This window comes from Sphingopyxis sp. UBA6723 (genome assembly GCF_002454115.1).
Lineage (GTDB): Bacteria > Pseudomonadota > Alphaproteobacteria > Sphingomonadales > Sphingomonadaceae > Sphingopyxis.
Genome location: NZ_DKIH01000007.1, coordinates 12,227 through 67,064, shown reverse-complemented (window position 1 = coordinate 67,064; position 54,838 = coordinate 12,227). Strand labels below are relative to the sequence as shown.

The window sequence follows — 54,838 nt, the reverse complement described above, 5'->3', positions numbered from 1 at the left end:
GTCGAGCGTCGGATCGTCGAGCCGCACGGCAAGCTGAATAGCAGCGTTGTTGATGACCAGCGCGATGTCGGGATGGTCGGCGGCGATGCGCGCGAAGCACGCCTCGGTCGCCTGCGGATCGGCGAGATCGCAGGCATAAGCGGTGAGGCCGGGTGCGGGCGCACCCTCGGCGGCGCGGCGCGATACCGCGATGATGCGTTGCCCGGCGGCGAGCAGCTGTGCGGCAAGGGCGGCGCCGATGCCCGAGGTGGTGCCGGTGATGAGGACGGTGCCCGGTTGCGACAACAGCTGCGACATTCTAACTCCATGGCATGGGATGGTCGTGGTGCTGTGCCACGTCCAGCGGTACGAGGCATTGACTTGGGTTCATCGACACAGCTTTTCGATCCTGCCGCGCTGGCCGACCGGTTGCGGACGCGCGCTCGCGCCGATGGCGTGTGGCATGGGCGCGACCAGGATGCGGGGACCATGTTGTTTGCAGCCGCGGACCCGTCGACGCAGCTGTGGGTGCTGGAAAGCGGGCTGGTCAAGCTCCATTATCTGACCGCGGCGGGCGAGGATTGGGTGAAAAGCTTCATCGCCGACCGCGGGCTGTTCACGGCCAGCGGCGACCTGGGGGTGGACGGCGTCGCCCGCTTTGGTGCGACCTGTCTGGAACCCTGCCGCGTTGCGGCAATACCACTGACGTGGCTCGATCGCAGCTTGACCACCGACCGCGACCTGCAGGGCGATTTCGCTCGCTTTGCGGCGTGGTTACAAGCGCGGAAACAGCGGCGCGAAGAGGCGCTGCTGTGCCGCAGCGCCGAGCAGCGCTATCGCGATTTCTGCGCCGCCGACGGCGGGTTGGCGGCGCGGCTGCACCAGGCCGACATCGCCCGCTATATCGGAATCACGCCGGTGGCGCTCAGCCGCATCCGGCGGCGGTTGGGACTGACCGGCACGACCGCCTGATCCCTGACCTGCGGCCTCGCTGTGCCGTGCGGGCTGGATCAGGCATGATCCAGCACATCGGCGCCGTTTGCGGCGAGCCGGGTGCGTTTGTCATAATCGCCGAGCACCGCCTTGGTCAGGCCGAAATCGGTGATCGCCAGGATCACCAGCTCTTCGGTTTGCGACAGGTTTTTCGACTGGTGAAACACCCAGCGCGGGACGAAGGCGAGCCCGCCGGCGTTCAGCGTCAGCGTGGCCTCGCCGATACGGACCTCGGCACTGCCGCTGATGATGTAGAACAAGGATTCATGCGCATGTTTGTGGAGCTCGTTGTTGCGGCCCGCGGCAATCCGCACGACGCGCGCGTCGAACGCCTGGGTGCCGGGAAAATCGAAGACATCGACGGCAAAATCGATGCCGAGCTTGTCGTTGCGGTTGCGATAGATTTCGCGGTGGCTGTTGCCCGGGTCGGCACGAAACGCGCTGACCGGCGCGTCGGCGGCGAGCGGGCGGCGCGCTTCGATATTGGTGACGAGGGCGAGCAAGTCGGGGTTCATGCGAGTGTGTTCCAGTTGGCGCGGGGGGCCGCGGGGCGACGCATCGCACCGTGGCCCCGCGCGGTGACCGTCAAAAGGCCATCGCCATGGCGGGACGTTCGGCGCGCGCCAGAGCGCGTTCGTAGAGCCAGTCCCAGAAGGACGAGCGGAGCGACAGCGCCTTGATCATTCCGCGGCGCAGATCGCCCTTGCCGGTCGGGGTGGCGGCAAAGGCCAGCGAGATTTCCTCGAGCGCTTCCTGATGATGGTCGTCGACCGCGGTGTGGAGCGGGAAAAACACCGTGTCGCGCGGGTGCAGGTCGGTGCGGGCGAGAGCCTTGACGAAGGGGACGTAGATCGTGCTGACGATATTTTCGGTGCCAAGACCGAGCGCGCCCAAGGCTTCGGCCGCCGAGCCATGGGTCAGCGTGGTCAGGAAGGATTCGCGCCAGCACACCAGTTCGATCGCGTCATCCTCTGGCACATAGGGGGCGGTGATGCCGGTCGCTTCGCGAAAGCGGCGGAACAGTTGCGGATGCGGAATGCCTTCGATCCATTCGCGCTCGACCCCGACCGCGGCCAGTTCGGCATATTCCTCATCATCGTAAATGCCCGATTCCTCGGTCAGATTCTGGAGCAGGCTGTGACGATGGGCGGGGGTTTCCAGCTTGGAAATCACGGTGGTCAGATAGCGCGGGAAATGCAGCGAATAGCCGTAATAATGTTCGGCAAAGTCACGCAAAGCCCAATCGGGATCGGGCAGGTCATCGGCGGCCAGCGCGGTCAGATATGGATGATTTACAGCCCGATGGCCCAGAGATTCTTCGATTAGATCCTTTATTGAAACAGTCACACGGCCTCCTCGGTAATTTTTTTGGGGGGAATTTTATCTAATTCACGATGTTTTTATTATTTTGATCCGGAGAATGTTTTCTATATGCGCGACTGTCAGCCGATGAAAACCGCTCCAGAGACCCGGGTCATTATATTCGCGTCGGGGTCACCCACGGCCTTTGCACGGGCGGACCCGGGGTGGCCGCCGCTCCGATGGGGGGAGCAGCGCGCTGGACGCAGCGGCAATCGCCTTGGACTCTGCGCCCTGGGCGGGAGTGTCGGCCATGTGCCGCTGCGCTGTGGGTATCCGGAGCGAGAATCGCTTATTCAGGGTGCTGCGCCGACCCTCTCGCCGCTGCAAGAAGAAGGACGGTGCTACGACAGGCCCAGCACGAGCGGGTTTGGCGATGGTGCGGATTCAACGCACGATGCTTTAGCGTTTGCGCTTGCCTTTCGGTTCAGGGACGATGGCGTTCCGATAGATGCCGATGACCTCCACCGCGCAGGGGCGGCCCAGCAGTTCGGTGCGGCCCAGTTCGCGCGCCTGCTGGGCGTAGAAGTTGCATGTCGGGAGGTTCAGCGTTTCCTCCGGCGAATTGCCGTAGCCGATGGTGTAGACATTGTCCGGACTGCGCAGGATCGAGAAATAGGTCGACTGATCGGCGCTCCATCCCATGCACGACCCGATGTTGAACTGCGGCCCGTTCACGCGCAGGCATTCGGTCTGATAGGCCTCGACCGCCGCGGCATAAGTGGGGTGCCCCGCCGTGAGGATGTAGTGCGACTCCTTGGTGCGCCAATTCTTATATTCGCGAAAGGCCAGCCATAAAGGCTGCCAGCCCTTGGGCGGGCGCGTGAGCGGTGCGAGGACGCGGCGCCAGGCCTCGACGGGTTGGCTGGGGGCCGCGGCGTCGTCGCCCCCGCCGTTGCGGCTGCCGGGAACACAGACGGGAATATAGACACCCGAATTCTCAGTGCCCGCCTGCTGCTGGCCCGATGGCATCATGCCCGCGGGACAGCCGCCCTCGGCCGCGGCGGGAGCGGCCCAGGCGGCGGCGAGCACCGCGGCGGCGGCAGTCAGTACGCGACGGAGGGAGCGGGTCATCAGCGGTTCCCGGCAAGAAAATCATGCACGACGAGGCCGGCGGTGCGGCTGTCGTAGGCGGCCTGCAACGCGCAGGGTTGCTTCTGCTGCTTGCACAGCGCCTGCGCCGCCTGCGCCGCGCGCTTGGCGCTGGTTTCGGGCGTCGCGCTGTGGCCCGTGCCGATCGCGTAAGTCTGGATAAACCCATTGCCCGCATAGGCGAGGAGGCCGCACGATACGCCCGTGGCCTTGGTGCACGCGGCCAGCGCCTCGCGCTCGGCATCGGCGAGGTGGTGGTGGCCGCGCGCGATATAGAGGCGGTTGTCATAGCCCTCTGTGCCCTTCACCCACGCGACCGCGGCATAGCGCTTGCGCGCGGCGGCGAGGTTGGGTCGGTGCTCGCGCTTGCCCGACGCAAAGGTGCCGACGACCTCGCACGGCAGCGGTTGCTTCGCGCTGCAGTCGGCTAGTACCTGCTTGCGGGTGCGACCGCCGTCGCCCGCCCAGGCGCTCAAGAGCTCGCCGTAACGGTTGCGGACTATTGCCATCGCCGAATTGTTCCACTCGCCGATGGTGGTGCAGCCGCCGCCCATGTCGCGGCTGCAGGCGGCGAGCGCGGCGCTGGGCGCGGCGTTCGGCCCGTTGTAATTGCCCGACAACCACACGTCGCCAGCGTCGGGGTGCCAGGCGATGGCCGCATAGGTCTGCATGACGGGGCGCGGCGCGGGGGTCGGCGCGCCCGCGCTCGGATTGGGCGCGCAGAGCGGGGTGCCGTCGGGTGCATAGCCGACGATCATGTCGCCGGGGCCGGGACCGCCGGGACAGCGTTGCTGTGCCGCGGCGGTGCCGGGGAGAATAAAGGCTGCCGCAACCAGGGCGGCGGGCAGGCCGAACGCCGCAAGACCGGAAAATGCGTTCATCGGGATTTTGCCGCGGCGTCAAAATCATGGACCGTGACACCCGGGGTGCCGCTGTCATAAGCGGTCTGGATCGCGCACCGCGCCTTGCGATTTTTGCAGTCGGTCTCGGCGGCCTGCTGCGCCCGTTTGACGGTGCGCTCGGCAACCACCGACGTATCGGTTCGCTCGGGGTAACCGAGCTGAAAGGTCAGCAGGGTGCCATTGGCGACGGCTACGGCAATCTCGCAGTTACGGCCGGTGGCATTGGTGCAGGCCGCCGTCGCCGCCGCCTTTGCCTCCGCCATCGTTCGATGCGCGGAGGCGATATAGAGACGGCCGTTATAGCCCTCGCCGCGGACCCAGGCGCCGGCCGCATAACTTTTGCGCGCGGTGGCAAGGTTGGGCGTATGGCGGCGCTTGCTGGAGCTGAAACTGCCCACCACTTCGCACGGCAGCATCTGGATCGCTTTGCAATCGGCGAGCATCTTTTTGCGCATGGTGCCGCCTTGGCCGTTCCATCCGGCATAGCGGTTGCCCTGAGCGTCGCGGATGATCGACATCGACGAATTGTGCCATTCGCCGATCGAGATGCAGCCGCCGCCCATCGCTTGATTGCACGCGGTGAGCGCTTCCTGTTCGGCGGCGTTCGGCCCGGTCCAGTTGCCGAACATCCACACATCATCGACATCGGGATGGAGGGCGATCGCGCCATAGCTGTAGCTCGGCGCCGAAGCTCCGCCGCCGCCGCCGCCCGCCGCCGGGGCGCAGATCGGTACCGCGGCGACGCCGTGGCTGCCCCCCGACACGCCGACCTGGACCTCGCCGGGGCCGGGGCCGCCGGGGCAGGGATAATTTTGCGCCGCCGCCGGACGCGGCATCCATAGCAGGGCGGCGGCCAGCAATAGCGCGGCGCCGAAACCAAAACGCGAAAGCATAAGATCATCCTTTGAGGAAAAATTCCTGCGCATGAGGCATCAGCGTCCGCATCCCCTCGATATGCGAGCGGAGCGAGGCGAGCGAGATGCGGCGGTCGGCGGCGTAGAGCGTCGAATCGATGCACATCAGCCCCGGGGCCTGGCGCGAGGCGCGGCCGTACATATTGGTGCTGTTCCAACGCTCGGCGAGATCGGCAGACCCTTTGGGCGCCGCGATGCACGAGCGGAATTGCAGCAACCGGCAGCCGCTTGTTTCGCACTGCGCCAGAAACAGCGAATAGGTGGTGTCGGCGGCGTCGATCCGGACGGGATCGCCGCCGCCGCCATCGACCAGCCGGACCTGATGGCCGAGTTCGCCAAGCGCACTGACGATGGTGGCCGGTTTCATGGCGAGCAGCGTGCGCGCCTCGACCGCGTCCTGGGCGCGGGCCGGGGGTGTCGCGGCCCCCACCGCGGTCAGCAACAGGGCGAGACCGGCGATCGCGCCGCCTGTGAGCAAGGTCATTTTCATAGCTGATTTTTATCAGGCACATGAATAGCCAACCAATGATGTGATGTACTGGTGCACCATCTTCGCTTTGGGCGAGATGCGGCTGGTATAGGAAAGAAGCGTGGGGCCGGCGCCCCCTGATGAGGAACCGAAGCCGATGACGAGATGGTGCGTGACGCGACATGGCAGGATGGCGGTGGCCGCATTGCTGCTGGCCGGGGTGGCGGCCTGTGGCAGCGAACCCAGCGATGCGGCAGCCAGCGCCGCCGCGGTCGATCCGGCGGCCAAGCCCGCCGCTGCGCGCGCGCCCAACACCGCCGGTACCGACGGCGCCGACGATCGCCCGGTGCGCCAGATGACCGAAAGCGACCGGCTGCGGCTCGAGATGGCGGACGGTGCGTGCCGGAGCAATGATTTCAAAGGCTTTTTCCAGGCGTTCACCGGATCGTGGGCGGTGCGCGAAAAATATACCGCGGCCAAGGTCGGCTTTGGCGAGACCGGCAAGGCGCGCAAGATCGACAAGCGTCGCTATCTCGATCAGAATCATTATCCGCTGGCGACGATCGATTATTTCTTCGTGACCGCCGAAACCGCGATGAAATTCGACATGAACGGCGGCGATGCAAAGGATCTGCGCTACGTCCAGATCGAGTTCAACCAGTCGGGCGACAACCGCGTCCGGATCGACTGGCTGCCGGGAATTTTCGAAATGAACCTGACCCCGCCGCCCGAAGATCTGCAGGAGGGCTTGGGCGATCTGGTGCAGGAAACCGGGTCGGGTGGGTATCTGCTGTTTTTCCCGACCGAAAGCTGTTGGGAACTGGTCGACGACATCGCCAACCCGCCGCTGGAGATATGATGAACTTCGAAACGCTTTTGCGCCGGTTGCTCGCTGTGCGCCCGGCGCTGCTCATCATCACCGCGCTGCTCGCGCTCGCCGGAATCGCCTTGCCCGCCGCGGCACAATATCCCTGTCCGTCCCCCGGCCCGAACGATCAGGTGGTCGGCGAAGTCGACCTTGGGCCGGGGCTCGGCAAGGGGTTGATGTGCGTGCCCCGCAACAATGGTCCGGCGGCGCCGCCCGCGGCGCCGCGCATCGTCAATCAACATGCTGCGATTGCGTGGCACCCCGATGTCGAAGAGGTGTGGATGGAGGGGAATTTCGACGGCCCGCGCGGCGCCCAGGAAAAGGCGCTGGCGGCGTGTCAGCGGGCGATGGGATCGGGGTGCGCGTCGATTGGCGAATGGGCCAATTCCACAACCGCGATCGCGCGCGACTGGAACGGGTTTCTGCACAGCGGTTGGGGTACGAACGGTGCGGCAGCCAAGGCTGCGGCGCTGGCCAATTGCGGCCGCGAGCAGCCGCTGCCGTGCGAAATCGTCGGCACCTATGGCGCCGGCAAACAGCGGGCGACGCCCGATCTGGCGAAGGCGCGCAAATTGTACGGCGCGGCCGCCTGGGTCGAGGACAAGCGCGCGCCCAAGACGGCGTCGGTGCGCGCATGGATCGCGACCGGACACCCGACCCTGGCGGCAGCGACCGGCGCGGCGGTGGCGGCGTGCGAGCGCGCCAACCCCGGCCTGACCTGCGCCTATTGGGGCGTCACCGGCAACGGCGTGATCCAAACCTACACCGACAGGGGCTATCCGAACGGTCTGCCCGAACGCAACGCCAAGCGCGCGGCGGAAGCGGCGCGGAAACTCTGCGCCAAAGGCGGCGGCGCCTGTATCCTGCAAACCGTTTATGACACCCGTCGGCCGGGGCTGGTGGTGCATGATTTCAACGCTGCGAAAGCGCAATAGCCACGACGCGGCCGCAGGCTTGCTGTCACAATCACACGCATAATTGTCATCGCCGTGTCGCCGAGCCGACGCGGTAATGACGCCGACGCGGGGCAGAGAGCGAGCGACGTTCGTCGTTTCGTTTTCCGATAAAACCTAAATCAAAAAGGTCTGTCCCATGGCTCGCTCCGTCCGTGCGTTATCCCTGTTGCTGCTCGCCGCCACCGCCACGCCCGCACTCGCGCAGGCCGATGCCCTACCCGCCGACGATACGGCGGGCGCCCCATCGTCGGGCGGCGACGATATCGTCGTCACCGCGCAGAAGATCGAGCAGCGCGCGATCGACGTGCCGATCACTATTTCGGCGACCAGCGGCGCGCAGCTGCGCAATCTGGGGGTCGGCGACCTCGACGAACTGTCCAACTATATCCCCGGGCTCAACATCCAGGAACAGAGCGCCAATAATCCGGGCATCGTCATCCGCGGCATCACGTCGGACAGCGGGTCGGCGCAGCAGGCGGCGCGGGTGACGCTCTATTATAACGGCACCGACATCTCGCGCTCGCGCGGGTCGTATCAGGCGATTTATGACGTCGATCGGATCGAGGTGATCAAGGGGCCGCAGGCGACGTTGTTCGGCACCGCGTCGGCGGTCGGCGCGATCAGCATCATATCGGCCCGGCCCAAGCCCGGCTTTTCGGGCGAAGTGAACGCCAGCTACGGCAATTATGATGCGACGACGCTGGGCGGTTTCGTCAATCTGGGGTCGGACAAGATTGCCGGGCGCGTGGCATTCGAATGGAAGAAACGCGATGGTTATGTGCGCAATCTGGCCGCTGGGCAGGAGGATCTGTACGCGCAGGACCAGCTGGGGGTCCGCGGCTCGCTGCGTGTGACGCCGACCGAAAATTTCACCGCTGACCTGATCCTGACCTATGACCGCCAGCGGCACAGCGGCACGCCGTTCATTTCGGGCACCTATCCGACCGCGTCCGGACCGGCGAACCCGTTCGGCGATGCGGCGCTCGGCGGCTCGCCGGTATCGCAGGCCGCGTTGGGTGCGGCCAAGCTCGGCCTGACCCGCGACGTTTATGACGCCAATCTGACCATGGCCTGGGAGGTTGCCGACGACTGGACGATCACGATGGTCAACAGCTATCGCGATTTCGACAGCCTGGAGATTTTTGACGCCGATGGCAGCGCCGCCTGGTATCTGGAATTCGCCGAGGACGCGACGGGGTGGCAATATAATCACGAGACCCGTTTTGCGTACAACAGCGACAGGTTTCGCGGGTCGTTCGGGTGGAACGGCTTTATTGAGGACGGGTCGCAGGTCGTTCCCTTTTCGAGCGAAGAGGGCATTTTCCTGCAATGCGCGGCGCGGTTGATCCCGAACCTGCCGTGCATTGCCCCCGACGGCAGCGTCGCGGCAGCAGCAGCGACGGGGATCCTGACCGGCGGCGCCGCCACTGCGATCCCGTACAGCTCGACCTTCGGCAATATCGGCAAGAACCAGAGCTATTCGGTGTTCGCCGACGCGACCTGGATCCCGACCGAGGCGCTGGAAGTGACCGCAGGGGTGCGCGCGCTGATCGAAAAGCGCCGCTCGGGCTTTTTCGCCGTGGTGCCGCGCCCGCGGCTCAACCCCGCCGCCGCCTCGCTGATCCCCGGACAGGTCGATACCGGCGGGCAGACATTCTATAGCGAGGATAGTTTCCAGGCCTTTCTGCCGCGCTTCAACATTCTGTATCGCTTTGCCGACGGGTTCAACGCCTTTGCCACCGTGTCAAAAGGGCGCCGTTCGCCGACCGTCAATCTGGGCGCGCGCAGCACTGCGACGGGACCGGTCGCCAACGTCAGCGCCATCGCCGAAGAGAATGTCTGGAATTACGAGGTCGGACTGAAAGCCGCGCGCGGCGGCTTTTCCGGCTCGCTCGGCGTCTATTACCAGACCTATGACAATTTCCAGGTATCGGTGATCCAGCCGAACGGGACCACGATCACCCAGAGCGCCGGCACCGCGAGCAATCTGGGCGTGGAGGCCGAGGCGAGCTTTGCGGTGACCGACTGGCTGCGGCTGTTCGGCAACGTCGCCTGGATCGACGGCGGCATCGACAACAAGGCGGCGAACGGCGTGTTCGCGGGCGATCGTTTCCGCCTGCAACCCGAATGGCAGGCGGCGGCAGGGTTTACGGTCAATGCCGATCTGGGCGGCGGGATGCGGTTGTTCGCGACCCCGACGGTGACCTATCGCAGCAAGATATTTTTCGAGGTGCCGAACAATCCGCTGATTGCCCAAGATGCGGTAACGTTGGTCAATGCCCGCGCCGGTGTGAGCTTTGCCGATGAGCGATTCGAGATTACTGGTTTCATCCGCAACGCGACCGACGAGGATTATCTGCTCGACGCAGGCAACACCGGCGGCGCCTTCGGCATCCCGACCTTCATCCCCGCCGAACCGCGGATGTACGGCGTGCAGGTGATCGGGCGCTTTTAAGCGCGGCAGCGCTGCGCTATCCTGATCCTGCCATGGCGGGGCGCGCCGTGGCGGGTCAGGGGGCGCGCGATGACATATTGGATGACCGCGGGGCTGAGCATGTTGCTGGCCGCAGCCAGCCCGGCGGCGCCCGTCGATGATCTGGCATGGCTGGCGGGGCAGTGGACGAGCGAGACGGGCGATCGCTGGACCGAGGAAAGCTGGACGCCGCCGCGCGGCGGGGTGATGCTGGGCCATAGCCGCGCCGGGCTCGGCGATGTTATGCGCGAGTTTGAGTTTTTACGGATCGCAGCGGGCGCCGACGGGACGCTCGCCTATATCGCGCAGCCGCATGGGGGGGCGTCCGTGGCGTTCCGGTTGGTGCGCCATGATACGACGAGCGCGACGTTCGAAAATGCTGCGCATGACTATCCGCAGCGTATCCATTATGTCCGCGACGGCGACACGCTGACCGCGACGATTTCGCGGATCGACGGGTCAAAGCCGATGCGCTGGACCTTTCGCAGGCGCTGAGCGTCACGGTCAACGACCGCGACCGGCTCTACTTTCCAAGATGGAAAATCATCACTTGCCGAAACGGAAAGTGTGACCTATGACTTTCCATATTGGAAAGCATGGAGGCAAGTGATGGACCCGATCGAAGCCCAGGCGGCACTTGACAGTATGAACGCGGCGCAGCGCGAGTTCGCGGCGAGCGGCCCGAAATATCCCCTGTGGCGGCATATCGCTTTTGCTTCGGTGATGGGTGCCATCGTGCTCAGCCAAGGGTTTGGACCGCCGCTTCAAATCGTGCTGTTCGTTTTTGCCATGGCGGCGGTGGCATGGCTCGTCGTCGATGACCGGCGACGTTACGGGGTTTTCGTCAGCGGATATCGCAAGGGACGCACGCTGCCGCTGACGTTGCTGATGGTGGCGCTGCTCCTTGGCGCGATGGGGGCTGAAATCCATGCGCGGGTCAACGATCTGTCGCTGGTGGTAAAACTGGCGATTGCGGGCGGCGCTTTCGTTGTTGCGCTGGCCGCCAGTCTCGTTTGGACGCGCATCTATGACCGCGAATTGCAGAACGGGGCGGCGTGAGGATGGATGGCATCGACATGCTGCTCCACGCGCCGGCGCGGCTTCAGATTACCGCGCTGCTCGCCAAGGTGACCGAGATGGAATTCGCGAAGCTGCGCGAGCTGTTGAAGGTCAGTGACTCGGTGCTGTCAAAGCATCTCGCGGCGTTGTCCGACGCCGGCTATGTCGCGCTGCGCAAGGCGGCCGAGGGGGGGCGGCAGCGCACCTGGGCGTCGCTGACGCGGGCCGGGACACGCGCGCTCGATCGCCATGTTGCGGCGCTGCGCGCGATTGTCGCTCATCTGCCCGCTGCGGCCGAATAGGGGAAACCGCGCGTGTCCAAGACGGGACGGTTGTTCGCGATCATCGACGGTCTGCGCCGCCGCCGCCGACCGGTGACGGCCGAGGTGCTGGCTGACGAACAAGGCGTGTCGGTGCGCACGTTGTATCGCGACATTCAGGCGCTGATCGCGCTCGGCGCGCCGATCGAGGGCGAGGCGGGGGTCGGTTATGTGCTGCGCCCGGGATTTTTCCTGCCGCCGCTGATGTTCACCGCCGACGAGCTGGAGGCGCTGGTGCTCGGCGCGCGCTGGGTCGAGGGGCGGCAGGACGGCAGCCTGTCGCGCGCCGCGGGGCTGGCGCTGGCCAAGATTGCCGCGGCGAGCCCTGATGAGCTCAAGCAGCGGATCGACGAGGCGGGGCTATGGCCGGTGAACAGCCAGTGGCGCGAGACCGATGCGCCGCTGCTGGCAACAGTGCGCGCGGCGATGCGCGCGGAAAAGACGCTGCATATCGGCTATGCCGACCAGAGCGGCGCGGTGACCGAGCGCGCGATCTGGCCCGCGGCGCTCGCTTATTATGAGGAGAAGCAGATCATCGCCGCCTGGTGCCTGCTGCGCCGGGATTTCCGCAGTTTCCGCATCGACCGGGTGACGTCGGCGCGGATCGGCGAGGAAGGTTTTGGGCGGCGGCGCGCGGTGCTGATGGCCGACTGGTGGCGGCAAAGCGGCCACGCCGCCCCCTCCTGACAGGATCTGTCAGGGGCGCGGGCTATTCGCTTCGGGGTGAGAGGCGCTGACCGCGGCGCCGCCAAGCGAAGGATAGAACATGCTCAAGACCCATCATGGTTCGTGTCACTGCGGCGCGGTCAAATTTGAAGCCGACATCGACCTGAAAGCCGGGACGGGCAAGTGCAACTGCTCGATCTGTACCAAGAAGCGCGGCTGGAATGCGCAGGTCAAACCCGATGCTTTTCGCCTGCTGACCGACCCCGCGGCGCTGTCCGACTATCAGTTCGGATCGAACAGCGCGCACCATGTCTTTTGCAAGACCTGCGGTGTGGCGCCGTTCGGTCATGGCACTGTCGAGGAGATCGGCGGTGCCTATTATTCGGTCGCGATTGCGTGTCTGGACGATCTGACGCCCGCCGAAAAGGCGGCGTTGCCGGTGCAATATATGGACGGCGCGGGCAACAACTGGTGGAACGCGCCGGAGGTGACGGGGCATATGTGAGCGGGGAATGGGTTTCAGGGTAACTCCTCCCTGTCGCGAAGCGATGGGGAGGGGGACCGCTCGCGAAGCGAGGGGTGGAGGGGCAGCGACGGTAGTGTCATCGCCCCTCCGACAGCGCTTCGCGCTGCCATCTCCCCATGGCTTCGCCACAGGGAGGATCAACGACCACAACTGCCGGAAACCCGCCCTCAACCCGTCCGGCGCGCCAGATACACGCCCGCGACCATCAGCGTGATGCCCGCGAGGCGCTTGGCGTCGACCGGAAAGCGCATCGACCCGAACAGCGCGAAATGGTCGATCACCGCGGCGCTGATCAGCTGGCCGACGAGGACGAAGAAGATCGCGTTGCCGACCCCGAATTTGGGCGCGATGAAGGTCACAGAAATGACGTAGAAAGCGACGAATAGCCCGCCGAAGTAGAAGTGAAACGGGATGTCGGACGAAAAGCGGATCTGGCCGACCGACCCGGTCGCGATCGCGCCGGTGGTGGCGATCAGGAAGGCGAGGCCGAACAGGATCATCGACGCCGCCATCGGGCTGCCGAGACGCCCGCCGAGGCCGCCGTTGAGCGCGGCAAGGATCGGGATGCCGATCCCGGTCAGCAGCATGATGATCGCGAACGTCGGGGCGTTGCTGCTGGTCATTGCGGCGGCGCTTTCGCGGCCTGCGCGGCGCGAAATTCAGTGACGGGCAGGCCGCCGATGCCCCAATTGTCGAGGTCAACCTCGTCGATCGTCACCACCGTGGTCGCGGGGTTTTTGCCGAGGATTCGTTGGAGCAATTCGGTGACGCCGCCGATCAGTTCGGCCTTTTGCGCGGGCGTCGCGCCTTCACGGGTAATCTTGATGTTCACAGTGGGCATCGGTCGGCTCCTCAGCTGGCGATATGCGCGGGCCAGCCCGGCATCGCGGGAAAGCCGGGCAGTGCGGCGATCCGATCGGTCCATTCGCCGATTGCCGGCCAGTCGGCAAGGTCGATGTCGGCCTCGCCCGCGAGCGCCAGATAGGGGCTGGCGGCAAGATCGGCGATGGTCAGCCGGTCACCGACGAGCCAGCGATGGTCGGACAGATGCGATTCGATCACCGGCAGGAAGCGCGCGGTCGCCGCTTGCGCCTGCGCCTCGGCGATGACCGCGCCGAACTGGCGCGCGAGCCGGAGCGCGGCGGGGCCGTTGGCGATTTCGTTGGCGGCGTGCGACAGCCACAGCGCAATCTCGCTGCGTTCCTGGGGCGTGCGGCCGTCCCAGTCGCCGGGGCGGTGGCGCGCCGCGAGATAGGTCAGGATCGCCTGGCTATCGCGCAGCGTGCGGTCGGTTTCGACATAGACGGGGATCTGGCGCATCGGGGTGATCGCGGCAAAGGCGTCGGATTGGCGCGCGGCGGCGTCGGTCAGCCGCTCGTCCCACGGCAGGTCGAGGAAGGCGAGTGCCATGCGGACCTTGTGGGTATTGCCCGACCGCGGGGTCCCATAAAGCTGGATCATCGTCATTCTCCGGAAAGCTGGGCGCGAAGCGCGACGTTTTCGGCGCGCAATTGATTGAGTTCGGCGGCCATCGGCTGGATCGCGGCGGAAATTTCGGCCTCGGTAAAGCGCGGGGTGATGTGCTGCGAACAATTCCATTCCCAGCCGATGACGTCGATCAGGAAGGCGCGTTCGGGGACGGCGCGATAGCCGGTGGGCATCAGCGAGGTGACGAGGGCGGGATCGTCGGCCAACTCGACGCTGTGCGCGTGGCCAACGAGTTTCAGCCGGTCCTTGTTCGGATAATCCATCAGGAACAGCGAGACGCGGTCGTTGCCGGCCAAGTTCGCGGCGCTGATATATTGTTTGTTGCCGCGATAGTCGGCGAAGCCGATGCGGTTGCCGTCGATATGGCGCAGGAAGCCCGCGGGGCCACCGCGGTGCTGCATATAGGGCCAGCCGTCGCCGTTGACGCTGGCCATATAAAAGCTGTCGCGCAGCGCGATGTAATCCAGCTCCTTGGCGGTTAGCGCGTCGGGGGTGCCGTCGGCGCCCGCGTCCATCTTCAGATAGGCGGCGCGCGAGCCGTGGCGTTCCTGCAGGGCTTTGACCGCGTCGTTGAACAGGGTGTGACGGTAGTTGCGCGCCATGATGCCGATCCTTCGCAAAGGGAGCGAACGAAGGCCGAGAGGGGGACATACCTTCGTTCGCGGGACCTCATTTAGATCGTTGCGCTCAATGTGATAACGAGCGAAGATTGAAGTAGTATGTTCCGATAAGTGGAATAATCGATGGACCGGTTGCTGACTCTAGAGATGTTCGTCGCGGTGGCGAGTGAGGGCGGGTTCGCTGCGGCGGCGCGCAAGCTGAACAGCTCGCCGCCCGCGGTGACGCGCGGGATCGCGGCGCTCGAGGGGCGTCTGGGGACGCTGTTGTTCCATCGTTCGACGCGCGCGGTGGCGCTGACCGACGAAGGCGCTGCGTTTCTGGAGCAGGCGCGGCGTATTCTCGATGACCTTGCCGGGGCCGAGCGGGAGCTGCGCGGGGCTGCCGCCGAGCCGCGCGGCCAGCTCTATGTCACCGCGCCGGTGATGTTCGGGCGATTGCATGTGCTGCCCGTCGTCGGCGCGCTGATGGCTGAGCATCGCGAGCTGATGGTGCGGATGATGCTGATCGACCGCAATGTGCGAATTGTCGAGGAGGGCATCGACGTCGCGGTGCGGATCGGGCCGCTTGCCGATTCGGCGCTGAAGGCGGTGCGGATCGGCTGGGTACGTCAGATGCTGGTGGCCAGCCCCGCCTATCTGGCGCGGCGCGGCGCGCCGCAGGTCATGGCCGACCTGGCGCAGCACGACCTGATCGGGATGATGGGGCCGCGCGCGGCGGGGGAATGGCAGCTGGCGAGCGGCAAGTGGCGGCTCGACCCGCGACCGCGGCTGGTGCTCAATACCGTCGACGGCGCATTGGCGGCGGCCGAGGCGGGGTTGGGCATCGCCAATCTGCTGAGTTACCAGCTGGCCGACGCGTTCGCCGCCGGGCGGTTGATCGCGCTATTGACCAACGAACGGCCGCCCGCATTGCCGGTTCATCTGCTGTTCGAACCGGCGCGCGCGCGATTGCCTGCCGTGCGTCTGTTTGTCGAGGCGATGACCGCGCGGGGGCGGGCGGCGGGGCTGGGGTAGGCGCGCTTGGCTACTGGCGGCGAACGACGGTCCAGCCATCGCCGAGCGTTTGGCTTGCCCCCGGAGGGTTTTGGCGGCATCGTGCTGGTCATGCTCCCGCATCGTCCAGCCGCTTTGTTGCCGCGCACGTGAACCGCACGCCGCGCCTGATCGGTTATGCGCTGATGGTGATAGCCGCAGCGCTGGCGCTGGCAGAGCGGCGCGGGGTGATCGACAGCCTTGGGCCGTTTCCGGTTGCCGTGGCCGCGTTGCTGGTCGGGATGATCGGGGTGATGCTGGTATTCACCGATCTGATGGTGCGCGGGCTGTACGCGCAGATCGGCGCGGCGAAACATGATGAGCGAGAGGAGGGCTAGCCCCTTTTCATTCGACAGTATCGGCGGTTACCATTATGACCGTGCGATGACCGATCGTCCGTCAACGCCGCTGCTCGACACGGTGGATGTCCCCGCCGACCTCCGCAAGCTGAAGCCCGAAGACCTCCGCCAGTTCGCCGACGAGCTGCGCGCCGAGATGATTTCCGCCGTCGGGACGACCGGCGGGCATCTGGGATCGGGGTTGGGGGTCGTCGAGCTGACCACCGCGCTCCATTATGTGTTCGACACGCCGCGCGACAAGATCGTGTGGGACGTCGGGCATCAATGCTATCCGCACAAGATCATCACCGGGCGCCGCGATCGCATTCGTACCTTGCGCACCGGCGGCGGCCTGTCGGGGTTCACCAAGCGCAGCGAGAGCGAATATGACCCGTTCGGGGCGGCGCACAGCTCGACCTCGATCAGCGCCGCCTTGGGCTTTGCGATCGCCAACAAGCTGAAGGACCAGCCGGGCCGCGCGATCGCGGTGATCGGCGACGGTTCGATGTCGGCGGGCATGGCCTATGAGGCGATGAACAACGCCCAGCAGGCGGGCAACCGGCTGATCGTCATCCTCAACGACAATGACATGTCGATCGCGCCGCCGGTCGGCGGGCTGTCGGCGTATCTCGCCAAGCTGGTGTCGTCGCGGCCGTTCCTGGAGCTGCGCGAAATCGCCCGGCGCTTTGCGCGCAAATTGCCCGAACCGCTGCACAAGGCGGCGAAAAAGACCGACGAATATGCGCGCGGCATGGCGATGGGCGGGACATTGTTCGAAGAGCTGGGCTTTTATTATGTCGGGCCGATCGACGGGCACAATCTGGACCATCTGATCCCGATCCTGGAAAATGTCCGCGACAGCGATCATGGCCCGGTGCTGATCCATGCCGTCACGGTGAAGGGCAAGGGCTATGGCCCCGCCGAGGCCGCCGCCGACAAATATCATGGCGTCCAGAAATTCGACGTCATCACCGGCGTACAGGCGAAGGCGCCGCCGGGTCCGCCCGCGTACCAGAATGTCTTCGGCGAAACGCTGGCGAAGCTGGCCGACAGCGATCCGCGCATCGTCGCGATCACCGCGGCGATGCCGTCGGGGACCGGGGTGGACAAATTCGCCAATGCGCATCCGACGCGCAGCTTTGACGTCGGCATCGCCGAACAACATGCGGTCACGTTCGCGGCGGGGCTGGCGGCGCAGGGGATGCGGCCGTTCTGCGCGATTTACTCGACCTTCCTCCAGCGCGCTTACGATCAGGTCGTCCATGATGTGGCGATCCAGAACCTGCCGGTGCGTTTCGCGATCGACCGCGCCGGGCTGGTCGGCGCCGACGGATCGACCCATGCTGGCTCGTTCGACGTCACCTATCTGGCGACGCTGCCCAATATGGTGGTGATGGCGGCGGCCGATGAGGCCGAGCTGGTCCATATGACCTACACCGCCGCGGAATATGATGATGGCCCGATCGCCTTCCGTTATCCGCGCGGCAATGGCACCGGCGTCGCGTTGCCCGAGGTTCCGGTGAAGCTGGAGATCGGCAAGGGTCGCGTCGTGCGCAGCGGCAAGACGGTGGCGATCTTCTCGCTCGGCACGCGATTGGCCGAGGCGTTGAAAGCCGCTGACACGCTGGAAGCACGCGGGCTGTCGACGAGCGTCATCGATTTGCGTTTCGCCAAGCCGCTCGACGAAGAACTGATCCGCAAGACGCTGGCGAGCCACGAAGTGTGCGTGACGGTCGAGGAAGGCAGCGTCGGCGGGCTCGGCGCGCATGTGCTGACGCTGGCGAGCGACGAGGGGCTGATCGACGCGGGGCTGAAACTGCGCACGCTGCGCCTGCCCGATGTGTTCCAGGATCAGGACAAGCCCGAACTGCAATATGATGCCGCGGGGCTGAACGCGCCGCAGATCGTCGATTGCGTCCTGAAAGCGCTGCGCCACAACAGCGCGGGGGTCGAGGAAGCGGGCGCGCGGGCTTAGTCTGGATCGCTGGCAGCGGGGGCAGGCGCCAATGGATTTCCTGAAACTCATCCAGTCGCTCGACGAGCTGCTCTATGAGATCATGTCGTGGCTGATCTTTTATCCGGTCACTCTATGGCGCGCGCTGACACAGCCGCTGAAGATGATGGATTATGCCGACACCGAACTCGGCGATCCGGCGGCGCGGCAATATAGCGATACGCTGTCGCCGCCCTTGTTCCTGCTGCTGACCATCGCGCTGACGCATGCCGCCGAACTGTCGCTGGTCGGACAGGATCAGCTGGTCACCAGCAAAACCGGGCTGAGCGCCTTTGTCAGCGACGATAGCAGCCTGATCCTCGTTCGCGTCGCGTTTTTCAGCATCTTTCCGCTGATCATGGCGGCGCGGATGGTACGCGCGCGGCATGTGAAGCTCGACCGCGGACCGCTGAAGCCGCCCTTTTACAGCCAATGTTATGTCACCGCGCCCTTCGCGATGATGGTCAGCGCCGCGTCGATCCTGATGCGGATGGGGCAGATCGAGTGGGAGCTGGCCGGTTTCGCGCTGCTCGTCTTTGCGCTGCTGTGGTTCGGCACGTTGCAGATCTTGTGGTTCGCGCACCATTTGCGCACCGGCTATTGGCGCGCCGCGGGCCATGCGTCGCGCGCGATGGCCGAGGCGCTGGTGTTGTTTACGGTCGTGTCGCAGATTTTTCGTTAGCCGCCATGAAAAAGGCCCGGACATGCCGGGCCTTTCCAGTCGGTGATGTTCGCCGGGTTCAGCCCGTCGGAATCGCCGCCTGCGCGTCGCGGCCGTCGCCTTCGGGGGCGGCCAGGATGTCGCGAACGACCAGGCCCTTGTCGACGACCTGGGTGTCGGGGCTGCCGACCTGGCTGCGGATGCCGGGGTCGGCGCGGGCGCCGTCGGCGCTGCTGATCACCGCGGCTTCATTGGGGCTGCGGGCCGAGGGGCCGCCGAACAGCGCGCGCAGCGTCTGTTCCGCGGTCGATTCGCCGCCAGGGCGCGCAGTGCCGGGGGCCGGCGGGGCGAGCGAGAAATCGGGCGGCACGACGAGCGGTGCCTGACGCGACACCGCAAATTCATCGGGCCGGTCGCGGCTGAACAGATTGTTCGACCCGCAGGCCGACAGGGTTGTGGCCAGAATCGAGGCGGCCAGGATGGCGGTGGTCCGGTTCACTGTAATAACTCCTATGCGCCCCGTTTACGTCGCGGACGACTTGGCGTCCGTGTCGGAGGCCTTTTCGCCGAAGAGCAGCGCGCGCGCAACCAGCAAAAGCACCCCCAGCGTGATGCACGCATCGGCGACGTTAAAGATCATGAAGGGGCGGAAATCGCCGAAATGCAGATCGGCGAAATCGACGACATAGCCGTAGCGCACCCGATCGACGATATTGCCGAGCGCGCCGCCCAGGATCATCGCGAGCGCAATCACGTCGCCCTTTGCCTGTTCGCGCGTCATCCAGATGCCGACCGCGCCCGCGACCAGCGCGGTGACCGCGACCAGCGTCCAGCGCGTCGTGTCGGTGCAATTGGCGAACATCGACAGCGAAATGCCGCAGTTTTCGGCCCAGGTCAGGTTGAAGATATCGACGATCTCGATCACCCGCTTTGCTTCGAGCGACAGCGGGGTGATGATCACCCATTTGGTCACCTGATCGAGCAGGAAGGCGAAAGCGGCGATCAACAGGCCGAAACGCAGGTGCGGCGAACGAGAGCTTGTCATGCGGGGTTCAATACTGTTTCGCAGCGATTGCACAAGTTGCCGTCCTCGGTAACTTCGGGGAGGTGGCGCCAGCAGCGGCCGCATTTGTGGTCGGTGGTGGGGGTTACCGACGACCCGATAGCTGTACCGACCATCGGCTGCACGTTATTCAGAACCTGAACCGACGCTACGATGAACAATTCAGCGAGATCTTCTGGTGAGAATAAGGCCAGCGTTTCAGCGTGTTTCTCGAGCATGGCTTCGATCATCAATTCCGCTTCTAGGCTCGATCTGATCTGCTTCGCCGTCCGTGATTCCTCAAGGCTTGCAAAAGCTAGCCGTCGAATCATTCGAAGTTCAGTCCAGCGTTCAACCAACTCGTCATTCCCGCGCACGCGGGAACCCAGGGTGGGGTCAGCTGACGCAGGCTCTGGGTCCCCGCTTTCGCGGGGATGACGAAGGTTGGGGAGCGTCGGAAGGTTGGGCCATTCGAGGAGGTGGACCGAACCTGCTTCGGGATAGCGCGTCCCCCACACCTCTTCGCTCGTGAACACCAGCACTGGCGCGGCGTAGCGCACCAGCGCGTGGAACAGCGTGTCGAGCACGGTGCGGTACGCGCGGCGTTTGTCGGTGCCGAGCGGGGCGGCGGGGCCGATGTCGCAGTAGAGGCTGTCCTTGCGGATATCGAAATAGAAGGCCGACAGGTCTTCGTTGCAGAAATCGGCGAGCAGGCGCGTGTAGCTGTTGAAGTCGAAATCATCGACCGCGTGCGCCAGCTTGGCGTCGAGGTCGGCGAGCAGCGAGAGCATATAGCGCTCGAGCTCGGGCATCGCCGCGACGTCGTCGATCTTCTCCGCGTCGGTGAAGCCTTCCAGCGCGCCGAGCAGATAGCGGAAGGTGTTGCGCAGCTTGCGATACTGGTCGGCGACGCCGGTGAGAATTTCCTTGCCGATGCGGTGGTCTTCGGTGAAGTCGACCGACAGCGCCCACAGGCGCAGGATGTCGGCGCCATAGTCACGCATCAGGTCGATCGGGCTGATCGTGTTGCCGAGCGACTTCGACATTTTGAAGCCCTTGGAATCCATCGTGAAGCCGTGGGTCAGCACCGCCTTGTACGGCGCCTGTCCGCGCGTGCCGCAGCTTTCGAGCAAGGACGACTGGAACCAGCCGCGATGCTGGTCGCTGCCTTCCAGATAGAGATCGGCGCTGTGGGTGCCGCCGTCGTGGCGGACGAGCGCCGGCCACCTACCGCTCTCGAGCACGAAGGCGTGGGTGCAGCCCGAATCGAACCAGACGTCGAGGATGTCGACGATGCGTTCGTAATCGGCGGCATCATATTGATCGCCCAGATATTCCTGCGCGCGCGCGTCGCTCCATGCGTCGACGCCGCCGGCCTTCACCGCCGCGACGATGCGGTCGTTGACTACGGGATCGTTGAGGTACTGGCCGGTCTTGCGGTCGACGAAGAGCGTGATCGGCACGCCCCAGGCGCGCTGGCGCGACAGCACCCAGTCAGGGCGGTCCTTGACCATCGACCCGATGCGGTTGCGGCCCTTTTCGGGGACGAAGCGGGTGCGGTCGATCGCGTGCATCGCGGCCTGCCGCAGCGTTGGCGCGGCGCAGAGATCCTCCTCGGCGGGGTTGATCGCGCCGCCTTCGGATTCCCAGCGCTGCTCGCGCGGCGCCTTCGGCTCGATATGTGTCATCACCTTGTCCATCGGCACGAACCATTGCGGGGTGCAGCGATAGATGACCTTCGCCTTCGAGCGCCAGCTGTGCGGATAGCTGTGCTTGTAGTCGGCCGAGGCCGCGAGCAGCCCGCCGCTTTCGCGGAGATCGGTGCAGATCGGGCCGTCGGGGGCGTTGAACTTGGGGTTGATCACCGAGCCCTGACCGGCGAGCCAGCCCCAGTCCGCGCGATATTTGCCGTCGCCCTCGACCGCGAACACGGGGTCGAGCCCGTTCGCCTTGCACAGGTCGAAATCGTCCTCGCCATGGTCGGGCGCCATATGGACGAGGCCGGTGCCGCTGTCGGTGGTGACGAAATCGCCCGCGAGGAAGGGGCGCGGGCGCGCGAAGAAGCCGCCGAGCGCGTGCATCGGGTGGCGGGCGATGGTGCCGGCGAGGTCTGAGCCTTTGATTTCCTTGATGCCAAACAAGGCAAGCAAATCTGGCGTGTCGCTGGCGATATCCGACCAATCAGCCTGATCGGCGATCCGTTTAAGGCGGCCCACGAACGATTCAAAAAGCGGAGCGGCAACCAAGAGTTTAGCACCGATGGGGATACCCAGTTCGCCCATCCGTCCGTCAGCGATCGAACTTTCTTCGGCGCCGCCATTGGGTTCCGCGAAAAGCGTGAACAGAATGTAGTCCACGTCTGGACCATAGGCGATCGCCTGATTGACCGGGATCGTCCACGGCGTGGTCGTCCAGATGACAGCGTAAGCGCCCTTCAACTCTTCGATCGGCGAGTCCGTGATCTCGAACGCCACATCGATCTGCGTCGAGACGATATCCTCATATTCGATCTCGGCCTCGGCGAGCGCGGTCTTTTCGACCGGCGACCACATCACCGGCTTGGCGCCGCGATAGAGCATGTCGTTGGCGGCGAATTTGAGCAGTTCGCGGACGATGGTGGCTTCGGCCTCATAATCCATCGTGAGGTACGGATGGTCCCAGTCGCCGCCGATGCCGAGGCGCTTCAGCTGTTCGCGCTGGGTGTCGACCCAATGCTGCGCATAGGCGCGGCATTCGGCGCGGAATTCCTCGACCGGAACCTCGTCCTTGTTGAGCTTCTTCTTGCGATACTGCTCCTCGACCTTCCACTCGATCGGCAGGCCGTGGCAGTCCCAGCCGGGGACGTAAGGCGCATCCTTGCCCTTCAGCGTCTGGGTACGGACGACCATGTCCTTCAGGATATGGTTGAGCGCGTGGCCGATGTGCATGTCGCCATTGGCGTAGGGCGGGCCGTCGTGAAGGATGAACTGGTCGCGGCCGGCGCGCGCGGCGCGGATCTGCCCCTCGAGATTGCCCTCGATCCATTTGGCCAGAATCAGCGGCTCCTTCTGCGGCAGGCCGGCCTTCATCGGAAAGTCGGTCTTGGGCAGGAAGACGGTGTCGCGGTAATCGCGCTGTTCGGCGGGTGCGGGCGTGTCAGTCATGGTGCGCGGCGCTTAGCGCAGTTTCGCGTGGGCGCAAAGCTTATGGGTCCACGCAGTAATGGGTTCACGCGGAGGCGCGGAGACGCGGAGGAAAAGAGAGAGGAGATTCGCGCAGAGATTGCAGCGAGCGCAGAGGAAGGGAGACAAAGACGGCAAAGCCGCCGATCATTCTTCTCCGCGCCTCCGCGTCTCCGCGTGAACCCGTATCCTCTGCGCTGTCCGCGCGAATTATTTTAGATGGCGGCGAGCAGCGCCTTTGCCGCATCGCAATCCCTGGCGATCTGCGCCATCAGCGCGTCCATGCTGTCGTACTTCGCCTCGGGCCGGATGAAGGCGTGGAAGGCGACGTCGATCTCCTGCCCGTACAGATCCTCGGCGAGGTCGAAGAAATGCGGTTCGAGCAATTCCTTTGGGGGCACGAAGCTCGGGCGGATGCCCAGGTTGGCGGCGCCTTTCAGCTCGCGACCGTCGCGCAGCTTTCCGGTGACCGCATAGATGCCGTACCGCGGGCGCAGGTAAGTGCCCATGTCGATATTGGCGGTCGGAAAGCCCAGCAAACGCCCGTTCTTGTCGCCATGCTCGACGCGCCCGCGCACGGTGAAGGGGCGGGTGAGCAGGCGCGCGGCGGTGGCGCAGTCGCCTGCCTGCAACGCCTCGCGGATGCGGCTCGACGAGATCACCGCATCGTCCTCGACCGGGGCGACCATTTCGGTGAAGAAGCCAAGGCGGCGGGCGTGGTCGGCCAGCGTCACGACATCGCCGCCGCGGCCCTTGCCGAACACAAAGTCGCTGCCGGTGACGACCCCGGCGGCGCCGTAGCGATCGAGGAGCATTTCGGTGATGAAATCCTCCGCCGTCGTCCCCGCGAGCGCGGCGTCGAAGGGCAGGACGAGCATTGCGTCGGCACCCGCGGCGGCGAACAGTTCCTGCCGCTGGTCGAGCGTCGTGAGGCGGAAGGCTGGGACGTCGGGCTTGAAAAAGCGCACCGGATGCGGGTCGAAAGTCGCGACGATCGCGGGGCGGCGTTCGTCGCGCGCATGGCGCACCGCGCGACCGACGACTGCCTGATGCCCGGCGTGGAAGCCGTCGAAATTGCCGAGCGCGATGACTCCGCCGCGCAAGGGCGCTTCGATGCGGGCGTGGCCGTCGAGGCGGATCATGGCGCGGGCGGCGTCAGCCGAACCAGTCCCGCCCTGAGCACGCGGACTGCATTGCCGCCCATCGCGGCGCGGATTTCGTCGTCGCTGAAGCCCGCGTCGATCAGCGCCTGCGTCACCTGCGCCAGTTTCGACGTATCGAAGCGCACCGTGGTGGCGCCGTCATAATCGCTGCCAAGCGCGACATGCTGGATGCCGACAAGGTCGCGGACATGCTTCATCGCCTTCGCGATGCTCGCGGGCGAGGTGTCGCAGATCGCGGCGTCCCAATAGCCGATGCCGACAAGGCCGCCGGTCGCCGCGACGCCGCGGATTTGCGCGTCGGACAGGTTGCGGTTGACCTTGCACGTCGCCTGTACGCCGCCATGGCTGGAGACGACAGGGCGGCGCGCCATTTTCAGGATGTCGGCGACGCAGGCGTTCGAGCAATGCGCCATGTCGACGATCATGCCCTTCGCTTCCATCGCGGTGACGACCTGTCGTCCGAACTGCGTTAGCCCGCCCTTTTTCAGGCCGTGCATCGATCCGGCGAGATCATTGTCGAAGAAATGGGTGAGCCCCGCCATGCGGAAGCCCGCGGCGTAGAGTTTGTCGAGGTTCGCGAGTTGGCCTTCGAGCGGATGCAGGCCTTCGATGCTGAGCAGCGCGCCGGTGGTTAGCGGCTTGCCCTTGCGCTCTGTAAGCAGCGCGTCGAGATCGGCGGCAGTCGCGACCGCGCGCAGCTTGCCGTCCGACGCAGCGACGGCGCGGTGCAGCTTTTCGGCGTGCCACAGCGAGCGTTCGAGCAGCGAATTCCACGTCCGCACCGGCTGGAGCTGCGCGATCACCAAACTGGTGATATTGTCGGTGTCGCCGCTGTTGGCGTCGTAATTCTGTCCCTTGGGCGACTTGGTCGTGCTCGCGAGGATTTGCAGCGCGACATTGCCGTCCTCGAGCCGCGGCAGGTCCATATGGCCGCGTGTCGCGCGGTCGAGGATGTCGCGTTTCCAGAGCAAGGTGTCGCTGTGCAGGTCGACGATGGTCAGCGTTTTGTGGAGCGCCTTGGCGCGTTCGCTGACCGCTGGAAGCGGCTTGCCATCGATCTGGTTGGTGCCGCGCTCGATGATGCCGGGAGCCAGCGCGAAGAAGGCGAGCGCGGCGAGGGCGATGACGAGAAGAAGGGCGATCAGCCAGCGGCGCATGGGGCTAAATCCTTGTCAGCGTGACGAAGCTGTAGGCGGGGCGTCCGGCGTCGTCGGCGGGATGATCTTCGCGCGCAACTTCGCGCCACCCCGTGTCGGGATAGGCGATCACTGCGTCGCCTTTCGGCTCAAGGGCGACTTCGGTCAGCTCGATGCGGTCGGCGAGGGGCAGGAACAGCGCGTAGATTTCGGCACCGCCAATCACCATCACATGCGGGGCATTCGCCAGTTTCAGCGCTTCCTCGATGCTTGCGACGGGTTCGGCGCCTTCGTCCTGCCAGACGGGGTCGCGGGTGAGGACGATGTGGCGGCGGCCTTCGAGCACCGCGGGCAGGCTGTCGAAGGTCTTGCGCCCCATGATCATCGGGCGCCCCATCGTCAGCTGTTTGAAACGGCGGAGATCCGCGGGCAGGTGCCAGGGCATCTTGCCATTTGCGCCGATGACGCCATTGGCGGCGCGCGCGAGGATCAGGGTGATTTCGGGATGGTTCATGCGGGGGCGGTTCCGACCCAGGTCGCGTGGCCGAGCTTGCGGCCGGCGCGCACTTCGGTCTTGCCATAATGATGGACGTGGCACGCGCCGTCGGCGAGGAGCGCAGGCACCGTGGCGATATCGGCGCCGATCAGGTTGCGCATCGTGACGGGGAGCGCGGTGGTCGCGGTGCTGCCGAGCGGCAGCCCGGCGACGGCGCGGATGTGGTTTTCGAACTGGCTGGTCACCGCCCCCTCGATCGTCCAGTGGCCGCTGTTGTGGACGCGCGGTGCCATCTCGTTGAAAATCGGGCCATCGTCGGTGGCGAAAAATTCGCCGGTGAGGACGCCGACATAGTCGAGATCGTCGGCGATGCGCGCCATCAGCGCGCGGGCTTCGTCCTGCTGGTCGCGGATGATCGGTGGCGGCGGCAGCGTCGAGGTGGCGAGGATGCCGTCCTTGTGGACATTGACGCTGCTGTCCCAGAAGCGCGTCTCGCCGTCGATGCCGCGCACCAGAATGACCGAAAATTCGTGCGCGAAGGTGACGAAGCCTTCGAGGATCGCCGCATGACGGTCGATCGCGTCCCATGCACTGTCGGCGTCGGCGGCGGCGATGAGTCGCGCCTGCCCCTTTCCATCATAACCCATGCGCAGCGTTTTCAGGATCGCGGGGGCGCCGATTTCGACAAGCGCGGAGTCGAGCGCGGCGCGGTCGGGAACGGCCGCGAAGGGCGCGGGGCGGCCGCCGTGTCCCGCAACAAACCGCTTTTCGACCAGCCGGTCCTGCGCGATCTCCAGCGCCTGTGCACCCGGGCGCACCGCGACATGCCCCGACAGGAAGCGCACCGTGTCGACCGGGACATTTTCGAACTCGATCGTCACCGCGTCGCACGCCGCGGCAAACGCGGCGAGGCGCGGTTCGTCGTCCCACGCCGCCTGGACATGATGCGCCGCGACCTGCGCCGCTACACTCTCCCGCTCGGGGGCGTAGCTGTGGACCTTGAAACCGAGCTGCGCCGCGGCGACGCCAAGCATGCGGCCGAGCTGGCCGCCGCCGAGAATGCCGATCGTCGAACCCGGTGCCAGCAAAGCGATCAGCCCTCGCGTACCGGGTGCGGGGCGACGCTATTGGTCTGTTCGGTGCGCCACGCGTCGAGTTTTTGCGCCAGATCGGTGTCGTGGTTTGCCAGCAGCGCGGCGGCGAACAGGCCCGCGTTGGTCGCGCCCGCTTTGCCGATTGCAAAGGTCGCCACCGGAATGCCGCCGGGCATCTGGACGATCGAATAGAGGCTGTCGACGCCGCTGAGCGCGGCCGACTGCACCGGCACGCCGAGTACCGGCACGCGCGTCATCGATGCGACCATGCCGGGCAGATGCGCGGCGCCGCCCGCCCCGGCGATGATCGCTTGCAGCCCGCGCTCGGCCGCACTTTTGGCATAAGCGACCAAGCGGTCTGGGGTGCGGTGCGCCGACACGATCTGTACTTCGTGGGGAATACTGAATTGTTCGAGGATCTGGACCGCATGGGCCATCGTCGGCCAGTCCGACTGGCTGCCCATGATAACACCGACCTGCGGCGCGCTGTCGCCCATCACCCAACCCTCCACAAAGCGGCCGCGGTTCACCGGGTGAATCGCCGCCGCACCCTCCCCTAGCGACTGCACCGCGCGCGGGCAACGTCGCCCGTGGTCCGATCGGGACGCAACAAGATTTCGTTCGGGGCCGCCGTCCGCGGCAGCGATCGGCACAAAGCTGATCTACCCCGTTTTGGCACTCCCAACGGGTAATTGAGGTTCACTACCTTGGCGTTTACCGATTGGTATCAAGTCGCGGCTAGGGTCGCCCCGCAATATCCGTCGGCACCGGGCCGATGATAAGGGTTCGCTTGCGGGGACGTTGAATGGATAGCGTAGGGGGGGCACGGATCGCAGTCGACCAGTTCGGCTCCGTCGCCGTTGACTCCATCGAAGACCAGCTGCGGGACATCCGCCGGGAACGCGACGCGCTGCGCCGCGAGAACCGCGTCTTGAAGATCGCGGTTGCCGAGCTCGAACGCGTATCCGAACGCGACACGCTGACCCCGCTGTTCAACCGCCGCTATTTCCTGACCGCCATCCACCACCGGATGGCGCGGTTCGAGCGTCATGCCGAACGGGCGGCGGTCGTATTCGTCGACGTCAACCAGCTGAAATTGATCAACGACAGTTTTGGCCATGCCGCGGGCGACTTCGCCTTGATGGAAATCGCCAAGCGGCTTGCCGAATCGATCCGCGCGACTGACGTGGCGGCGCGCATCGGCGGCGACGAGTTCGGGCTGATCCTCGATCAGTCGAGCGAAGAAGGCGCGCGCGCCCAGATCGCGCGGCTCGGCGATGTGCTGACGGCGGCACCAGCGGACTATGACGGACACCAGATCGCGCTGTCGGCCTGTTTCGGGATTGCGATGCTCCAGTCGGGCATGACCGAATCGGACATTTTGGCCGCCGCGGATCGTGATATGTACCGTAACAAACAGGGGCAGGGCTCAGCCCCCGGGCACCGCTGATATCGGCGCTAATCGCCTGTTAACCAAAAGAGCGCATCGTCTCCACAGGACAGGGGGTGAGTGATGCGTACCCAAGCCGACCCATATCATGACATTCAGGACCGGATCACCGGCCAGATCGGCGCGCTGGCCGAAGCGCTGCCGCATTGTGCGCTGACGCAAATCGTCCAGAGCATCGACGACATCCGCTGTCTGGCGCGCGACAATGGTTTTGCCGCGGTCGAGACGCTGGCGAGCCGGCTCGAATCGGCGGTCGCGGGTGGTGGCTATCGCGCTGCGATCCTGACCTATCTCGATGCGATGAGCGACGCTGCGAGCGTACCGCGCGGGCCGCTGCCCGCCGCCACCCACGAAGCGTGGCTGGCATCGGTTGCGATGCGGCTTGGTCATTGACGGGTCTCGGCTGACAATTCAGACGGGTTTCCATGGATGCAATCATGCTTGCACTGGTCGCGGTGCTGCTCGCCAATGCCGACGGGCGCAGCGGGATATTGCTGTCGCGGCTGCTGAGCGCGCGGCCGGATCGGCGGGTCGTCGTCGGCATCGCCTTTGGCGCCTTCCTCCTCAATGCGATCATCGCCGCAACCGCAGGGGCGGTCGCCAACCGGATGATCGGGCAGGGCGTCGCGGCGCTGCTCGTGGCGCTGGCGATGCTGTCGGCGGCCGGGGCATTGTTGTGGCGCGGGCGGCCCTCGCTCTTCGATGACAAGATATTGACCGCGACGCCGACGATGCTCGCGGGACGGATGCTGATCGCGCAGTTCGGCGACCGCAGCCATTTCCTGATCGGCGCGCTCGCCGCGACCAGCGGGGCGGGACAATGGGCCGCCGCGGGCGCGCTAGTCGGCTGGACACTGGCGCTACTGCCGTTTCTGGCATTCGGAGCGGAACTTGCCGAACGGCGCGCGGCGCATGTGCTGCGCTGGGCCAGCGCAGCGATTTTGACGATGTGGGGCATCGTCACCGCCTTGGGGGCGTTCGGATTGATCGCATAGATCTTTCGAATTTGCGCATCATCATCGCTTTTGTCGATGACAGCGACCGACAGCTTTCACGCGCAAAGATTGTCGCGACGCGCTATATGGGGACCAAATAGAAAGGATATTTCCCATGTCCCAGAAAAACCAGCCCGCCGTCGCCGATGCACTCAACGCGCTGCTCGCCGACAGTTTCACGCTCTATTTGAAGACCAAAAACTATCACTGGCATGTCCAGGGGCCGCGCTTTCGCGAGCTGCACCTGCTGTTCGACGAACAGGCAACGCAGATTTTCGCGACCACCGACCTGATTGCGGAACGGGTGCGCAAAAATGGCGCGCGGACGCTGCAATCGATCGGTGACGTCGGTCGGCGCGCGTCGATCCGCGACGACGATACGGCCGGGACGGATGCCGAGGCGATGATCCGAGCGCTGGCCGACGATAACAAGACTTTGCTAGGCCAACTGAAAGAGGTGAAGGCCGCCGCCGAGGCCGATGGCGACATCGCGACGAGCGGGCTGGTCGATAGCTGGGCCGATGAAACGCAGCAGCGAATCTGGTTTCTGGAAGCGACGCTGGGATATTGAGGCGACCGAAATCGCTCCCGCCCTAGCGGGGGCCCCGAGCCGCCTTATTCCATGAAGGCGGTGTAAACCGACAGTGGCCGCGGGGGCGAGGGTGTGTCAATCGCGACCTTCATCCTTGCCATGCAAACAAAGAGCGCGGTCCGATGGCCGCCCTTTATGTTTTCCGATCATTCCGCCTGATCAGCGCTGTTTCTTCGCCGTGGTCGCGGTGAAATCGGGATCCTTTTTCGCCACCCAGTCGACAAATTTGCGCACATTGGGGTTGGCCAGCAGGCCATCGACATCCATTCCGTGGCGTTGCAGTTCCGAATTGGTGAAGTTGGCGATCAAAGTTTGCTGGCAAATGGGGTGCATCGGCACGACGTCGCGCCCGCCCCGGCTTTTGGGGATGGGATGATGCCAGACAATCGTCTTGCCCGTGGGCCTACCGCACAGCCAGCACGGCGGCACCGCGATCGCCGGAGCGTCTTCTTCGCGATGCCGGTCGCCATAAGGATCATGCTTCGAATGTTTGCGGGCCATGCTGCTACCTGAATTGTCGAAGATTGGCGCGCGCCGATCGCCAAACAAAAAGGGCGGCCCGAAAGCCGCCCTTTTCGTGTGTTCGGTTGATCCTGCTGATCAGTCCTGATGCGGCTGGATGTTTACCGCGGCGAATTTGCCGCGGTCGTCGACCTCGATGTCGAACGCGACGCGGTCGCCTTCGTCGAGGCCGGTCATCCCGGCGCGCTGCACCGCGCTGATGTGGACAAAAGCGTCGGCCTGTCCGTCGTCACGCGCGATAAAGCCGAAGCCCTTGGTCGTGTTGAAAAATTTGACCGTGCCCGAGGTGCGTTCGCCGGTCAGCTGGCGCCGACCGCGCGCACCGCCGGGGGCTGCGCCGGGAGCGCCCCGATCGTCGCGGCGCGGGCCGCTGTCTTCGATCGGCATCGGTTCGCCCTCGATCTTCAGATCGATGGCTGACACCTTGCCATTGCGTTCGACGAGAGTGAAGCCGAGCGGCTGGCCCGAAGCGAGCCCGACCAGCCCCGCCTGTTCGACCGCGCTGATGTGAACGAACACATCTTCGCCGCCATCGTCGCGCGCGACAAAGCCAAAGCCTTTCGCCGCGTTGAAGAATTTCACCGTGCCATTGCCTTCGCCAACGACCTGCGCCGGCATCCCGCCGCCACGTCCGCCGCCGAAGCCGCCACCGCCGCCGCGATCACCGCCGCCAAAGCCGCCGCGATCACCACCGCCGAAGCCGCCGCCGGGACGATCACCGCCACCAAAGCCGCCACCGGGGCGGTCGCCGAAACCGCCACCGCGGTTACCGCCGCCATAGCTGTCGCCGCCATAAGGTGCAGGTTCGAAGCTGTCGAAATTGCCGAAATCATCGCGCTTGCCGCGCCCCCGCTGGCCGCGGCGATCCTTGTTGAAACTCATTGTCTAATAGTCGCTTTCGGTTCGTCCATACCCCATTCGATCGGCGCCTTGCGTCGGACGGGGACGCACTTCACCACGGGCACAGACTCGCCCCATGCCGCTAACGACGAAATATATAGCTTAAACAGATGTCATCTGCGAACGGAAAATTCAAAAGCGCGACGCGGTCTGTCGCAGACTTTTTCTCGCGGTTATCCCGCGCTGGCCGTGGCGGCAAAAACCAGTCATTGAGCGGCAAGGCCGCTTCGCCTAAGGCGAGCGGATGACCGTATATTTCCACGAAGAAGATCTGCCGGCGGGCGCGCTGGGTCCGGGCGCCGTCGCCGTCGATACCGAAACCATGGGGCTGAACCCGCTGCGCGACCGATTGTGCCTGGTGCAGATCAGCGACGGGTCGGGCGACGAGCATCTGGTGCGTTTTGCACCCGGCAGCAGCTACGACGCGCCGGTACTCAAGGCCATATTGACCGATCCTAACCGGTTGAAATTGTTTCATTTCGCGCGGTTCGACATCGCGGCGCTGCAACAGGCGCTGGGCGTCGTCACCGCGCCCGTCTATTGCACCAAGATCGCCTCGAAACTGATCCGCACTTACACCGACCGTCACGGGCTGAAGGAACTGGTGCGCGAATTGCTGGGGCAGGAAGTGTCGAAACAGCAGCAGTCGAGCGATTGGGGCGCCGCCGAGCTCAGCGAAGCTCAGCGCGATTATGCAGCCAGCGACGTGCGCTTTCTGCATGCGATGAAGGACATTCTCGATATGCGGCTGGCGCGCGAGGGGCGCAGCGAACTGGCCCAGGCCTGCTTCGATTTCCTGCCGACGCGCGCCGCGCTCGACCTGGCCGGATGGCCCGAGGTCGATATTTTCGCGCACACCTAAAGGCCGATTCGCATGTCCGAACGCGCCGATCTTGACCGCACGATGCGCCGCCTGTGGGCGACGAGCGGGTCGAGCCACGACCGGGTGGTGCGCATCTTGCGCTTTGGCCTGCCGCTTGTGATCGGGATCGTTGCCGCGGTGCTGGTCTTTTCGCCCTTCACCCAGCGTTCGGAAATCAGCTTCCTGCTCGCCAAGGACAAGGTCGATATGGCGAGCGAGCGGATGAAGGTGACCCGCGCCGAATATCGCGGGCAGGATGCCAAGGGCCAGCCCTTTGCCCTGCTCGCGGGCAGCGCGGTGCAGAAAAGCTCGGCCGAACCGATTGTGCGGATGACCGACCTGTCGGGGGCGATCCGCCTTGACGATGGTCCGGCGACGATCGTGGCGAGGGATAGCGCCTATAATATGGAGACCGAAAAGGTAGCGGTGCCGGGATTGGTGCAGGTCAGGGGTGCGAACGGATATCGCATCGATGCCCGTAATGTTTCCATCGATCTCAAGACGCGAACGTTGACCGGACAGGGCGGGGTCGATGGGGCGTTGAACATCGGCACGTTTTCGGCCAACCGCTTATCGGCCGATCTCGACCAGCGGATCGTTCGGCTGGAAGGAAATGCGCGGTTGCGGATCAATCAGGGAGTGATCAAATGAACCGGCTATCATTGATGAAAAGCGTGGTTTTGGCCGGTGCAGGCTTTTCGCTCACCAGCTTGGCTCTGTTGTCGACCGGTACCGGCGGCGACGTCGCGCAGGCGCAAGCGCTTGCCAATCACAACAGCAACGCGCCCGTCACGTTCGGAGCCGATCGCTTTGAGGTACAGGATCGTGCTGATCGCGCCATTTTTTCCGGCAACGTCCGGGTGGATCAGGCGGGTTTGACGCTGACCGCAGCACGATTGACGGCGGCATACACCCGCAGCGGCGGTACCGACGTTAACCGGATCGACGCGACCGGTGGCGTCGTGGTGACCAAGGGGGACGAGCGCGCGTCGGGCAATGTCGCCATTTATGACCTCGACCGGCGCCTGATCACGATGGTCGGCAATGTCGAACTGCGCCAGCGCGGCAATAATCTGCGCGGCGGGCGGTTGGTGATCGACCTCAACAGCGGCCGCGCGACGGTCGATGGGCGGGGCGCAGCGCGCGGTCCCGACGGCAATCCGATTTCGGGCGGCACTGGCGGGCGTGTCACCGGCACCTTCACGGTACCGGAAAGAAAGCAGTAACCAGCGCTTTATACCGTTCTGCAACCATGTGCCTTCACCATGGGCGCAGGGACCAGAACCAGTGCGGTGCCGGGGGGCGACACCGCGTAGCGAAAGCACGCCCCCATGCGCTTCTCCCCCCTCGTTCCGCCACGTCGCCCTTTGTTTGGCCGTCGCCAGGAGCCACCCGCGGCAATCATCCCGACCCCGACGTCTGAAGAACGGCGGCTGATCGAGCGCATCATGCGGCATGTGAACCCGGGTGAGCGGCGTTAGAAAAGAATATCTCACGCAAAGGCGCAAAGGCGCGAAGAAAAAAGAGATATTCTCACACAAAGACACAAAGACGGCGGCGCGCGACACGGGCGCCGCCTTAGGGCCGCGCGAAGCGCATTCTGATTGTCGCCTGCGGCGACGGGCGGACGCCAGCCGAGCCAGTGCAACCCCTTTGTATCTTTGTGTAAGTCCCCTTTTTCGTACTTCTTTGCGCCTTCGCGCCTTTGCCTGAGATCAAATCGGCGCCGCGCATGAGGGCATAAGCCGCCCCGTCATCGTTAAGCCCGCTTGGCGTTCCACCGCCGCCCCCCTACATGGTGCGCGCATGCCGCCCGATACGCTCACTTCCGCCGACGCGGCCAAGGAACCCCCCGTTCTCGATACGCTGAGGCGTTTCCTGCCCTATCTGTGGCCCGCGGGGCACAGGGGGCACAAGGTTCGGATCGTCGGCGCCGGGCTGATCGTGGTGGCGTCGAAGGGCGTTCAGCTGTCGATGGGTTTCCTTTATGGCGCCGCGATCGACGCGATGGTGCCAGGGATGGAGGAAGGCGTCGCGCTCGCGATCGGCCTCGTCCTCGCTTATGCCGGAGCGCGCTTTGCCGGGGTGTTGTTCGATAACCTCCGCAACGTCGTGTTCGAACGCGTCGGGCAGGATGCGACGCGCGAGCTGGCGATCGCGACCTTCAGCCACCTTCATGCGCTGAGCCTGCGCTTCCACCTCGCGCGGCGCACCGGCGAGGTGACCAAGGTGATCGAGCGCGGGACCAAGAGCATCGACACGATGCTCTATTTCCTGCTGTTCAACATCGCGCCGACGATCATCGAATTGCTCGCCGTGCTGATCATCTTCTGGACCAAGTTCAGCTTCGGCCTCGCCAGCGCGACCGCGCTGATGGTCGTCGTCTATATCATCTTCACCCGCAAGGTGACCGACTGGCGCAACGCGCTGCGCACCCAGATGAACGACCTCGACACGCTGACCATCGGGCGCAGTGTGGACAGCCTGCTCAATTACGAGACGGTGAAGTATTTCGGCGCCGAGGCGCGCGAGGAAGCGCGCTATCGCGACGTCGCCGATCGTTATGCACGCGCGGCGGTCAAGAGCGAGAACAGCCTGGCGTGGCTCAACATCGGGCAGAGCCTGATTACCAACGCCGCACTGGCGGGGGCGATGGCTTACACCGTGTGGGGCTGGTCGACGGGCGAATATAAGGTCGGCGACGTGGTGCTGGTGAACACGCTGCTGGCGCAGCTGTTCCGCCCGCTCGACATGCTCGGCATGGTGTACCGCGTCATCCGCCAGGGGCTGATCGACATGGAGGCGATGTTCCGCCTGATCGACACCCCGCCCGAGATCAGCGATGCCCCCGATGCGCCGCCACTGATAGTGAATGGCGGCGCCGTGGCGTTCGATAATGTCGTCTTCGGTTACGAGCCCGACCGGACGATCCTGAACGGGGTGAGCTTTGCCGTGGGCGCGGGCGAGACGCTGGCGATCGTCGGGCCGTCAGGGGCGGGCAAGTCGACGATCGCGCGACTGCTGTTCCGTTTCTACGACCCGCAGGGCGGCCGGATCACGATCGATGATCAGGATATTGCCGCGGTGACGCAGGCCAGCCTGCGCGGCGCGATCGGCATCGTCCCGCAGGACACGGTGCTGTTCAACGACAGCATCGGCTACAATATCGCCTATGGCCGCGAAGGCGCAGGCGCTGCCGAGGTTGCGGCGGCGGCCGAGGGTGCGGCGATCGACGGCTTCATCGCGATCCTGCCGCAGGGCTATGACACCGAAGTCGGCGAGCGCGGGCTGAAGCTGTCGGGCGGCGAAAAACAGCGCGTCGCGATTGCGCGCACCTTGCTCAAAAACCCGCCGGTGCTGATTTTGGACGAAGCGACCAGCGCACTCGACAGCCGCACCGAGGCGGCGATTCAGGACACGCTGGAGCGGATTGCCGAAAGGCGGACAACGCTGGTGATCGCGCACCGGCTGTCGACGGTGACGGGTGCCGACCGGATCATCGTACTCGATCATGGCCGGGTGGCCGAGACGGGGACGCACGACCAACTGCTCGCGATGCGCGGGCTCTACGCCGATATGTGGGCGCGGCAGCAAGCGGAGAAGGAAGAGGGGACGGTTTAGGGCCGACCCTGTCCGTCATTGCGAAGAGCATCGCGACGAAGCAATCTCCAGCTATCGGGGCCAGCGAAGGTCGATAGCTGGAGATTGCTTCGCTTCGCTCGCAATGACGGAGTTGGCGTCATTGCCACTCGATCATTTCGAACATTATCGAAATATCTGTTGACGCCTCCTTCTAATTTCCATATTTCGACAATCATCGAATCACGGAGGTGGCGATGGAGTCGGACACGGTTGTTCGCGCGCTGGGCGCGCTGGCGCAGGAGCATCGGCTGGCGTTGTTCCGGTTGCTGGTGCAGGCCGGGCCGGAGGGGCTTGCCGCGGGCGCGATTGCCGAGGCGCTGGGGGTACCCGCGTCGTCGCTCAGCTTTCACCTCGCGCAGTTGACCAACGCCGGACTGATCGCGCAGCGCCGCGACGGGCGGTCGCTGATCTATTCTGCCGACTATGGCGCAATGACCGCGCTGCTCGGCTTTCTGATGGAAAATTGTTGCGGCGGTGCGATTTGCGCCCCCGCTGCCCCCTGTGACACCAACGACAAGAATGAAAGGACTGCCGCATGAGCCGTTTTCACATGCACGTCGGGGTCAGCGACCTCGACAAGTCGATCGCCTTTTACTCGGGGCTGTTTGGCACTGCGCCGAGCGTGACCAAGCCCGATTATGCCAAATGGATGCTCGACGATCCGCGGATCAATTTCGCGATTTCGGTGCGCGAGGGTGCGCAGCGCGGGATCGAGCATGTCGGCTTGCAGGTCGAGGATGAAGCCGAACTGGCGGCGGTTTACGGGCGGCTGAAAGACGCCGGGGCGCCGGTGCTGGAGGAAGGCGCGACGACCTGTTGCTACGCCAAATCCGAAAAGAGCTGGATCGCCGATCCCGATGGCGTGGTGTGGGAAGCGTTTCTGACCAACGGCGAATCGACGGTCTATGGCGACAGCCCCGATTTTGCGCCGCTGGCGTCGGACAATGCCGCCGAGGGCGCGTGCTGCGTTCCCGCGATGCCGCAAGCGGCCCCGGTCAAGGTCGGCTGCTGCTGACATGACCGGCACCGGGGGGCTGAACATTTTGGTGCTGTGCACCGGCAATTCGGCGCGCAGCATTTTGGGTGAGGCACTGATCGCGCGCGAGGGCGCGGGCCGGGTGTGCGCGTTCAGCGCGGGCAGCCAGCCGAAAGGCGTGCCGCACCCCGGCGCGCTCCGCCTGCTGGCGCGCGAAGGCTATGACATTTCGGCCTTCCGCTCGAAAAGCTGGGATGAATTTGCCGCGCCCGATGCGCCGCGCATCGACATTGCGATCACCGTGTGCGGCAATGCGGCGGGCGAGGCGTGCCCGCTGTTCATCGGCGCGCCGGTGCGCGCGCATTGGGGGCTACCCGATCCCGCCGATGTCGCAGGCGACGACGCGGCGGTCGATGCCGCCTTTGCCGAAACATACCGCCTGCTCGACATGCGCGTGCGTGCAATGCTGACGCTGCCGCTCGAAACCATGACCCCGGCAGAACGGCGCGACGCGCTGAACGCCATCGGCGCGATGGAAGGGGCCGCCTGACATGCAACGCAGCCGCCTCGGCTTTCTCGACCGCTTTCTGACGCTGTGGATTTTCCTCGCGATGGCGCTGGGCGTCGCGTTGGGGACTCTGTTTCCATCGCTGCCAGCGCGGATCGACGCGATGAGCGTCGGGACCACCAACCTGCCGATCGCGATCGGGCTGATCCTGATGATGTACCCGCCATTGGCGCGGGTGCGCTACGCCGCGCTGCCACAGGTGTTCGAGGATCGGCGCGTGCTGATGCTGTCGCTGGTCCAGAACTGGCTGATCGGGCCGGTGCTGATGTTCGTGCTCGCGGTGATCTTCCTGCGCGACGAGCCCGCCTATATGACGGGGGTCATCCTGATCGGCCTCGCGCGCTGCATCGCGATGGTGCTGGTGTGGAACCAGCTGGCAAAGGGTGACAATCAATATGTCGCAGCGCTGGTCGCGTTCAATTCGCTGTTCCAGATCCTGTTTTTCAGCGCCTATGCGTGGTTTTTCCTGACCTTCCTGCCGCCGTTGCTGGGGCTGGAGGGGCAGCTGATCGCGATCGACACCTGGATGATTGCCGAGGCGGTGCTGATCTATCTGGGCATTCCGTTCCTCGCCGGGTTCCTGACCCGCACCCTGCTGGTGCGCGCGAAAGGCGAGGATTGGTACGAGACGCGTTTCCTGCCGCGTATCGCGCCGATCACGCTGGTCGCGCTGTTGTTCACTATTGCGGCGATGTTCAGCCTGAAGGGCGGCGAGATCCTGACCCTGCCAGTTGACGCGCTGCGCATCGCGGTGCCGCTGACGATCTATTTCGTCCTGCAATTCGTAATCAGCTTCGCGATGGGGAAATGGATCGCCGCCGACTATCCGCGCACCACCGCGGTCGCCTTTACCGCGGCGGGCAATAATTTCGAGCTGGCGATTGCGGTTGCGATCGCGGCGTTCGGGCTGGCATCGCCGGTCGCCTTTGCCGCGGTGATCGGCCCGCTGGTCGAAGTGCCGGTGCTGATCCTGCTCGTCAATCTGGCCTTCTGGTTCGGGCGGCGTTGGTTCCCGGCCAGCGTGCCGCGCGAAAACTGAGGCTTTTCGCTACCAAATCGATTGGGTTGGGTTGACCCGCCGCGCCCCCGCCCCCTAGGCATAATCTCATGCCGCATGACACCACCCTGATCGGCACCATCGTTGCCGGGCTTGGCGTCGCGTTTCTGATGGGGGCGCTCGCGCACCGGCTGCGGATTTCGCCGATTGCGGGCTATCTGCTCGCGGGGGTGCTGGTCGGACCGTTTACGCCGGGCTTTGTCGCCGACACCGGGCTGGCGATGCAGCTGGCCGAGATTGGCGTCATCCTGCTGATGTTCGGGGTGGGGCTGCATTTTTCGCTGAAAGACCTGCTGTCGGTGCGCAAGATCGCGGTGCCGGGGGCGATCGCGCAGATTGCGGTGGCGTGGGCGCTGGGGATCATGCTCGGGCTGTGGCTCGGCTGGTCGATCGAGGGCAGCGCCGTGTTCGGCCTCGCCCTGTCGGTCGCGAGTACGGTCGTGCTGCTACGTGCCTTGCAGGCGCGCGATATGGTCGAGACCGAAAAGGGGCGAATCGCGGTCGGCTGGCTGATCGTCGAGGATCTGGTGATGGTGCTCGCGCTCGTGCTGCTGCCCGCGATGTTCGGCGATCGCGGCGATGAGGGTGGCAGTGCGGGGCTGGTCCAGTCGGCGGCGATCGTCCTGGTCAAGGTCGTCGGTTTTGTCGCCTTCATGTTCGTGATCGCGCGGCGGGTGTTGCCGTGGGTGTTGCACTGGGTCGCGCACACCGGGTCGCGCGAGCTGTTCCGGCTCGCGGTGCTGGCGATCGCGCTGGGGGTGGCGTTCGGCGCGGCGGTGATTTTCGATGTGTCGTTCGCGCTCGGGGCGTTCTTCGCCGGGATGATCCTCGGCGAAACGCAGCTCAGCCGCCGCGCCGCCGAAGAGACTTTGCCGCTGCGCGATGCGTTTGCGGTGCTGTTTTTCGTGTCGGTGGGCATGTTGTTCGACCCCAATGTGCTGGTCGAACAACCGGGACCGGTGCTGGCGACGGTGGCGATCATCGTCGTCGGCAAATCGCTCGCCGCCTTTGCGCTGGTTCGCGCCTTCGGCCACACGTCGCAAACTGCGCTGACGGTGTCGGTCAGCCTGGCGCAAATCGGCGAATTTTCGTTCATCCTTGCGGGGCTGGGGGTCGGGCTGGGGGTGTTGCCCGAAACCGGGCGTGACCTGATTTTGGCGGGGGCGCTGCTGTCGATCCTGGTCAACCCGATCCTGTTCACGCTGGCGGTACGGCGCATCCGTGCCGACGCGGCGCCCGAACCGGTCGATATGGCGAGCGAGGAATCCGCTGCGTTGTGCAACGCGGGCGTGGTGCTGATCGGCTATGGCCGCGTCGGTAGCCATATCGGGACGCTGATCTGCGGACGCGGCGAGGGGCTGACGGTGATCGAGGATCAGAAGGATATGGCCGCCGCGGCGCGTGCGACGGGTGCGACGGTGATCGTCGGCGATGCGACCAAGGAAAGCGTTCTGCGTCAAGCCGGACTGGAAGAGGCATCGACGCTGCTGATCGCGATTTCCGAGGGGGTCGAGGCGGGAGCAATCGTGCGGCGGGCGCGGGCGATCAATCCCAAGCTGGTGATTGTGGCGCGCGCGCATTCGGACGAAGAAGTCGACGATCTGGTGCGGCGCGGCGCCGACCATGTCGTGATGGCCGAACGCGAGACGGCATCGCGGATGGCGGAGCGGGCGATGCTGACGATAGCCCCCTAAACCTTTGCCATCGTGGCAAAGATTGCGGTCACTCCGTCACGTTCCGCCGCTGCGGCTGCCAGGAAAGGAAGGCGGCGTTTAACTAGAGCCCCTCGACGAATACCCCATTTACCCATCGGCCTGCGATAAACTCGGCTCCAGCTCCGCGCTTTACCGCAGGTCCGTTAGGGACGCCGTCGACCAGCCGAGCGTAATAGACAGCGCCATCCGGTTCATGCAGCATCCCAAAACCATTGGGATAATCCTGTGCAAAGCTGCCGCGGAACTCCCGACCATTGGCCCATCGCATCGTCCCATGGCCGCTGAGCCGGTTTGCAACGAAGGTGCCGGTGTAGTCAGCGAAAGCCCAACTGGTATGCGCGGGGCTGCGGACATAGCGGCCGAAACCTTCGTAAATCGGCGTCGTCCCTGAAAGCGACATGCTGCCCTCGTAGCGGTCGCCATTATAACCGGGCCGCTTGTCGGCGAGCGCCCCGAAAAATTTGGTCGGATTGGACGTTTCGCCAAAATATTCCCAGAAACCATTGTTCTGATACTCGAATTGCGCGGCACGCGCGGGCAATTGCGCCTGATTTGCAGCGTCGATGGCACGATTGATCGCTGATTGCCCGTCTTTCGTCTGCGCATCGGCGGTGTTGGCGGCGCTGATTGCCGCCGCCATCAAGGCTTCCTGTTCTGGGGTTAGCGGCGCCGCCCCCAATTTCGGCAAGTCCAGCCGCAATTTTTCAAGGCTGCCGCTGAGCTCCGAGGCATGCAGCGAGGTTTGTTGGCGAACAATGCTGTTTTTCATCAAGGGATTGCTGGCGAGAAAAGCCCATTGGGTTGCCACTTGATCCGAAGCTACCAGGTTGAGCTGTGAATCGGCAATAAGGTTGCGAAGGGCTGCACTTGCCGCCAGAAACTTGGCTTGATCGGAAGATTGCAGGTCCAGATATTGTCCGTCCTTGAGGTTCAACCGGACAAAATCGCGCAGCGATTTGCCTTCGATGATCCCGGGGCGGTTGCGAATGGGATTTGTTGCCAGATCATCAAACCCACCCGCGGTATAAACAAGCGGAATTGTTTCATCTGGCGGCACATCGACGAGTATCGAGCGAAGCCGGATGGCTCCCACAAACAACTGACCTACCTGTTTCTCGCGATCCAGCACGCCAGCAAAATCGATCCGCCGATAGGCGGCGGTGGTCGCCGTCGCGTCAAAGTCGAGCTGGATCGGATTGCTTCCCTTCGCATCGACGTTGAAATTCTGTGTGATCGCATTTTCCACGGCCTTGATTGCGTCGAGCGCCTCATCCGATATCGCTGCCGTTGGGCTAATAAATCCTTCGCCGGTCAAAAGGCGGCTGGCCGCTGCTATCAAGGAAGAGATATTTGACGACTGGGTTTTCTTGAAGACATATTCCGTTTTCACGGTGATGTTCGATTGGCTATTGGCATTGAACACCGGCCCCACATATCCATTGATCGATGAAGTGGATTGGTCGATTTTCAGGCCATTTTGGTCCGAATATGTAAATTTCGCGAGTTCAATCACATATTCCGGAATAGGATTCAGGCCCAGTCTATTAACGGAAACCCTGGCGACCAGATGTCCTTCGACAGATTTCGGGAAAAGAAACGTCTTTATTCGTTTCGCCAATGACTTTTTCTGGTTCTTGTTCAGATTTTCTGCAAATTGCGCCGAGTTAAATGCCGGAAGATCAAAGCGAATAAAAAGCCGCCCGTAATAGTCGCTCGATCCATATTCGAAGCAATCATTGTAATGTCGCTGGCCAAATGAACTAAGGCCCGGAATTTCTTTGCAGTTTTTCAGAAATTCTGGCAGCGGAGGTGGCGTATTGTCGCTCACTTCCTGCGCTTGTGACGCTGTGGCGAAAAATGTGGCCGCTCCGATCAAGCAGAGAAGGTTGAGAAATTCTTTCATTAGGATCCCCCCCGGAAACAGGCTTCAATCTAGACTTGGTCTGAGCGGAAATCCAACGGGACTTAACGCCAATTCGGTGCCATCTGCGCGTCGATGTCCGACGGCGACGGCCCTATTGCGGGAGACAATTTCTGCGGTGCGGTTGCATCGGTCTGTGGCCCCGCTACATGCCTTGCGGATGTCCGCCGACGCGCTGCTCCCCCTCCTGAAATCCACCTTCGGTTTCGACCATTTCCGCGGTCGGCAGTCGGACGTCGTCGACCGCGTCATGGCGCGCGAGCGGACGCTGGCAGTGATGCCGACCGGGGCAGGCAAGTCGCTGACGTACCAGCTGCCGGCGGTGGCGCTTGATGGCTGCGTCGTCGTCGTGTCGCCGCTGATCGCGCTGATGCACGACCAGCTCCGCGGCGCGCGCGCGGCAGGGATTCGCGCTGCGAGCCTGACCAGCGTCGACGCCGATGGCGCCGAGACGCGGCAGCGGTACCGCGACGGCGACCTCGACCTGCTCTATGTCGCGCCTGAGCGCGCGACGGGGGAGGGGTTTCGCGCGCTGCTCGAGGCCAGGACCCCGGCACTGTTCGCGATCGACGAGGCGCATTGCGTGTCCGAATGGGGGCATGATTTCCGCCCCGACTACCGCCTGCTGCGCCCGTTGCTCGATGCCTTTCCGGCGGTGCCGCGGCTGGCGCTGACCGCGACCGCCGACAAGCATACCCGCGAAGATATTCTCTTTCAGCTCGGGATTCCCGACGACGGGTTGATCCTCGCGGGCTTCGACCGGCCGAACATTCGCTATGCGATCCGCCCGCGCGTCACCGCGGCGCGCCAGCTGGTCGAATTCATCGCCGCCAATCCGGGGCCGGGGATCGTCTATTGCCCGACGCGCAGCGGCACCGAGCGGCTGGCCGAGCAATTGGCGAAGGCGACGGGGCGGCCGGTTGCCGCCTATCACGCGGGGCTCGATGCCGAGGTGCGGTCGCGCGTCCAGCATGATTTTGTCGCGTCGGAGGATGGCATCGTCACCGCAACGGTCGCGTTCGGCATGGGGATCGACAAGCCCGACGTGCGCTTTGTCGCGCATGCCGCGCTGCCCAAATCGATCGAAAGCTATTATCAGGAAACGGGGCGCGCCGGGCGCGACGGCGACCCCGCCGAGGCGATGATGCTGTGGGGTGCCGACGATTTCGCCAAGGCGCGCATGCGGCTCAGCGAGCTGCCTGAGGCGCGGGTGCCGGGCGAGCGGGTGCGGCTGAACGCGCTCGCGGCGCTGGTCGAGACGGTCGAGTGCCGCCGCGCGCTGTTGCTGCGCCATTTCGGCGAAGACCCGCCCGCCCGCTGCGGCAATTGCGACAATTGCCTCGATCCCGCCGCCCAAGTCGATGCGACGGTGCTGGCGCAAAAGCTGCTCTCGGCAGTCTATCGCACCGGGCAAAGCTATGGCGCCGGGCATATCGAGGCGGTGCTGACCGGGCGCAGCGACGAGCGGATCGTGGGGCGCGGTCATGACAAATTGTCGGTATTCGGGATCGTCGCGGGCGAGGAGGCGCGGCTGATCAAGCCGCTCGTCCGCACGTTGGTGGCGCGCGAGGCGCTGGAGACCACCGAGCATGGTGGGCTGATGCTCGGCCCCAGCGCGCGCGCGATGATGAAGGGCGAGGCGCCGGTGCTGATCGCCGAGCCGCCGGTCAAGCGCACGCGGCGTGAGGCGCGCGGCGGCGCGGGTGCGGGCGTCGCCAACCCGATCGGCGATCCGTTGTTCGACGCGCTGCGTAGCGTCCGGCGCGAGCTGGCCGCCGAAGCCAATGTGCCGCCCTATGTGATCTTTCACGACGCGGTGCTACGCGCGATGGCGACCGAAAAGCCGGCGACGCTGGATGCGATGGGGACGATTCCTGGTGTTGGCGCCAAAAAGCTGGAGGCGTGGGGCGATGCTTTTCTGGCGGTGATCCGGCAGTATTGACGTTGTGCGTTTCGGCCGGAAGTTGACCTATGTAACGTCGTCATCCCGGACTTGATCCGGGATCCATCCACCCTCTCAGGAGCGGGTGGAGCAAGGCCTCATGGACCCCGGATCAAGTCCGGGGTGACGAAGATATGGGAGCGGCGATCCACCCCAAACCAACATCCTTAGGCAGCTGTCGCACCTTCCCGCTTGTCAGCGAAAGCCGCTGTCCTATACATCGCGGCCATGAGCGATTTTCGTACCCTGTCCGCCGACTTCAGTGTCGCCCCGCAGATTTCCTTTGAGGATGTGGTCGAGGCGAAAGCCGCCGGCTTTGCGATGATCGTCAACAATCGCCCCGATGGCGAAGAGCCCGACGCGCCGCAGGGCGACGATATCGCGGGGGCTGCTGCCGCCGAGGGGCTGGCCTATGCCGCCATCCCGATCGGCCATGCCGGGTTCAGCCATCCGCAGCTCGACGCGCTCGACGCGGTGCTGGCGGGGGCCACCGGGCCGGTGCTGGCCTATTGCCGCTCGGGGACGCGCTCGACGCATTTGTGGGCGCTGACCCGCGCGCGCGCAGGCGACGATGTCGATGCGATATGCGAGGCGGCGGCGAACGCGGGTTATGACTTGTCGGGACTGCGCCCGATGCTCGATGCGCTGGCGGGCGAGCGGTGACCCTCGCCGAACTGGCCCAGCTCGGCGGATCGGTGATCGCGGTGCTGTTTGTCGTGTGGCTGGTCAAGCGGATGGGGCTGGGTGCCGATCCGCGGATCGAGGATGACGCGCATGCGATCCGCCTTGCCGAAGAGGCCGAGGCGGGGTTTCGCGGGATCGAGGTTGCGCGCGACCGCGCGGGTTTCGCTGCGATCGTCCGCAATGCCGACGGACGCCAGATGCTGGTGCGCGCGCATGGCAATCATTTCGCGGCGCGGCCGATCGACGCCAGCGTGATGGGGCGGCTCGACAAGGATTTCCTGACCCTGACGATGCCCGAAAAGACGTTCGGTGCGGTGACGCTGCATCTGGGCAAGGATGCCGGCATGTGGGCGTCGCGGATGCGGGAGATCGGGCGTGCCTGACCTTCCCGATCCGGTCACTTACGCGGTCCCCGCCTTCATCCTCCTGCTGATCGCCGAAATGGTGATTTCGCTCCGCCGTGACAAAAGCCGGTACGAGGCGCGCGACACGCTGACCTCGCTGATGCTCGGCACCGGCAGCCAGGTCGCGGGGGCGCTGGTCGGCGCGGGGGTGATCGCAGCGTCGGTGTGGGTGTATCAATTCCGGCTGTTCGACATCGGCATCGAGTTTTCCGGCTGGTGGTGGGCGTGGATCCTTTGTTTCTTCCTCGACGACCTCGCTTATTACGCCTTTCACCGCAGCGCCCACCGCGTGCGCTGGTTCTGGGCGAGCCATGTCATCCACCACAGCAGCCAGCATTATAACCTGTCGACCGCGCTGCGGCAGACGTGGACCGGCTTTTTCAGCCTGACCTTTCTGTTCCGGCTGCCGCTGTTCCTGATCGGCTTTCCGCCCGCGATGGTCTTTTTCTGCGCCGGGCTGAACCTGATCTATCAGTTCTGGATCCATACCGAGGCGATCAAGCGGCTGCCCAAATGGTTCGAGGCGGTAATGAACACCCCGTCGCACCACCGCGTTCACCATGGGGTGAACCCGCGCTACCTCGACGCCAATTATGCCGGGGTGTTCATCATCTGGGACAAGATGTTCGGCAGCTTCGTTCCCGAGCGCGATGATGAGCCGGTGCGTTACGGCATCGTCAAGCAGCTCGGCAGCTTCAACATATTGTGGGCCGCGGTGCATGAATGGGTCGGGATTGCGAAGGATGTCTGGCACGCGCCGTGGAAGCACAAGCTGAGCTATATCTGGCGCGAGCCCGGCTGGAGCCACGACGGCAGCCGCGCGACGAGTGCGATGATCAAGGAGCGCTGGGCGGCGGGACGTGACGACACGCATGGATAAACTTTGGAAATGGGATCGGATCGCCCTTGGATTGGGCGTTTTTGCGCTTCTCTGTGGCGCCGATGCATTCTTCCAGGAAAGTTTTGGGAACCTATGGTTACTGCAATGGGTCGCGACGCTCGCAAGTGTTATGGCCGGATTGGCCGGTTGGCGTAGCGGATCCAAAAGCTTCATTGTCCTCGGTGCCGGGTGCGCCGTGCTCAGTTGGTTCTCCTACGTGGGCCTTTTTGCTTCCTGCTTTTCAGGGGACTGCCTTTAACTGCCCGTTTGCACCGAGCGAAGTCGAGATGCCCGTCGCACGTGCTGGGCCTCACGGTGTCTCGACTTCGCTCGACACGAACGGAGAGGGGTTGCCACGCCGCTTAATGACATTCATGTAAGTCGCAATTGACCACCGAACCGGTGGCGAGGGGAGCGGCGCGCATGAGTCTTGGGGATCAGTTCGACATCATCGTCATCGGCGGCGGCAGCGCGGGGAGCGCCGCGGCGGGGCGGCTCGCCGCGGACGGGACGCGCAGCGTGTGCCTGGTCGAAGCGGGCGGGACCAATGACGATGTGCGGGTCAAGACGCCGGGGTTCATGCCCTTCATCCCCGAAAAGTCGAACTATCGCTATGACACGTTGCCGCAAAAGGGGCTGAACGGGCGCACCGGGTACCAGCCGCGCGGGCGCGGGCTGGGCGGGTCGAGCGCGATCAATGCGATGGTCTATATCCGCGGCCACGCGTTCGACTACGATCAATGGGCGGCGCTCGGAGCCACTGGGTGGAGCTATGCCGACGTGCTGCCCTATTTCAAACGCAGCGAAGGCAATGAGCGCGGCGGCGATGAGTTTCACGGCGGCGACGGCCCGCTGAATGTCATGGACCAGCGCTGGCCGAATGTGACGAGCAAGCGCTTCATCGAAAGCGCGGCGGCGCTGCAACTCCCGCGTACCGGCGATTTCAACGGGCCGAACAATGAAGGCTTCGGGCTGTATCAGGTGACCCAGAAAGCGGGCGAACGCTGGTCGGCGGCGCGCGCCTATGTCGAGCCGCTGCGCGGGCGCGCGAACCTCGACATCCGCACGAAGGCTTTGGTTGAGAAGATTTTGGTCGAGGACGGGCGCGCCACCGGGGTGGTGATCCGGCGCGGGTCGCAGCGCGAAACGCTGCGCGCGCGCGGCGGGGTGGTGCTGTCGGCGGGGGCGTTCGGGTCGCCACAGATCCTGCAGCTATCGGGCATCGGTCCCGCCGCGCATCTCGCCGACAAGGGCATCACCATCGTGGCTGATCGCGCCGCGGTCGGCGACAATCTGCAGGACCATATCGATTATGTGTCGAGCTGGGAGACCCGCTCGACCGATCCGCTCGGCAACAGCCTGGGCGGCACCTGGCGGATGGTGAAGGCGATTTTCGAACATCGCACCAAGCGCACCGGCATCATGACGACCTGCTTCGCCGAGGCGGGGGGATTCTGGAAATCGCACCCCGATCTGCCCGCGCCCGACATCCAATATCATTTTGTCCCCGCGATGCTGGAGGATCATGGCCGGACCAAGGTCAAGGGCCACGGCTTTTCGTGCCACGCCTGCGTGCTGCGCCCCGAAAGCCGCGGCACGGTGCGGCTGGCGTCGTCTGACGCCGCGGCGGCACCCGCAATCGATCCGGGGTTCCTGAGCGACGATCGCGACATCGCGACGCTGCGCGCCGGGGTGCGGATGATGCACCGCATCGTCGCGGCGCCGCCGCTGGCCGACTATGCGGGGAGCGACCGGCATCCCGTCGATCTGGACGATGACGCCGCGCTCGACGCATTGATCCGCAGCCGCGCTGACACCGTCTATCACCCGGTCGGCACATGCCGGATGGGCAGCGATCCCGATGCGGTGGTCGATCCGACGCTGAAGCTGAACGGCATCGACGGGCTGTGGGTCGCCGATGCGAGCATCATGCCGCGGCTGGTGTCAGGCAACACCAATGCGCCAAGCATCATGATTGGTGAGCGCGCCGCCGATTTTGTGAAGGCGGCGCTTTCGGCGGCCTGATTCAGGATTTCGTAGAAGATACCCGCTATGGCCGGTGTGAACGGGCGAGCGGGAGTTTGGGGATGATTTCACGGTATTGTACCAAGGCGGCGGCACTTGTCGTGGCGACCGGTCTCGCGCTTTCAGGCTGTACCGAGGCGCGCGATCCGGCGAGCGAGGAGCCCGCGACCCTCTTGCCCGGCCAATATAAGGTGTCGATCGGCGGCGACATGCAGGGCGGAATGCCCTTTGCCAGCAAGGTCGCCAGGGACGAGCAGGACGGCTTTTGCCTCGCGGCCGGCTATGGTGAGGATGTTCCCGAGATGCTGGTACGCCAGCATATGGGCATGACCGAGGGCTGTTCGCTCGACGCCGCACCGCGGCAGGGCAATGCGTTCAGCGGCAAGCTGAGCTGCCCCACCGATCCCGAACGCGCGGCGGGCGGCAGCTTTGACATCACCTATAGCGGCGCTGTTTCCCCCGATCGCGTGGACATCAGCGGCCAGATCAAGCTCGAACTCCCCGATTCGGTGCTGGCATCGATGAAGCCTGAAGAGGCCGAGCAGATGAAGCAGGCGCAGGCCACGATGAACAAACTGACGATCAGTTTGATCGCCGAGCGCACTGGCGCATGTAGCTAGTCAGTTACCTGTCGCGATTAGCGGCACGCCCCCGCGAGCACCTGTCCGCGTTCGGTCAGACCGTAGCGGCTCGTCGGCGGCCGCATATCGATCACCTCGCGTCGCACCAGCCCGCGCTCGCCGAGCGTCGTCAGTCCCTGCGACAGCGCGCGCGGAGTGGCGGGCGCGAGCAGCCGTGACAGCGCGTTGAAGCGGTCGTGGCCCGCGCCGATCCCCGCCACCAACGGCAGAGTCCAGCGCGTGGCGGCGCCGGGCGGCAGCCCGATCGCCACCTGCGCTTCGTTGATCGTCGCGGCGCGCGCGGCGGCGGCGGCGCCAACTTCGGTCAGGACATATTCGGGGCGCAGCGGGTGGCCGTGGCCGGGGTTGCGCTGGACCCAGCCGATCGTCGCTGCCGCGTCCAGCGTGCGTGTCAGGCTGTCGCGCGATAGCCCCAGCCGGTGAATGAGTTCGACGAACCGCGCGCCGCGATGCGCCGCCAGATCGGCGAGCAACGGCACCAGCCAGCGATGGCTGCCGAGCTGGATGAGCAGCGGATCGGGCGTGCTTGACGGCATTTGCAAGTAACTATACAAACCGGACCAATGGCGCAAGGGCGTTGGCAAAGAGAGGCTGTGAGATGGCATTGGAAATCGGATCCGAACTCACCTGTTCGATGGGGGTCACCGACATGACCGCGGCGATCGGCTGGTACGAGCGCGTGATGCACTGCAAATTGCTCTACCGCGCCGACGACATCGGCTGGTGCGAACTCGCGACCCCGATGGCGGGGGTCCATATCGGCCTCAGCCAGGTCGAGAGCGTGGTGCAGGGCGGCGGCGCGACCAATGTGTTCGAGGTCGCCGACATCGACGCGGCCAAGGCGCATCTCGACGCCGAGGGGGTGCGGCAGGACGGCGATATCCAACATATTCCGGGCATGGTGAAGCTGATCACTTTTTACGATCTCGACGGCAACGCGTTCATGTTTTCGCGATCGGACATGACGGGATGAAGGCACAATCTGTGGGGCAGCGCCGGCGTTGAAATTGGCCGCTCGACCTATAGGCTGGAAGCGCCCGATCGGCTGATCGTGACCGATTCGGGGCTGAAGGATGACGGCAGCTGGCGCGTCTTTGCGACGCTGCGTTTTCAACGAACCCGCTGAAATCATACAGTTTCTGGCGCATCTAGCCGCTCGCACAAAAAAAGAGGGCCGGGACTTGCGTCCCGGCCCAGCCTTTCAGGCTCTCCCCTCCTGAAACTGTTGACGCAATGAATGCCATATTAATGTCATGTTGGGAAGGCCTAAATTTGCGGCAAGCCTGCCTATTTATTGTGCAGTGCAACGTGCAGCAAAAAGGCGCCGATTCGTCACCAAACCGACCCCTCGTTTGAATTCAGAACGTCTGGCGCGCGGGGTCCTGCCGCAAAAAAATGGCCGGGACGATTGTCCCGGCCAGTGGTTCGCAGGAGGAACCTGGTGAGGATCCCGCCGCCGTCTTTTGAAAGGAGAGAGACGTGCGGCGACGGGTATCCTGTCTCGTGGATCAGTAGTTGTAGGCGCGCTCGCCATGCTCGCCGAGGTCGAGGCCTTCGCGTTCGACCTCTGCCGAGACGCGGCCGCCGGTGACGGCCTTGGCGATATAGAAGGCGATGGCCGAACCGACCGCGGACCAGAGGACGGCGACGCCGACCGATTTGATCTGGATCCACAGCTGGCTGCCAAGGACATAATCGTCGCCAGCCGGACCACCGAGCGCGGGCAGCATGGTGACCGCGGTCAGGATCGACCCGATCAGACCGCCGACGCCGTGGATACCAAACACGTCGAGCGAGTCGTCAAAGCCAAGCTTCGCCTTCAGCTTCATCACGACGATGCAGCAGACGACGCCCGCGACCGCACCGAGCAGGATCGCACCGAACGGACCAGAGTTGCCCGCCGCCGGGGTCACCGCGACCAGACCGGCGATTGCCCCCGAACAGGCACCGAGCAGCGACCCCTTATGACCGAGCGCGCGTTCGGTGAGCATCCAGAACAGGATCCCGGCAGCGGTGGCGGTAAAGGTGTTGATCAGCGCGAGGCCGGCCGAGCCATTGGCTTCGAGCGCCGAACCGGCGTTGAAACCGAACCAGCCCACCCACAGCAGACCGGTACCGATCAGGGTCATGGTCAGCGAATGCGGTGCCATGACGTCCTTTTGGTATCCGGCGCGCTTGCCGATGATGAAGCAACCCACCAGCGCTGCGACACCTGCGTTGATGTGGACCACGGTGCCACCGGCAAAGTCGAGCGCGCCCCAGCCGAAGATCAGCCCGGTGGCTTCGTCGGTGCCGCCCAGGTACCAGACCATATGTGCGATCGGATAATAGACGATGGTCAGCCAGACGATCGCAAAGACCATCACCGCCGAGAATTTCATCCGCTCGACAAGCCCGCCGAGTACCAGCGCGACGGTGATCGCCGAGAAGGTCATCTGGAAGGCAATAAACACGAATTCGGGGATCACGACGCCGTCGGTAAAGGTCGCGACGGTCGAATCCGCCGTGACCCCAGCCAGGAACAACTTGCCTGCCGAGATGAACTGGTTGGCGTCACCGCCAAAGGCGAGGCTGTAACCGAACATCACCCACATGATCATCGCCAGCGCGGCGACCGCGATGATCTGGGTCAGGACCGACAGCATATTCTTGGTGCGGACGAGTCCGCCATAGAAGAGCGCGAGGCCAGGGACGATCATCGCCATGACCAATACGGTCGCGGTCATCATCCATGCGGTGTCGCCCTTGTCGGGCGTCGGCGCGGCGGCTTCGGCGACGGCAGGTGCCGCTTCCTGCGCCCAGGCGGGCAGCGCGGCGAACAGCGACAGGCCCACGGCCCCGGCGCCCGCCGCAAATTTATTTGCGAACGTCATATTTTCCCCCTTCGTCATCACAGTGCCGCCTCGCCGGTTTCGCCGGTGCGGATGCGCACCGCCTGCCCCACGTCGAGAACGAAAATCTTGCCGTCGCCGATCGAACCGGTGCCGGCGCTTTGCTGGAGCGTTTCGACCACCCGCGGTGCGAGCGCGTCGTCGCAGACGAGCTCGATCTTCACCTTCGGCACCATGTTGGTGGCGTATTCGGCGCCGCGATAGATTTCGGTCTGCCCCTTTTGCCGGCCGAACCCCTTGACCTCGGTCACGGTCATGCCGGCGATACCCAAGCCGGTGAGCGCTTCGCGCACCTCGTCGAGCTTGAATGGTTTAATGATTGCCAGGATCAGCTTCATGATGCCCCCTTTTGCCCAATAGCATCATGCTGCACTGCAACAGCCGTGCCAGATTGCGCGGGGGTTGGAAAAGTTAACATTTTGTGACGGTCTGGAGCGAGTCCAGCAAATTTTCGGTCGTTTGCTAGGCAAAGGAAGCGAAAAATTGCCTAAAAAATAGGCAAAGCAGTAATCGTCGCGCCCGCGAACGTGGGGATATCACCCTGTCTAACAGCGCAAGGGCGTCATCCCGGCCTTCGCCGGGATGACGGGTCAATGAGCAGCTGGCTTAAAAACCGACCCGCTTCGCCCGCTCGACGCATTCGACGATGATCCGCTTGGCTTCGTCGACATCGCCCCAGCCGTTGAGCTTCGCCCATTTGCCGGGCTCAAGGTCTTTGTAGTGGGTGAAGAAATGCTCGATCTGTTGCAGCACGATCGGCGGCATGTCGGTGTAACTCGCGACGTCGGCATAATAAGGGAAGGTCTTGTTGACCGGGACGCACAGAAGTTTCTCGTCTCCGCCGGCGTCGTCCTCCATCATCAGCACACCGATCGGGCGGCACTTGACCACTGCGCCCGCGACGATTGGCGAGCGCGCGACGACGAGCGCGTCGAGCGGATCGCCATCCTCGCCCAAGGTGTGCGGAACAAAGCCGTAATTGGCGGGATAGCGCATCGGGGTGTGGAGGAAGCGGTCGACGAACAACGCCCCCGACGCCTTGTCGAACTCGTACTTTACCGGCTCGCCGCCGATCGGCACTTCGATCAGGACATTCAGGCTGTCGGGCGGGCTGTCGCCGGCGGGGATCAGGTCGATGCGCATGGGAGAGTGGAGTCCTTTTGTTTATGAGTCGGGTGTTTTTATGAGTCGGGCGCCCCTTAGCCGTTCGTGTCGAGCGAAGTCGAGACACCCATCGTGGATGAGCGGATTAGGGGCATCTCGACTTCGCTCGATGCGAACGGAATTCCAAGGCGCCTAGAGTGTGCGCTTCGGCGCCAGCAACCGATCGAACCAATCCGGCCCACTGCCGACCTTTTCGACATGCGGCCAGCGCAGTCCGCCGTGATAGGCTAGGTCGATCTGGCGGTACCGCCCACCGCGCTCGACGAGCAGCCGCACCGGCGTCTTGCCGTCGGTTGCGGCGCGGATCGCGGCCTCCAGCCGGTCTTTGCTATAGCTCATGCCATCAACCGCGACGATTTTTGTGCCGTTGACGATGTCCGCCTCGAACGCCGGACTGTCCCACAGGATCGCGCTCGCGACACCATCCTTGTCGATCGTCAGCCCCAGCGAATGGGTCAGGTCAACATTCTTCGCCTGTGCCATGCGGTCGCGGTCGAACACATTGGGGACATCGCGCCACACCAGCCGGTATCCCGCGCGCTCGATGCCGCGAACCGGCGCCCCTTGCCCCGGCGTCTGCAACCGCTGGCGCAGGAAACGCGCCCAGTCATAGGGATGCACCGTATTGAGCGCCGCCACGACATCGTCGAAATCATAGCTGTCCTGCCCCCAATCGCCCTCGCGCCCGCCGAAAAAGGCGCGCGCGAAATCGTCGAGGCTTTTGGCATCGTTCGTTGCTTGGCGGATCAACAGGTCGGCTTCGAGCCAGGTCAGCGATCCTTCGTTGTAATAATCTTCGCCGCGCGACCAGCTGGCAAAGGGTTTGGGTTTGCGCGCGCCGATGACCGGGTCGAGCGTCGTATCCTCGACCGATCGCCATTCGCGCCCCGGCTGCGCGCTGTAAAAGCCGGCATGGGTCGCCCATTCGGCGAGGATCATCTCCTTCGACTGCATCCCCGACCGGCCCGCGAGAACAAGATCCCAATAGCTGGTTTGGCCTTCGTAAACCCACAGCAGATTGCCCTGCATCGGCGTGCGGTAATCGGGGGTCCATAATTTGTCGGGGCGGCGATATTTACCGTTCCAGCTGTGGACCAGCTCGTGGGGGAGCAGCCCGCGCTCGCTGTCATTCTCGTCCCATGCGGTGAAATAGTCGCGCGCGCGACTGTTTTCGCTGCTGCGATGATGTTCCAGCCCGATCCCGCCGAGTTCGTCGGTCAGCGCGAGCAGAAATTCATAACGGTCGAAGGGGCGCGAGCCGAACAGCGCGACCGCTTCGGAGACCAGCGCGGCGTGGCGCGCGATATGGTCCGGGCGCGCGTCGAGATATTTGGCTTCGTCGGCGACGACGTTCAGCGCGACATTCTGCCCCAGATCCCATTTGCGGAAATGGCGGCCCGCGAACATCGGGCTGTCGACCAGCACCTCATAATTGGTCGGGGCATAGCTGTAGCGGTTGCCGCTGATTTTCAGCCCGTCGAGCGCCGCGGCGCCGGTCCATCCGTCGGGCAGCGTCACCTCCAGCTGCACCGGGATTTGCCGCGTGAAATAGCCCGCCGGGTACAGGCTGACCTGTTCCCATTGCAGGTTCATCATCGCGGGGGTGACGACGACGCGCCCCTCGCTGGTGCGCGTCGGCGACAGGAAATCGAAGGCGACGTCGATGCTCTTGACCCCGGCCGGGACATCGACGTCGAACGCATAGACATCGGTCGGCTGGCGCGTCCAGCTCAGCGGCTTGCCGCCCGCGGTGGGTTTGAATCCGGCCATTTCGGCGATTGCGCCGCGCGGGGCGTGCTTGCCGGGTAGCCATTCGGGATAGAGCAGGGTCAGCTTGCCGGGCTTGGCGACCGGGATCGTCTGGCGGACGCGAAAGATGCCGCGCGCGACGTCGGTGGCATCGACCTTGAGCTGCATCGTGCCGGGATAGGGTTTGTCGGCGGGCAGCGGGATGGTCAGCGGCTGGACGACCGGCTGCGGTCGGCTGTTGCCATTTTGGGCAGAAACGGCGGGAATGGCGGCGATCACGGCGGCGGCGACGAGCAGTTGTTTTTTCATGGGTGGATTGTGCCGGGAAATGGGCGTGAGGTCCAGAGTGACGCCCCTCTCCCCTTGCGGGGGTGCGGGGTTGGATTGCCCCCGGCAATCCAAGTCCAGTCTGGGGGACTGGACGACCCCGCGCCGGTTGCGCAGACTTGCCAGCTTGC

60 protein-coding genes (1 of these 60 only partly in view) are annotated in these 54,838 nt (G+C 64.6%); 33 read left to right on the top strand and 27 right to left on the bottom strand.

Annotation, left to right across the window (positions count from 1 at the left end; all coding sequences use genetic code 11):
- On the bottom strand, positions 1 to 297 hold the 5' end (the start) of the coding sequence (locus B4F07_RS05645) for an SDR family NAD(P)-dependent oxidoreductase (protein ID WP_293702130.1). The gene continues 438 nt to the left of window position 1, outside the view; 297 of the gene's 735 nt are visible here — the first part of the coding sequence; the start codon lies at positions 295 to 297; its stop codon lies beyond the left edge, outside the window.
- A gap of 63 nt (positions 298 to 360) precedes the next feature.
- Between B4F07_RS05645 and B4F07_RS05640 the strand changes: the two genes are divergently transcribed.
- The gene (locus B4F07_RS05640) at positions 361 to 951 is read left to right on the top strand and encodes a Crp/Fnr family transcriptional regulator (RefSeq protein ID WP_293702132.1); all 591 of its coding nucleotides are present in this window, start codon (positions 361 to 363) and stop codon (positions 949 to 951) included.
- 38 nt (positions 952 to 989) lie between these two features.
- Here the strand turns inward: B4F07_RS05640 and B4F07_RS05635 are convergent, their stop codons facing one another.
- The 6 genes from B4F07_RS05635 to B4F07_RS05610 all read right to left on the bottom strand — a co-directional run bounded on the left by B4F07_RS05635 (position 990) and on the right by B4F07_RS05610 (position 5,723).
- Positions 990 to 1,487, bottom strand: coding sequence for a cupin domain-containing protein (locus tag B4F07_RS05635; protein WP_293702135.1), 498 nt, complete (start codon positions 1,485 to 1,487; stop codon positions 990 to 992).
- A 70-nt stretch (positions 1,488 to 1,557) separates the two neighbouring features.
- On the bottom strand, positions 1,558 to 2,319 hold the full coding sequence (locus tag B4F07_RS05630; RefSeq protein ID WP_293702138.1) for a TenA family transcriptional regulator: 762 nt from the start codon (positions 2,317 to 2,319) through the stop codon (positions 1,558 to 1,560).
- A 414-nt stretch (positions 2,320 to 2,733) separates the two neighbouring features.
- The gene (locus B4F07_RS05625; RefSeq protein ID WP_293702140.1) at positions 2,734 to 3,405 is read right to left on the bottom strand and encodes a hypothetical protein; all 672 of its coding nucleotides are present in this window, start codon (positions 3,403 to 3,405) and stop codon (positions 2,734 to 2,736) included.
- On the bottom strand, positions 3,405 to 4,304 hold the full coding sequence (locus tag B4F07_RS05620) for a DUF4189 domain-containing protein (protein ID WP_293702142.1): 900 nt from the start codon (positions 4,302 to 4,304) through the stop codon (positions 3,405 to 3,407). Before B4F07_RS05620 ends, B4F07_RS05625 begins: the two co-directional genes overlap by 1 nt.
- Positions 4,301 to 5,218: a DUF4189 domain-containing protein gene (locus B4F07_RS05615; protein WP_293702145.1), complete on the bottom strand. Its 918-nt coding sequence runs from the start codon at positions 5,216 to 5,218 to the stop codon at positions 4,301 to 4,303. The genes B4F07_RS05620 and B4F07_RS05615 overlap by 4 nt, the downstream gene beginning before the upstream one ends.
- Before the next feature lie 4 nt (positions 5,219 to 5,222).
- On the bottom strand, positions 5,223 to 5,723 hold the full coding sequence (locus B4F07_RS05610; RefSeq protein ID WP_293702148.1) for a hypothetical protein: 501 nt from the start codon (positions 5,721 to 5,723) through the stop codon (positions 5,223 to 5,225).
- 142 nt (positions 5,724 to 5,865) lie between these two features.
- On the opposite strand from B4F07_RS05610, the gene B4F07_RS05605 reads away from it, so the two are divergent.
- The 8 genes from B4F07_RS05605 (at position 5,866) to B4F07_RS05570 (ending at position 12,555) form a co-directional block, all read left to right on the top strand.
- A complete protein-coding gene (locus B4F07_RS05605; RefSeq protein ID WP_293702151.1) occupies positions 5,866 to 6,567 on the top strand; it encodes a hypothetical protein in 702 nt (233 codons plus the stop codon).
- Positions 6,564 to 7,511: a DUF4189 domain-containing protein gene (locus B4F07_RS05600; RefSeq protein WP_293702154.1), complete on the top strand. Its 948-nt coding sequence runs from the start codon at positions 6,564 to 6,566 to the stop codon at positions 7,509 to 7,511. Before B4F07_RS05605 ends, B4F07_RS05600 begins: the two co-directional genes overlap by 4 nt.
- Positions 7,512 to 7,668: 157 nt before the next feature.
- Positions 7,669 to 9,987, top strand: coding sequence for a TonB-dependent receptor (locus B4F07_RS05595; RefSeq protein ID WP_293704595.1), 2,319 nt, complete (start codon positions 7,669 to 7,671; stop codon positions 9,985 to 9,987).
- A gap of 69 nt (positions 9,988 to 10,056) precedes the next feature.
- The gene (locus tag B4F07_RS05590) at positions 10,057 to 10,500 is read left to right on the top strand and encodes a DUF6265 family protein (protein ID WP_293697540.1); all 444 of its coding nucleotides are present in this window, start codon (positions 10,057 to 10,059) and stop codon (positions 10,498 to 10,500) included.
- 114 nt (positions 10,501 to 10,614) lie between these two features.
- A complete protein-coding gene (locus tag B4F07_RS05585) occupies positions 10,615 to 11,064 on the top strand; it encodes a hypothetical protein (RefSeq protein ID WP_293704594.1) in 450 nt (149 codons plus the stop codon).
- Positions 11,065 to 11,066: 2 nt separating this feature from the next.
- Positions 11,067 to 11,366 carry a transcriptional regulator gene (locus B4F07_RS05580; RefSeq protein WP_293697542.1) on the top strand — a complete coding sequence of 100 codons (300 nt, stop codon included), beginning with the start codon at positions 11,067 to 11,069 and terminating at the stop codon, positions 11,364 to 11,366.
- 12 nt (positions 11,367 to 11,378) lie between these two features.
- Positions 11,379 to 12,071, top strand: coding sequence for a helix-turn-helix transcriptional regulator (locus B4F07_RS05575; RefSeq protein ID WP_293697544.1), 693 nt, complete (start codon positions 11,379 to 11,381; stop codon positions 12,069 to 12,071).
- 79 nt (positions 12,072 to 12,150) lie between these two features.
- On the top strand, positions 12,151 to 12,555 hold the full coding sequence (locus tag B4F07_RS05570; RefSeq protein ID WP_293697546.1) for a GFA family protein: 405 nt from the start codon (positions 12,151 to 12,153) through the stop codon (positions 12,553 to 12,555).
- 188 nt (positions 12,556 to 12,743) lie between these two features.
- On the opposite strand, the gene B4F07_RS05565 is transcribed toward B4F07_RS05570, so the two are convergent.
- The 4 genes from B4F07_RS05565 to B4F07_RS05550 are packed head-to-tail and all read right to left on the bottom strand — an operon-like array spanning position 12,744 to position 14,666.
- Positions 12,744 to 13,199, bottom strand: coding sequence for a DMT family transporter (locus B4F07_RS05565; RefSeq protein ID WP_293700435.1), 456 nt, complete (start codon positions 13,197 to 13,199; stop codon positions 12,744 to 12,746).
- Complete coding sequence (locus tag B4F07_RS05560) at positions 13,196 to 13,417, bottom strand: tautomerase family protein (RefSeq protein ID WP_293700433.1); 222 nt, start codon at positions 13,415 to 13,417, stop codon at positions 13,196 to 13,198. Before B4F07_RS05560 ends, B4F07_RS05565 begins: the two co-directional genes overlap by 4 nt.
- A gap of 11 nt (positions 13,418 to 13,428) precedes the next feature.
- Positions 13,429 to 14,037: a glutathione S-transferase family protein gene (locus B4F07_RS05555; protein ID WP_293700431.1), complete on the bottom strand. Its 609-nt coding sequence runs from the start codon at positions 14,035 to 14,037 to the stop codon at positions 13,429 to 13,431.
- Positions 14,038 to 14,039: 2 nt separating this feature from the next.
- On the bottom strand, positions 14,040 to 14,666 hold the full coding sequence (locus tag B4F07_RS05550) for a pyridoxamine 5'-phosphate oxidase family protein (protein ID WP_293700429.1): 627 nt from the start codon (positions 14,664 to 14,666) through the stop codon (positions 14,040 to 14,042).
- Positions 14,667 to 14,807: 141 nt separating this feature from the next.
- Between B4F07_RS05550 and B4F07_RS05545 the strand changes: the two genes are divergently transcribed.
- The 4 genes from B4F07_RS05545 to B4F07_RS05530 all read left to right on the top strand — a co-directional run bounded on the left by B4F07_RS05545 (position 14,808) and on the right by B4F07_RS05530 (position 18,729).
- On the top strand, positions 14,808 to 15,698 hold the full coding sequence (locus tag B4F07_RS05545; RefSeq protein ID WP_293700428.1) for a LysR family transcriptional regulator: 891 nt from the start codon (positions 14,808 to 14,810) through the stop codon (positions 15,696 to 15,698).
- 128 nt (positions 15,699 to 15,826) lie between these two features.
- Positions 15,827 to 16,054: a hypothetical protein gene (locus B4F07_RS05540; protein WP_293700427.1), complete on the top strand. Its 228-nt coding sequence runs from the start codon at positions 15,827 to 15,829 to the stop codon at positions 16,052 to 16,054.
- A 46-nt stretch (positions 16,055 to 16,100) separates the two neighbouring features.
- Positions 16,101 to 18,029, top strand: coding sequence for a 1-deoxy-D-xylulose-5-phosphate synthase (gene dxs, locus B4F07_RS05535; protein ID WP_293700425.1), 1,929 nt, complete (start codon positions 16,101 to 16,103; stop codon positions 18,027 to 18,029).
- Between the two features lie 31 nt (positions 18,030 to 18,060).
- Positions 18,061 to 18,729: a hypothetical protein gene (locus B4F07_RS05530; protein WP_293700424.1), complete on the top strand. Its 669-nt coding sequence runs from the start codon at positions 18,061 to 18,063 to the stop codon at positions 18,727 to 18,729.
- A gap of 58 nt (positions 18,730 to 18,787) precedes the next feature.
- Here the strand turns inward: B4F07_RS05530 and B4F07_RS05525 are convergent, their stop codons facing one another.
- The 8 genes from B4F07_RS05525 to purE form a co-directional block, all read right to left on the bottom strand.
- Positions 18,788 to 19,207, bottom strand: coding sequence for a DUF3035 domain-containing protein (locus B4F07_RS05525; protein ID WP_293700423.1), 420 nt, complete (start codon positions 19,205 to 19,207; stop codon positions 18,788 to 18,790).
- 24 nt (positions 19,208 to 19,231) lie between these two features.
- Positions 19,232 to 19,753 (bottom strand): signal peptidase II, encoded by a 522-nt coding sequence (gene lspA / locus B4F07_RS05520; protein WP_293700421.1) that lies wholly within the window; start codon positions 19,751 to 19,753, stop codon positions 19,232 to 19,234.
- Positions 19,750 to 22,893 (bottom strand): isoleucine--tRNA ligase, encoded by a 3,144-nt coding sequence (locus B4F07_RS05515; protein WP_293700419.1) that lies wholly within the window; start codon positions 22,891 to 22,893, stop codon positions 19,750 to 19,752. The genes lspA and B4F07_RS05515 overlap by 4 nt, the downstream gene beginning before the upstream one ends.
- Positions 22,894 to 23,126: 233 nt before the next feature.
- Complete coding sequence (locus B4F07_RS05510) at positions 23,127 to 24,053, bottom strand: bifunctional riboflavin kinase/FAD synthetase (RefSeq protein ID WP_293700417.1); 927 nt, start codon at positions 24,051 to 24,053, stop codon at positions 23,127 to 23,129.
- Positions 24,050 to 25,231 (bottom strand): dipeptidase, encoded by a 1,182-nt coding sequence (locus B4F07_RS05505; protein WP_293700415.1) that lies wholly within the window; start codon positions 25,229 to 25,231, stop codon positions 24,050 to 24,052. The genes B4F07_RS05510 and B4F07_RS05505 overlap by 4 nt, the downstream gene beginning before the upstream one ends.
- A 4-nt stretch (positions 25,232 to 25,235) precedes the next feature.
- Complete coding sequence (locus B4F07_RS05500; RefSeq protein ID WP_293700413.1) at positions 25,236 to 25,724, bottom strand: dihydrofolate reductase; 489 nt, start codon at positions 25,722 to 25,724, stop codon at positions 25,236 to 25,238.
- Positions 25,721 to 26,800 (bottom strand): 5-(carboxyamino)imidazole ribonucleotide synthase, encoded by a 1,080-nt coding sequence (locus tag B4F07_RS05495; RefSeq protein ID WP_293700944.1) that lies wholly within the window; start codon positions 26,798 to 26,800, stop codon positions 25,721 to 25,723. The genes B4F07_RS05500 and B4F07_RS05495 overlap by 4 nt, the downstream gene beginning before the upstream one ends.
- The gene (gene purE / locus B4F07_RS05490; RefSeq protein WP_293700943.1) at positions 26,800 to 27,297 is read right to left on the bottom strand and encodes a 5-(carboxyamino)imidazole ribonucleotide mutase; all 498 of its coding nucleotides are present in this window, start codon (positions 27,295 to 27,297) and stop codon (positions 26,800 to 26,802) included. Before purE ends, B4F07_RS05495 begins: the two co-directional genes overlap by 1 nt.
- 308 nt (positions 27,298 to 27,605) lie before the next feature.
- On the opposite strand from purE, the gene B4F07_RS05485 reads away from it, so the two are divergent.
- From B4F07_RS05485 to B4F07_RS05470, 4 genes are all read left to right on the top strand, one after another.
- Positions 27,606 to 28,250 carry a GGDEF domain-containing protein gene (locus tag B4F07_RS05485; protein WP_293700412.1) on the top strand — a complete coding sequence of 215 codons (645 nt, stop codon included), beginning with the start codon at positions 27,606 to 27,608 and terminating at the stop codon, positions 28,248 to 28,250.
- 63 nt (positions 28,251 to 28,313) lie between these two features.
- Positions 28,314 to 28,643, top strand: coding sequence for a hypothetical protein (locus tag B4F07_RS05480; RefSeq protein WP_293700410.1), 330 nt, complete (start codon positions 28,314 to 28,316; stop codon positions 28,641 to 28,643).
- Between the two features lie 44 nt (positions 28,644 to 28,687).
- Positions 28,688 to 29,245: a hypothetical protein gene (locus B4F07_RS05475; protein ID WP_293704592.1), complete on the top strand. Its 558-nt coding sequence runs from the start codon at positions 28,688 to 28,690 to the stop codon at positions 29,243 to 29,245.
- A 115-nt stretch (positions 29,246 to 29,360) separates the two neighbouring features.
- Positions 29,361 to 29,816 (top strand): Dps family protein, encoded by a 456-nt coding sequence (locus tag B4F07_RS05470; protein ID WP_293700407.1) that lies wholly within the window; start codon positions 29,361 to 29,363, stop codon positions 29,814 to 29,816.
- A gap of 180 nt (positions 29,817 to 29,996) precedes the next feature.
- Here the strand turns inward: B4F07_RS05470 and B4F07_RS05465 are convergent, their stop codons facing one another.
- A complete protein-coding gene (locus tag B4F07_RS05465; protein WP_293700405.1) occupies positions 29,997 to 30,338 on the bottom strand; it encodes a hypothetical protein in 342 nt (113 codons plus the stop codon).
- A gap of 99 nt (positions 30,339 to 30,437) precedes the next feature.
- Complete coding sequence (locus B4F07_RS05460) at positions 30,438 to 31,241, bottom strand: cold-shock protein (protein ID WP_293700403.1); 804 nt, start codon at positions 31,239 to 31,241, stop codon at positions 30,438 to 30,440.
- A 262-nt stretch (positions 31,242 to 31,503) separates the two neighbouring features.
- Here B4F07_RS05460 and B4F07_RS05455 point away from each other — a divergent pair, with 262 nt between their 5' ends.
- From B4F07_RS05455 to ybaL, 9 genes are all read left to right on the top strand, one after another.
- Entirely contained in the window at positions 31,504 to 32,121 is a 618-nt protein-coding gene (locus tag B4F07_RS05455) for a ribonuclease D (protein ID WP_293700401.1), read from the top strand.
- A 12-nt stretch (positions 32,122 to 32,133) separates the two neighbouring features.
- Positions 32,134 to 32,772, top strand: a complete 639-nt coding sequence (lptC, locus tag B4F07_RS05450) for an LPS export ABC transporter periplasmic protein LptC (protein ID WP_293700399.1) — start codon at positions 32,134 to 32,136, stop codon at positions 32,770 to 32,772.
- Positions 32,769 to 33,347, top strand: a complete 579-nt coding sequence (locus tag B4F07_RS05445) for an LptA/OstA family protein (protein WP_293700397.1) — start codon at positions 32,769 to 32,771, stop codon at positions 33,345 to 33,347. The genes lptC and B4F07_RS05445 overlap by 4 nt, the downstream gene beginning before the upstream one ends.
- 580 nt (positions 33,348 to 33,927) lie before the next feature.
- Entirely contained in the window at positions 33,928 to 35,742 is a 1,815-nt protein-coding gene (locus B4F07_RS05440; protein ID WP_293700395.1) for an ABCB family ABC transporter ATP-binding protein/permease, read from the top strand.
- A gap of 215 nt (positions 35,743 to 35,957) precedes the next feature.
- The gene (locus B4F07_RS05435) at positions 35,958 to 36,302 is read left to right on the top strand and encodes an ArsR/SmtB family transcription factor (RefSeq protein ID WP_293700393.1); all 345 of its coding nucleotides are present in this window, start codon (positions 35,958 to 35,960) and stop codon (positions 36,300 to 36,302) included.
- On the top strand, positions 36,299 to 36,778 hold the full coding sequence (locus B4F07_RS05430) for an ArsI/CadI family heavy metal resistance metalloenzyme (RefSeq protein WP_293700391.1): 480 nt from the start codon (positions 36,299 to 36,301) through the stop codon (positions 36,776 to 36,778). Before B4F07_RS05435 ends, B4F07_RS05430 begins: the two co-directional genes overlap by 4 nt.
- Position 36,779: 1 nt before the next feature.
- Positions 36,780 to 37,289, top strand: a complete 510-nt coding sequence (locus B4F07_RS05425) for an arsenate reductase ArsC (RefSeq protein ID WP_293700389.1) — start codon at positions 36,780 to 36,782, stop codon at positions 37,287 to 37,289.
- A gap of 1 nt (position 37,290) precedes the next feature.
- Positions 37,291 to 38,346 (top strand): ACR3 family arsenite efflux transporter, encoded by a 1,056-nt coding sequence (gene arsB, locus B4F07_RS05420; RefSeq protein WP_293700387.1) that lies wholly within the window; start codon positions 37,291 to 37,293, stop codon positions 38,344 to 38,346.
- A 68-nt stretch (positions 38,347 to 38,414) separates the two neighbouring features.
- Positions 38,415 to 40,058: a YbaL family putative K(+) efflux transporter gene (gene ybaL, locus B4F07_RS05415; RefSeq protein ID WP_293700385.1), complete on the top strand. Its 1,644-nt coding sequence runs from the start codon at positions 38,415 to 38,417 to the stop codon at positions 40,056 to 40,058.
- Positions 40,059 to 40,140: 82 nt separating this feature from the next.
- Here the strand turns inward: ybaL and B4F07_RS05410 are convergent, their stop codons facing one another.
- The gene (locus B4F07_RS05410) at positions 40,141 to 41,982 is read right to left on the bottom strand and encodes a hypothetical protein (RefSeq protein ID WP_293700383.1); all 1,842 of its coding nucleotides are present in this window, start codon (positions 41,980 to 41,982) and stop codon (positions 40,141 to 40,143) included.
- 178 nt (positions 41,983 to 42,160) lie between these two features.
- On the opposite strand from B4F07_RS05410, the gene recQ reads away from it, so the two are divergent.
- The 6 genes from recQ (at position 42,161) to B4F07_RS05380 (ending at position 48,555) form a co-directional block, all read left to right on the top strand.
- Positions 42,161 to 43,942: a DNA helicase RecQ gene (recQ, locus tag B4F07_RS05405; RefSeq protein WP_293700381.1), complete on the top strand. Its 1,782-nt coding sequence runs from the start codon at positions 42,161 to 42,163 to the stop codon at positions 43,940 to 43,942.
- 228 nt (positions 43,943 to 44,170) lie between these two features.
- Positions 44,171 to 44,605, top strand: coding sequence for a TIGR01244 family sulfur transferase (locus B4F07_RS05400; RefSeq protein ID WP_293700380.1), 435 nt, complete (start codon positions 44,171 to 44,173; stop codon positions 44,603 to 44,605).
- Entirely contained in the window at positions 44,602 to 45,009 is a 408-nt protein-coding gene (locus B4F07_RS05395) for a hypothetical protein (RefSeq protein WP_293700379.1), read from the top strand. The genes B4F07_RS05400 and B4F07_RS05395 overlap by 4 nt, the downstream gene beginning before the upstream one ends.
- Positions 45,002 to 45,910: a sterol desaturase family protein gene (locus B4F07_RS05390; RefSeq protein WP_293700378.1), complete on the top strand. Its 909-nt coding sequence runs from the start codon at positions 45,002 to 45,004 to the stop codon at positions 45,908 to 45,910. The genes B4F07_RS05395 and B4F07_RS05390 overlap by 8 nt, the downstream gene beginning before the upstream one ends.
- A 423-nt stretch (positions 45,911 to 46,333) precedes the next feature.
- Positions 46,334 to 47,935 (top strand): GMC family oxidoreductase, encoded by a 1,602-nt coding sequence (locus tag B4F07_RS05385; RefSeq protein WP_293700377.1) that lies wholly within the window; start codon positions 46,334 to 46,336, stop codon positions 47,933 to 47,935.
- A 62-nt stretch (positions 47,936 to 47,997) separates the two neighbouring features.
- Positions 47,998 to 48,555 carry a DUF3617 domain-containing protein gene (locus tag B4F07_RS05380; protein WP_293700375.1) on the top strand — a complete coding sequence of 186 codons (558 nt, stop codon included), beginning with the start codon at positions 47,998 to 48,000 and terminating at the stop codon, positions 48,553 to 48,555.
- Between the two features lie 17 nt (positions 48,556 to 48,572).
- Here the strand turns inward: B4F07_RS05380 and B4F07_RS05375 are convergent, their stop codons facing one another.
- Complete coding sequence (locus B4F07_RS05375) at positions 48,573 to 49,112, bottom strand: winged helix-turn-helix transcriptional regulator (RefSeq protein WP_293700373.1); 540 nt, start codon at positions 49,110 to 49,112, stop codon at positions 48,573 to 48,575.
- A 62-nt stretch (positions 49,113 to 49,174) separates the two neighbouring features.
- On the opposite strand from B4F07_RS05375, the gene B4F07_RS05370 reads away from it, so the two are divergent.
- On the top strand, positions 49,175 to 49,549 hold the full coding sequence (locus B4F07_RS05370; protein ID WP_293700371.1) for a VOC family protein: 375 nt from the start codon (positions 49,175 to 49,177) through the stop codon (positions 49,547 to 49,549).
- Positions 49,550 to 50,084: 535 nt separating this feature from the next.
- Here the strand turns inward: B4F07_RS05370 and B4F07_RS05365 are convergent.
- From B4F07_RS05365 to B4F07_RS05350, 4 genes are all read right to left on the bottom strand, one after another.
- Positions 50,085 to 51,449, bottom strand: coding sequence for an ammonium transporter (locus B4F07_RS05365; RefSeq protein WP_293700369.1), 1,365 nt, complete (start codon positions 51,447 to 51,449; stop codon positions 50,085 to 50,087).
- Between the two features lie 17 nt (positions 51,450 to 51,466).
- On the bottom strand, positions 51,467 to 51,805 hold the full coding sequence (locus tag B4F07_RS05360; protein ID WP_003043080.1) for a P-II family nitrogen regulator: 339 nt from the start codon (positions 51,803 to 51,805) through the stop codon (positions 51,467 to 51,469).
- Between the two features lie 268 nt (positions 51,806 to 52,073).
- Positions 52,074 to 52,610, bottom strand: a complete 537-nt coding sequence (gene ppa / locus B4F07_RS05355; RefSeq protein WP_293700368.1) for an inorganic diphosphatase — start codon at positions 52,608 to 52,610, stop codon at positions 52,074 to 52,076.
- A gap of 153 nt (positions 52,611 to 52,763) precedes the next feature.
- The gene (locus B4F07_RS05350; protein ID WP_293700366.1) at positions 52,764 to 54,689 is read right to left on the bottom strand and encodes a M61 family metallopeptidase; all 1,926 of its coding nucleotides are present in this window, start codon (positions 54,687 to 54,689) and stop codon (positions 52,764 to 52,766) included.
- Between the last annotated feature and the right edge of the window lie 149 nt (positions 54,690 to 54,838).

Bases quoted from the DNA above. Each gene is read 5' to 3' on its own strand.
- B4F07_RS05635 (WP_293702135.1), bottom strand. From the start codon at position 1,487: ATGAACCCCGACTTGCTCGCCCTCGTCACCAATATCGAAGCGCGCCGC.
- B4F07_RS05625 (WP_293702140.1), bottom strand. From the start codon at position 3,405: ATGACCCGCTCCCTCCGTCGCGTACTGACTGCCGCCGCCGCGGTGCTC.
- B4F07_RS05620 (WP_293702142.1), bottom strand. From the start codon at position 4,304: ATGAACGCATTTTCCGGTCTTGCGGCGTTCGGCCTGCCCGCCGCCCTG.
- B4F07_RS05615 (WP_293702145.1), bottom strand. From the start codon at position 5,218: ATGCTTTCGCGTTTTGGTTTCGGCGCCGCGCTATTGCTGGCCGCCGCC.
- B4F07_RS05610 (WP_293702148.1), bottom strand. From the start codon at position 5,723: ATGACCTTGCTCACAGGCGGCGCGATCGCCGGTCTCGCCCTGTTGCTG.
- B4F07_RS05605 (WP_293702151.1), top strand. From the start codon at position 5,866: ATGACGAGATGGTGCGTGACGCGACATGGCAGGATGGCGGTGGCCGCA.
- B4F07_RS05600 (WP_293702154.1), top strand. From the start codon at position 6,564: ATGATGAACTTCGAAACGCTTTTGCGCCGGTTGCTCGCTGTGCGCCCG.
- B4F07_RS05595 (WP_293704595.1), top strand. From the start codon at position 7,669: ATGGCTCGCTCCGTCCGTGCGTTATCCCTGTTGCTGCTCGCCGCCACC.
- B4F07_RS05590 (WP_293697540.1), top strand. From the start codon at position 10,057: ATGACATATTGGATGACCGCGGGGCTGAGCATGTTGCTGGCCGCAGCC.
- B4F07_RS05585 (WP_293704594.1), top strand. From the start codon at position 10,615: ATGGACCCGATCGAAGCCCAGGCGGCACTTGACAGTATGAACGCGGCG.
- B4F07_RS05580 (WP_293697542.1), top strand. From the start codon at position 11,067: ATGGATGGCATCGACATGCTGCTCCACGCGCCGGCGCGGCTTCAGATT.
- B4F07_RS05570 (WP_293697546.1), top strand. From the start codon at position 12,151: ATGCTCAAGACCCATCATGGTTCGTGTCACTGCGGCGCGGTCAAATTT.
- B4F07_RS05565 (WP_293700435.1), bottom strand. From the start codon at position 13,199: ATGACCAGCAGCAACGCCCCGACGTTCGCGATCATCATGCTGCTGACC.
- B4F07_RS05560 (WP_293700433.1), bottom strand. From the start codon at position 13,417: ATGCCCACTGTGAACATCAAGATTACCCGTGAAGGCGCGACGCCCGCG.
- B4F07_RS05555 (WP_293700431.1), bottom strand. From the start codon at position 14,037: ATGATCCAGCTTTATGGGACCCCGCGGTCGGGCAATACCCACAAGGTC.
- B4F07_RS05550 (WP_293700429.1), bottom strand. From the start codon at position 14,666: ATGGCGCGCAACTACCGTCACACCCTGTTCAACGACGCGGTCAAAGCC.
- B4F07_RS05545 (WP_293700428.1), top strand. From the start codon at position 14,808: ATGGACCGGTTGCTGACTCTAGAGATGTTCGTCGCGGTGGCGAGTGAG.
- dxs (WP_293700425.1), top strand. From the start codon at position 16,101: ATGACCGATCGTCCGTCAACGCCGCTGCTCGACACGGTGGATGTCCCC.
- B4F07_RS05530 (WP_293700424.1), top strand. From the start codon at position 18,061: ATGGATTTCCTGAAACTCATCCAGTCGCTCGACGAGCTGCTCTATGAG.
- lspA (WP_293700421.1), bottom strand. From the start codon at position 19,753: ATGACAAGCTCTCGTTCGCCGCACCTGCGTTTCGGCCTGTTGATCGCC.
- B4F07_RS05515 (WP_293700419.1), bottom strand. From the start codon at position 22,893: ATGACTGACACGCCCGCACCCGCCGAACAGCGCGATTACCGCGACACC.
- B4F07_RS05510 (WP_293700417.1), bottom strand. From the start codon at position 24,053: ATGATCCGCCTCGACGGCCACGCCCGCATCGAAGCGCCCTTGCGCGGC.
- B4F07_RS05505 (WP_293700415.1), bottom strand. From the start codon at position 25,231: ATGCGCCGCTGGCTGATCGCCCTTCTTCTCGTCATCGCCCTCGCCGCG.
- B4F07_RS05500 (WP_293700413.1), bottom strand. From the start codon at position 25,724: ATGAACCATCCCGAAATCACCCTGATCCTCGCGCGCGCCGCCAATGGC.
- purE (WP_293700943.1), bottom strand. From the start codon at position 27,297: ATGGGCGACAGCGCGCCGCAGGTCGGTGTTATCATGGGCAGCCAGTCG.
- B4F07_RS05485 (WP_293700412.1), top strand. From the start codon at position 27,606: ATGGATAGCGTAGGGGGGGCACGGATCGCAGTCGACCAGTTCGGCTCC.
- B4F07_RS05480 (WP_293700410.1), top strand. From the start codon at position 28,314: ATGCGTACCCAAGCCGACCCATATCATGACATTCAGGACCGGATCACC.
- B4F07_RS05475 (WP_293704592.1), top strand. From the start codon at position 28,688: ATGCTTGCACTGGTCGCGGTGCTGCTCGCCAATGCCGACGGGCGCAGC.
- B4F07_RS05470 (WP_293700407.1), top strand. From the start codon at position 29,361: ATGTCCCAGAAAAACCAGCCCGCCGTCGCCGATGCACTCAACGCGCTG.
- B4F07_RS05465 (WP_293700405.1), bottom strand. From the start codon at position 30,338: ATGGCCCGCAAACATTCGAAGCATGATCCTTATGGCGACCGGCATCGC.
- B4F07_RS05460 (WP_293700403.1), bottom strand. From the start codon at position 31,241: ATGAGTTTCAACAAGGATCGCCGCGGCCAGCGGGGGCGCGGCAAGCGC.
- B4F07_RS05455 (WP_293700401.1), top strand. From the start codon at position 31,504: ATGACCGTATATTTCCACGAAGAAGATCTGCCGGCGGGCGCGCTGGGT.
- lptC (WP_293700399.1), top strand. From the start codon at position 32,134: ATGTCCGAACGCGCCGATCTTGACCGCACGATGCGCCGCCTGTGGGCG.
- B4F07_RS05445 (WP_293700397.1), top strand. From the start codon at position 32,769: ATGAACCGGCTATCATTGATGAAAAGCGTGGTTTTGGCCGGTGCAGGC.
- B4F07_RS05440 (WP_293700395.1), top strand. From the start codon at position 33,928: ATGCCGCCCGATACGCTCACTTCCGCCGACGCGGCCAAGGAACCCCCC.
- B4F07_RS05435 (WP_293700393.1), top strand. From the start codon at position 35,958: ATGGAGTCGGACACGGTTGTTCGCGCGCTGGGCGCGCTGGCGCAGGAG.
- B4F07_RS05430 (WP_293700391.1), top strand. From the start codon at position 36,299: ATGAGCCGTTTTCACATGCACGTCGGGGTCAGCGACCTCGACAAGTCG.
- B4F07_RS05425 (WP_293700389.1), top strand. From the start codon at position 36,780: ATGACCGGCACCGGGGGGCTGAACATTTTGGTGCTGTGCACCGGCAAT.
- arsB (WP_293700387.1), top strand. From the start codon at position 37,291: ATGCAACGCAGCCGCCTCGGCTTTCTCGACCGCTTTCTGACGCTGTGG.
- ybaL (WP_293700385.1), top strand. From the start codon at position 38,415: ATGCCGCATGACACCACCCTGATCGGCACCATCGTTGCCGGGCTTGGC.
- B4F07_RS05410 (WP_293700383.1), bottom strand. From the start codon at position 41,982: ATGAAAGAATTTCTCAACCTTCTCTGCTTGATCGGAGCGGCCACATTT.
- recQ (WP_293700381.1), top strand. From the start codon at position 42,161: ATGTCCGCCGACGCGCTGCTCCCCCTCCTGAAATCCACCTTCGGTTTC.
- B4F07_RS05400 (WP_293700380.1), top strand. From the start codon at position 44,171: ATGAGCGATTTTCGTACCCTGTCCGCCGACTTCAGTGTCGCCCCGCAG.
- B4F07_RS05385 (WP_293700377.1), top strand. From the start codon at position 46,334: ATGAGTCTTGGGGATCAGTTCGACATCATCGTCATCGGCGGCGGCAGC.
- B4F07_RS05380 (WP_293700375.1), top strand. From the start codon at position 47,998: ATGATTTCACGGTATTGTACCAAGGCGGCGGCACTTGTCGTGGCGACC.
- B4F07_RS05375 (WP_293700373.1), bottom strand. From the start codon at position 49,112: ATGCCGTCAAGCACGCCCGATCCGCTGCTCATCCAGCTCGGCAGCCAT.
- B4F07_RS05370 (WP_293700371.1), top strand. From the start codon at position 49,175: ATGGCATTGGAAATCGGATCCGAACTCACCTGTTCGATGGGGGTCACC.
- B4F07_RS05365 (WP_293700369.1), bottom strand. From the start codon at position 51,449: ATGACGTTCGCAAATAAATTTGCGGCGGGCGCCGGGGCCGTGGGCCTG.
- B4F07_RS05360 (WP_003043080.1), bottom strand. From the start codon at position 51,805: ATGAAGCTGATCCTGGCAATCATTAAACCATTCAAGCTCGACGAGGTG.
- ppa (WP_293700368.1), bottom strand. From the start codon at position 52,610: ATGCGCATCGACCTGATCCCCGCCGGCGACAGCCCGCCCGACAGCCTG.
- B4F07_RS05350 (WP_293700366.1), bottom strand. From the start codon at position 54,689: ATGAAAAAACAACTGCTCGTCGCCGCCGCCGTGATCGCCGCCATTCCC.